At 63.6% G+C, this 42,979-nt stretch carries 38 protein-coding genes and 1 pseudogene (1 of these 39 only partly in view); 25 read left to right on the top strand and 14 right to left on the bottom strand.

Features of this window, described 5'->3' with window-relative positions:
• The 16 genes from EH240_RS18770 to EH240_RS39095 all read left to right on the top strand — a co-directional run.
• The coding region (locus tag EH240_RS18770; RefSeq protein ID WP_206075288.1) for a phage major capsid protein at window positions 1-1,193 on the top strand (1,193 nt) is incomplete at its 5' end.
• Window positions 1,194-1,216: 23 nt separating this feature from the next.
• Window positions 1,217-1,744: an HK97 family phage prohead protease gene (locus EH240_RS18765; RefSeq protein ID WP_206075287.1), complete on the top strand. Its 528-nt coding sequence runs from the start codon at window positions 1,217-1,219 to the stop codon at window positions 1,742-1,744.
• Entirely contained in the window at window positions 1,744-2,280 is a 537-nt protein-coding gene (locus EH240_RS18760) for a hypothetical protein (protein ID WP_125001048.1), read from the top strand. Before EH240_RS18765 ends, EH240_RS18760 begins: the two co-directional genes overlap by 1 nt.
• Window positions 2,280-3,338 (top strand): phage portal protein, encoded by a 1,059-nt coding sequence (locus EH240_RS18755; protein WP_125001045.1) that lies wholly within the window; start codon window positions 2,280-2,282, stop codon window positions 3,336-3,338. The genes EH240_RS18760 and EH240_RS18755 overlap by 1 nt, the downstream gene beginning before the upstream one ends.
• A gap of 835 nt (window positions 3,339-4,173) precedes the next feature.
• Window positions 4,174-7,782, top strand: coding sequence for a beta strand repeat-containing protein (locus EH240_RS18750; RefSeq protein WP_125001042.1), 3,609 nt, complete (start codon window positions 4,174-4,176; stop codon window positions 7,780-7,782).
• 75 nt (window positions 7,783-7,857) lie between these two features.
• Window positions 7,858-9,603, top strand: coding sequence for a type I secretion system permease/ATPase (locus EH240_RS18745; RefSeq protein ID WP_245436183.1), 1,746 nt, complete (start codon window positions 7,858-7,860; stop codon window positions 9,601-9,603).
• Window positions 9,604-9,606: 3 nt separating this feature from the next.
• Window positions 9,607-11,133 (top strand): HlyD family type I secretion periplasmic adaptor subunit, encoded by a 1,527-nt coding sequence (locus tag EH240_RS18740; RefSeq protein ID WP_125001039.1) that lies wholly within the window; start codon window positions 9,607-9,609, stop codon window positions 11,131-11,133.
• A gap of 336 nt (window positions 11,134-11,469) precedes the next feature.
• Window positions 11,470-11,802 carry a BufA1 family periplasmic bufferin-type metallophore gene (locus tag EH240_RS18730; RefSeq protein WP_125001036.1) on the top strand — a complete coding sequence of 111 codons (333 nt, stop codon included), beginning with the start codon at window positions 11,470-11,472 and terminating at the stop codon, window positions 11,800-11,802.
• A 70-nt stretch (window positions 11,803-11,872) separates the two neighbouring features.
• On the top strand, window positions 11,873-12,736 hold the full coding sequence (gene bufB, locus EH240_RS18725) for an MNIO family bufferin maturase (protein ID WP_125001033.1): 864 nt from the start codon (window positions 11,873-11,875) through the stop codon (window positions 12,734-12,736).
• Window positions 12,720-13,514: an HvfC/BufC N-terminal domain-containing protein gene (locus EH240_RS18720; protein WP_125001029.1), complete on the top strand. Its 795-nt coding sequence runs from the start codon at window positions 12,720-12,722 to the stop codon at window positions 13,512-13,514. Before bufB ends, EH240_RS18720 begins: the two co-directional genes overlap by 17 nt.
• A gap of 53 nt (window positions 13,515-13,567) precedes the next feature.
• Complete coding sequence (locus EH240_RS18715; protein WP_342634094.1) at window positions 13,568-13,993, top strand: DoxX family protein; 426 nt, start codon at window positions 13,568-13,570, stop codon at window positions 13,991-13,993.
• Window positions 13,990-14,592: a sigma-70 family RNA polymerase sigma factor gene (locus EH240_RS18710; RefSeq protein WP_125001023.1), complete on the top strand. Its 603-nt coding sequence runs from the start codon at window positions 13,990-13,992 to the stop codon at window positions 14,590-14,592. The genes EH240_RS18715 and EH240_RS18710 overlap by 4 nt, the downstream gene beginning before the upstream one ends.
• Window positions 14,589-15,245 carry an NrsF family protein gene (locus tag EH240_RS18705; protein ID WP_125001021.1) on the top strand — a complete coding sequence of 219 codons (657 nt, stop codon included), beginning with the start codon at window positions 14,589-14,591 and terminating at the stop codon, window positions 15,243-15,245. The genes EH240_RS18710 and EH240_RS18705 overlap by 4 nt, the downstream gene beginning before the upstream one ends.
• A complete protein-coding gene (locus EH240_RS18700) occupies window positions 15,242-15,619 on the top strand; it encodes a mercuric transporter MerT family protein (protein WP_125001019.1) in 378 nt (125 codons plus the stop codon). Before EH240_RS18705 ends, EH240_RS18700 begins: the two co-directional genes overlap by 4 nt.
• 10 nt (window positions 15,620-15,629) lie before the next feature.
• Window positions 15,630-15,911 carry a heavy-metal-associated domain-containing protein gene (locus tag EH240_RS18695; protein ID WP_125001016.1) on the top strand — a complete coding sequence of 94 codons (282 nt, stop codon included), beginning with the start codon at window positions 15,630-15,632 and terminating at the stop codon, window positions 15,909-15,911.
• Window positions 15,908-16,135, top strand: a complete 228-nt coding sequence (locus tag EH240_RS39095; RefSeq protein WP_125001013.1) for a GDCCVxC domain-containing (seleno)protein — start codon at window positions 15,908-15,910, stop codon at window positions 16,133-16,135. Before EH240_RS18695 ends, EH240_RS39095 begins: the two co-directional genes overlap by 4 nt.
• Before the next feature lie 66 nt (window positions 16,136-16,201).
• On the opposite strand, the gene EH240_RS18685 is transcribed toward EH240_RS39095, so the two are convergent.
• Complete coding sequence (locus EH240_RS18685) at window positions 16,202-16,504, bottom strand: DUF982 domain-containing protein (protein ID WP_125001066.1); 303 nt, start codon at window positions 16,502-16,504, stop codon at window positions 16,202-16,204.
• 308 nt (window positions 16,505-16,812) lie between these two features.
• Here EH240_RS18685 and EH240_RS18680 point away from each other — a divergent pair, with 308 nt between their 5' ends.
• Window positions 16,813-18,270 carry an NCS1 family nucleobase:cation symporter-1 gene (locus EH240_RS18680; protein ID WP_125001010.1) on the top strand — a complete coding sequence of 486 codons (1,458 nt, stop codon included), beginning with the start codon at window positions 16,813-16,815 and terminating at the stop codon, window positions 18,268-18,270.
• A 41-nt stretch (window positions 18,271-18,311) separates the two neighbouring features.
• Here the strand turns inward: EH240_RS18680 and EH240_RS18675 are convergent, their stop codons facing one another.
• The 5 genes from EH240_RS18675 to tpiA form a co-directional block, all read right to left on the bottom strand.
• The gene (locus tag EH240_RS18675; protein WP_125001007.1) at window positions 18,312-18,851 is read right to left on the bottom strand and encodes a DUF1697 domain-containing protein; all 540 of its coding nucleotides are present in this window, start codon (window positions 18,849-18,851) and stop codon (window positions 18,312-18,314) included.
• Window positions 18,852-19,030: 179 nt separating this feature from the next.
• Window positions 19,031-20,668, bottom strand: coding sequence for a CTP synthase (locus EH240_RS18670; RefSeq protein WP_125001004.1), 1,638 nt, complete (start codon window positions 20,666-20,668; stop codon window positions 19,031-19,033).
• Between the two features lie 151 nt (window positions 20,669-20,819).
• Window positions 20,820-21,944: a L,D-transpeptidase gene (locus EH240_RS18665; protein ID WP_125001002.1), complete on the bottom strand. Its 1,125-nt coding sequence runs from the start codon at window positions 21,942-21,944 to the stop codon at window positions 20,820-20,822.
• Window positions 21,945-22,154: 210 nt separating this feature from the next.
• Window positions 22,155-22,643, bottom strand: coding sequence for a preprotein translocase subunit SecG (gene secG / locus EH240_RS18660; protein WP_125000999.1), 489 nt, complete (start codon window positions 22,641-22,643; stop codon window positions 22,155-22,157).
• A 168-nt stretch (window positions 22,644-22,811) separates the two neighbouring features.
• Entirely contained in the window at window positions 22,812-23,579 is a 768-nt protein-coding gene (gene tpiA / locus EH240_RS18655) for a triose-phosphate isomerase (RefSeq protein ID WP_125000996.1), read from the bottom strand.
• Between the two features lie 144 nt (window positions 23,580-23,723).
• Between tpiA and EH240_RS18650 the strand changes: the two genes are divergently transcribed.
• From EH240_RS18650 to lexA, 6 genes are all read left to right on the top strand, one after another.
• Window positions 23,724-25,616 (top strand): peptidyl-prolyl cis-trans isomerase, encoded by a 1,893-nt coding sequence (locus EH240_RS18650; protein ID WP_125000993.1) that lies wholly within the window; start codon window positions 23,724-23,726, stop codon window positions 25,614-25,616.
• Window positions 25,613-26,623 carry an anthranilate phosphoribosyltransferase gene (trpD, locus tag EH240_RS18645; RefSeq protein ID WP_125000990.1) on the top strand — a complete coding sequence of 337 codons (1,011 nt, stop codon included), beginning with the start codon at window positions 25,613-25,615 and terminating at the stop codon, window positions 26,621-26,623. Before EH240_RS18650 ends, trpD begins: the two co-directional genes overlap by 4 nt.
• Window positions 26,624-26,627: 4 nt before the next feature.
• Window positions 26,628-27,440, top strand: coding sequence for an indole-3-glycerol phosphate synthase TrpC (gene trpC / locus EH240_RS18640; protein WP_125000987.1), 813 nt, complete (start codon window positions 26,628-26,630; stop codon window positions 27,438-27,440).
• 2 nt (window positions 27,441-27,442) lie between these two features.
• Window positions 27,443-27,937 carry a cyclic pyranopterin monophosphate synthase MoaC gene (moaC, locus tag EH240_RS18635; RefSeq protein ID WP_125000984.1) on the top strand — a complete coding sequence of 165 codons (495 nt, stop codon included), beginning with the start codon at window positions 27,443-27,445 and terminating at the stop codon, window positions 27,935-27,937.
• Window position 27,938: 1 nt separating this feature from the next.
• Complete coding sequence (locus tag EH240_RS18630) at window positions 27,939-29,144, top strand: molybdopterin molybdotransferase MoeA (protein WP_125000982.1); 1,206 nt, start codon at window positions 27,939-27,941, stop codon at window positions 29,142-29,144.
• Window positions 29,145-29,260: 116 nt separating this feature from the next.
• Window positions 29,261-29,989 (top strand): transcriptional repressor LexA, encoded by a 729-nt coding sequence (lexA, locus tag EH240_RS18625; protein ID WP_125000979.1) that lies wholly within the window; start codon window positions 29,261-29,263, stop codon window positions 29,987-29,989.
• Window positions 29,990-30,670: 681 nt separating this feature from the next.
• On the opposite strand, the pseudogene EH240_RS39895 reads toward lexA, so the two are convergent.
• Window positions 30,671-32,047 (bottom strand): annotated as a pseudogene (locus EH240_RS39895) (ComEC/Rec2 family competence protein); the annotation flags it as partial.
• Window positions 32,048-32,526: 479 nt separating this feature from the next.
• On the opposite strand from EH240_RS39895, the gene gltX reads away from it, so the two are divergent.
• Together gltX and gltA are read left to right on the top strand one after the other, a co-directional pair.
• Window positions 32,527-33,951, top strand: a complete 1,425-nt coding sequence (gltX, locus tag EH240_RS18615) for a glutamate--tRNA ligase (RefSeq protein WP_125000976.1) — start codon at window positions 32,527-32,529, stop codon at window positions 33,949-33,951.
• Between the two features lie 181 nt (window positions 33,952-34,132).
• Window positions 34,133-35,461 (top strand): citrate synthase, encoded by a 1,329-nt coding sequence (gltA, locus tag EH240_RS18610; protein ID WP_125000973.1) that lies wholly within the window; start codon window positions 34,133-34,135, stop codon window positions 35,459-35,461.
• Window positions 35,462-35,534: 73 nt separating this feature from the next.
• Here the strand turns inward: gltA and lpxB are convergent, their stop codons facing one another.
• The 7 genes from lpxB to rseP form a co-directional block, all read right to left on the bottom strand.
• Window positions 35,535-36,716 (bottom strand): lipid-A-disaccharide synthase, encoded by a 1,182-nt coding sequence (gene lpxB, locus EH240_RS18605; RefSeq protein ID WP_125000970.1) that lies wholly within the window; start codon window positions 36,714-36,716, stop codon window positions 35,535-35,537.
• Window positions 36,706-37,608 (bottom strand): LpxI family protein, encoded by a 903-nt coding sequence (locus EH240_RS18600; protein ID WP_125000967.1) that lies wholly within the window; start codon window positions 37,606-37,608, stop codon window positions 36,706-36,708. Before EH240_RS18600 ends, lpxB begins: the two co-directional genes overlap by 11 nt.
• Window positions 37,605-38,444 (bottom strand): acyl-ACP--UDP-N-acetylglucosamine O-acyltransferase, encoded by an 840-nt coding sequence (lpxA, locus tag EH240_RS18595; RefSeq protein WP_125000964.1) that lies wholly within the window; start codon window positions 38,442-38,444, stop codon window positions 37,605-37,607. Before lpxA ends, EH240_RS18600 begins: the two co-directional genes overlap by 4 nt.
• 15 nt (window positions 38,445-38,459) lie before the next feature.
• Window positions 38,460-38,921 (bottom strand): 3-hydroxyacyl-ACP dehydratase FabZ, encoded by a 462-nt coding sequence (gene fabZ / locus EH240_RS18590; RefSeq protein WP_095818698.1) that lies wholly within the window; start codon window positions 38,919-38,921, stop codon window positions 38,460-38,462.
• Window positions 38,914-39,969, bottom strand: coding sequence for a UDP-3-O-(3-hydroxymyristoyl)glucosamine N-acyltransferase (lpxD, locus tag EH240_RS18585; protein ID WP_125000961.1), 1,056 nt, complete (start codon window positions 39,967-39,969; stop codon window positions 38,914-38,916). The genes fabZ and lpxD overlap by 8 nt, the downstream gene beginning before the upstream one ends.
• Before the next feature lie 78 nt (window positions 39,970-40,047).
• Window positions 40,048-42,420 (bottom strand): outer membrane protein assembly factor BamA, encoded by a 2,373-nt coding sequence (gene bamA / locus EH240_RS18580; RefSeq protein ID WP_125000958.1) that lies wholly within the window; start codon window positions 42,418-42,420, stop codon window positions 40,048-40,050.
• A 218-nt stretch (window positions 42,421-42,638) separates the two neighbouring features.
• On the bottom strand, window positions 42,639-42,979 hold the final stretch of the coding sequence (gene rseP / locus EH240_RS18575; protein ID WP_125000955.1) for an RIP metalloprotease RseP. 802 nt of this gene lie beyond the right edge of the window; the window shows 341 of its 1,143 coding nt (coding positions 803-1,143); the start codon falls outside the window, past its right edge — the gene reads right to left on this strand; the stop codon is at window positions 42,639-42,641.

The raw sequence follows: 42,979 nt of genomic DNA, 5'->3' as shown, positions 1-42,979 counted from the left end.
ACAAGCCGACCGCCGAGGAAACCCGCTCCATGGAAACGATGGACGCGGAATACCGCGGCAACGAAGTCCGCTATCGCGCCTCGCTCATTGCCGAGGACGCCGAACGCCGCGAAGCCGGTGCCGACCTTGAGACGCGCAGCGACAAGGAATACGCCGAACTCGTCGACAAGTTCGAACTGCGCCAGGTCGCTTTGTTCCTCGACGAAGGCGCCAAGATCGACGGCCCGACCGCCGAAGTCATCGCCGAGATGCGCAGCAAGAATGGCTATCGTGGCGTGCCGATTCCATATGCCGCCCTGTCCCTCGAAACCCGCGCTGGTGAAACCATCGCGAGCGGTACGCCGTCGCCGAAAATGACCGCGCCAATCATCGATCGTCTGTTTCCGCAGTCTGTCGCCTCGATCATGGGCGGCCGGCTGATCTCTATCAGCCAGGGCAGCGAAGAATATCCGCTGACCGCCTCGTCCGTCACTGCCGGCTGGCAGGCCACGGAAACGGGCGCTGTGGCTGGTCCGACCGTCTACAGCACCGCACAGCGCACGGTCGCGCCGAACAACACCTTGGGCGTGCAGATGAAAATCACGCGCAAGGCTTTGAAGCAGTCCGGCGACGCGCTCGAGCAGGCCGTGAGGCGCGACATGAACGGCGCTATTGCGCAGGCCATGGACGCGGCGGTGTTTCAGGGCACGGGCGCCAGCGGTCAGCCTTCGGGCCTGTTGGTCGGGTCTTACGGCATCACGTCCACGGCCGTCGCCGCTGCTGCGACTTGGGCGGCTTTCCGTTCGGCCATCGTGCGATTCCTGGTCGCCAACGCTGCCAACTCGCCGGGCGAGGTCAAGCTGCTGATCCGGCCTGAAATCTTCGATAAAATGGATGGCTCGCTGATCACGAATACGGCCGTCAGCGAGTGGGACCGGATGATTGCCAACATCCCGGCTGGCAACATTGCCATGTCGTCGAACGCTCTGGCCGCGCCTACCGGCACGCCTGCGGCCTCGACGGCACTGCTTACGACCAGCATCGGTGGCGTGCCTCCGTTCTTCGTCGGCTTGTTTGGTGGAATCGACCTGATCCGCGACCCGTTCAGCGATGCGGCTTCGGGCGGCCTTCGCCTCACCGGCCTCGCCACGATGGACGTGTCGGCCGGCCGTGCGCCTCAGCTGCAGATTTTGACCGGCGTTCAGAGCGCATAATGCTTTACGGCGCTCCGGTTTCCTTGGAAATCCGCGCCGAAGGTGGAGCGACCCGGTTGACGGGTCGCTTTCCTTACGGCTCGGAAACAACGCTCGGCGACGGCAGGCGGGAACGTTTCGCTGCCCGAGCCTTTCGCTCCCGCATCGAGACTGGCGAGAACGTCTTCCTTCTCGCCGGTCACGACCCCGAAAAACCACTGGCCTCTACGGAGGCCGGCTCTCTCACGCTTCGCGACGGCGAAGACGCCTTGCATATCGAGGCACGTGTCACGGCCACGACCACATGGGCAAACGATGCTCTTGCAGCGCTGGCGGCCGGTCTGACGAAGGGCATTTCTCCGGGCTTTCGGGTGCGTTCCGGTGGCGATGTCGTCACGCGCTCGGCCGATGGCTTGTTGCGTACCGTCAACGCGGCGGACTTGTTCGAGGTGTCGCTGGTGACTCTCCCTGCTTACGACCAGGCGCAGATCGCGGCCCGCTCGTGGGCGCTTGCGGCTGCCGAAGCCAACGACGCTGGCCTGCACCGCGTTCTGAACCGATGGAGGGCATAATGGCGACCATCAAACAGACAGAAGGCGCTCCTGCGGCTTATCCCGCATCGCCTTCGGGCCTCTCGACGGCAGCCGCCGCGCTCGATGCGGACATGCTGTGGCAGCGCATCGAGGCCTATATCGCCTGGCGCTTCACCTCCCGCTCTATCGAGTGGATTGCGGAGGGCTGCGGCGAGTGGATCCCGCCCTTGGCGCCGGCAACCATCGCCACTGTCGAGGTCTGGCAGGCCACCAATGCCTGGACGACGGCAACGCTCGATCCCTCGCCAACTGGCGGCTACATGCTGCCCGGCGACGGGCCTTACCGCTTTACCGGCACGGTTGGCGGCGGCACAGTCCCGGCTGCGGTCAATGAGGCATTCCGGCGTCTGGCGGAGTACATGGCCGCCAGTAAGCGCGGCTCGCCTGGCACGACGCGCGAAAAGGTCGTCGCCGGTTCCGTCATGGTGGACAAATCGCGCTCTGCCTCATGGGCGGCCGAAGCAATGTCCAATTCAGGCGCGGGCGACTTGCTGCGCAATTTCAGGAGGGCGTGATGGGTATTTTTGATTGGTTCCGACGCTCTCCTGTCGAGACGCGCTCGGCCATGTCCGGCTTTACCGCCGAATTGATGGCGGCGCGCGAAAGCTATATCTCCGGCCGGCGCGGTATTGCCGAACTGACGGCAACTGCACAGTCATGCATTAGCCTATGGGAAGGCGCCTTCGCTCTTGCCGAGGTCGACGGCACCAACTTGCTGGACAAGCGAACCCTTGCGCTCACGGCCCGCTCTGTGGCGCTGCGGGGCGAGGCTGTCTTCCTGATCCGCGACAAGCTTATTCCATGCTCGGATTGGGACTTGTCGACGCGCGACGGCATCCCGAAGGCGTATCGCCTGTCAATCTCGGAAGCGGGCGGCGGCACCACGCAAACGGCGCTGGCCGGCGAAGTGGTGCATTTGCGTATCGGCGTCGATCCGGCCGCACCATGGCTCGGAACGGCACCGCTGCGGCGCGCGTCGCTCACTGCCGGGTTGCTCAATGCGCTGGAAAGCGCGCTTGCCGAAGTCTACGAGAACGCACCGCTCGGCTCGCAAATCGTGCCCTATCCCGAAGGGCCAGAAACCGACATGACGACGCTCGGCCGCTCCTTCCGCGGGCAGCGAGGCCGTGTCCTGTTGCGCGAGTCCGTAAATGTCTCGGCCGCTGGCGGGCCGGCTCCTGCCGTCGATTGGAAGCCGTCCAGCGTCTCGCCAGACATCGAGCGCAGCATGTCCGTGGAAAGCCTGGCAGCGGCCCGAGACGCCATTGCTGGCGCTTTTGGCGTACTGCCGGGCCTGTTCAATCCAGCCACCACGGGGCCGATGGTCCGCGAGGCGCAAAGGCATTTGGCGCAATGGACGCTTCAGCCGATCGCGGGGCTTCTGGCGCAGGAGGCGAGTGAGAAACTAGGCGCTGCGGTTGACATCGACGTCATGGGGCCAACACAAGCTTTCGATGCCGGCGGCTCGGCCCGCGCCTTGCAGACCATCGTGCAGGCCTATGCGACGGCGAAGGAAGCGGGGCTGGCTCCGGCTGTTGTGGACGCCGCACTAGCGAGGCTCGACTGGAAATGAAGCTAGCTTGGCTCAATCCACCGTCAGCCGGTTGGGCGTCGACGCCAGACGCCGCACGCAATCAAGCCAACGGTTTGCGGCGCCTCAAAGAAAAGAAGGAACGGCAGGCCCGCAAGGCAAAGGAAGAGCAGCCCGACGACGGGCTGAGACGCTTTCTAAGGTCGGATCCTGCCGTTGAAGAGACCATGCGGCGGGCTGGACTGTAGGCGGTACGACTCCGGGTACAACATTCCCTGCCCGGTCCCTTGTATTTCCGCCTAGTCCGTCCAATCCATCATTGGTGCTATGGCAAGCACTGGTTGCATCGCCTTTTCGCCTCGTCCGCCGCACTATCATCCAGATTCGGTAGATGCGGATCGGAATATTCTCATTTAGATTCATATAGTTCGAATGAACAGGGACAAAGGTCCCACACTCAGCTGGACCATTTCTACTTCATATTATCATTAAAAAAGCAACGGTCCGATTTGAACTTTCCACAAATAAGAGTAAACTTTTTATTGCTCATGTTCTGAGCGGGAGGCGTACAGGCAGTCATGCCTGTTGGGAAGAGGGGCGGGGTTTAGTATGCCCTCATCATTGATACTTGGCGCCCGCCGTTGGTGGGTAGCCGATGCGCGTAGGACGCATCCCCCCAGAAATGCCTGAAGGGGCATGGAGCGGGAGAGTGGCGGCTCCCCCGCAATACCCTCTACCCCTGAGCTAAACCACTCACTCCAGTTTCCATTAACGATGGCGCGTAGCGCTGGCTCCGGCCAGCGAATGCCTGTGCGGCCGGTTGCCGGCGTTGGGGCCGATTTGCGCCTGCTCGCATTGAAACCAAGGAGAAATTCTCATGACGATCAGCTTCATTCTCAACGACCAGGCCGTCAACGACCAGACCACCGGGCTGCAAACCGGCGACAAAATCGACGACGTCTTCACGGATACCGATGTTGCATATTCCTCGCTGCCGGCTGCGTTTCGGACCTATCTCGAGACGACCCTCGGGTTGAGCAACGCATTCCCGACCAGCATCGGCGTCGCGACGAAGGTGAACTCGGTTACTGTCAACGCCACCGCCGGGTCTCAGCTCGCCGGCACTACGTTCACTGACAGCAGCGGCGGCACCCTCAACGGCGATGATAGCGGCCTCAACACCGTCGACAACAAGGATATCCTGCTCTTCGCTGATGGAAACGACACCGTGATCGGTCGCTACGACAGCGATGGCAACGGCAGTGCCGACGCGATCGCCTTCGTCATCTTCAAGCAGGACTCGATCAACGCCGGCGCCACCAGCGATCAAGTGACCTTCAACATCGTCACCTACGTTCCGATCTTCCATGGCGGCAATCCCAACCCGGATGACGCGGTCGATCTTGGCAACACGCTCAAGCTCGCGGCGACCGAGACGCTCAACTTCGGCTTTGCCGGGGCGCCCTCTGGCAGCAACCTATTCATGACCTTCGGTGATCCAAACTCCACTCAGATCGTGGTGATCGGGAAAGACCCGTTGAATCAATCCCAGGGCGGGAACATCTCAACCAAGGACGTGCTCAATATCAGCCAGGCCGGCAGCACCACCTCGTTCGGCGTCAACGGCAACGCGATCAACCCCACTGAGGGCGCGTTCATCACCTACGTCACCGGCACGAACACGAATTTCCTCGTGCCCAATCTGGACCAGAACGAGGCCGATGTCGAAGCCAACATCGACTTCCAGAACGTCGTCAATGCGACGGGGGCATCCTTCACCGTCAACCAGACCAATCCTGGCGTCGGACCCGTCACCGTCAAGATCACGGCCTTCACCACCGCTTCGGAGCCGGGAGTGAATTTCGTCGACGGGCTCACCAACGATAGCCCCGTCGCCATCACGTCGGCCTCGGTCACCGACTTCGTCGTCAAGACGGGCAATACGCAGTTTACCCCGGTCGCCACGGTCAACGCCGACGGCACCTTGACGATCACCGGCCTGAGCACCGGCGACAAGGTGTCGTGGACGACGAGCGGAACCCACGACCGCGTGCTGATCGAAAACATCAGCGGTACGGATGGCATTTCGGGCAATGACAACAACACTTTCGACATCGGCGGCTTCGGCATCTTGACGTCCAGCGGCTCTTCGACGTTCGTCGGCCAGCAGATTGTCATCGAAGACGACGGGCCGACGGCGGGTATCGCCCAGGGCGCTCCCACGGTGGCGCATGACGAGACGGCGGGCGTTCAGGCCGATGCCGACGACACCACTGCCGCGGGAGTGGCAGCGCTGTTCGCGGGCGTCAGTAATGTCAGCACCGATCTCAGCCCAAGCGGATTCGCGCAGGATCCGAACGCGGTGGTGAGCTCCACCGGAAGCGCCACAGGCACAGATGGCGGCACGACGGCGTTCTCGCTGGCGGTGTCGGCCGCAGGCGTGGATTCCGGCCTCGACACCACCAACGGCACCAGCATCTTCCTGTTCAAGGAAGGCGACCTGGTGGTCGGTCGCATCGGCTCAGCCGCGGGGGCGGCGGCGTTCGCCGTCGCAATCAACAGCACCAGCGGCGTCGTCAGCGTGGCGCAATACGCTTCGATCCACCATCCGACCCCGGGTGGCAGCTACGACGAGGCGGTGAACATCACCGACAGCGCCCTGCTGGCGGTGGTGACTGTCACCGACGGTGACGGCGACACCGCGACCAGCTCGACCGGTATCGGCGATGCCGTGCAGTTCCAGGACGACGGCCCGACGGCAGCGATCGTCCAGGGCGCTGCGACGGTGGCACATGACGAGACGGCGGGCGTCCAGGCCGATGCCGACGACACTACTGCCGCGGGAGTGGCGGCGCTGTTCGCGGGCGTCAGCAATGTCAGCTCCGATCTCAGCCCAAGCGGATTCGCACAGGACGCGACTCCCGTCGTAAGCTCGACCGGAAGTTCGTTCGGCGCCGATCAGGAGGGCGGCACGACGGCGTTCTCGCTGGCGGTGTCGGCCGCAGGCGTGGATTCCGGCCTCGACACCACCAACGGCACCAGCATCTTCCTGTTCAAGGAAGGCGACCTGGTGGTCGGTCGCATCGGCTCAGCCGCGGGGGCGGCGGCGTTCGCCGTCGCAATCAACAGCACCAGCGGCGTCGTCAGCCTGGCGCAATACGCTTCGATCCACCATCCGACCCCGGGTGGCAGCTACGACGAGGCGGTGAACATCACCGACAGCGCCCTGCTGGCGGTGGTGACTGTCACCGACGGTGACGGCGACACCGCGACCAGCTCGACCGGTATCGGCGATGCCGTGCAGTTCCAGGACGACGGCCCAGCCATCGGACTTATCAGCGATGGGCTGGTGGACTTCGCTGCTGGCAGCACGGTGACCAAGACGCTCAGCGGGGTGGTTGGCGCGGACGATCCGGCAACCTATAGCATCACGAGTTCGCCGGCGACCCTGACGATACTGGACGGCACGTCCTCGCAGGTGACCCTGCTCAGGGACCTCACCAACAACGACACTGTCGCTACCTACTTCAAGGATGTCGATAGCAGCGGCACACACACCGCCGGAGACATCGATTTCTTCAGGCTGACCCTGTCGGGCGGCAACTATACCTTCGATGTCCTCCAGAACCCTCCACCCGCGGAGGTCAATTTCGGCTTCGCCGGGGCACCCTCCGGCAGCAACCTGTTCATGACCTTTGGCGATTCAAACACCGCCCAGATCGTGGTGATCGGGCACGATCCGCTCAATCAGTCCCAGGGCGGAAACATCACGACCAAGGATGTGCTCAACATCAGCCAGGCCGGTAGCACCACCTCGTTCGGCGTTAACGGCAACGCGATCAACCCCACTGAGGGCGCGTTCATCACCTACGTCACGGGCGCGAATACAAACTTCCTCGTGCCCAATCTGGACCAGAACGAAGCCGACGTCGAAGCCAACATCGCCTTCACGGGCGTGTTTAATACGAACTCTGCGTCCTTCACGGTCAACCAGACCAATCCGGGCGTCGGACCCGTCACCGTCAAGATCACGGCCCTCACCACCGCTTCGGAGCCGGGAGTGAATTTCGTCGACGGGCTCACCAACGATAGCCCCGTCGCCATCACATCGGCGTCGGTCACCGACTTCGTCGTCAAGACGGGCAATACGCAATATACGCCGGTCGCCACGGTCAACGCCGACGGCACCTTGACGATCACCGGCCTGAGCACCGGCGACAAGGTGTCATGGACGACGAGCGGAACCCACGACCGCGTCCTGATCGAAAACATCAGCAACGCGGATGGCATTTCGGGCAACGACAACAACACCTTCGACATCGGCGGCTTCGGCCTCAGCCAGGCGCAGCCGGCGCCCGACGAGAAGCTCGACTTTACTGTCCAGATCGCCGATTTCGACGGCGACACAGCGAGCGACACCTTCTCCATCGGCATCGACGGGACCGGCATCTTCAACGACAACCACGTGGAAGGTGTCATTGCCTGACGGACTTGGGCCGGGCGCCTCTCCTGGCGCCCGGCCCGACACCCAGCAAAAACATCGAGACGGGGGGTATCCGTGATGCAGCCAAGACCGCAATTCCAGGAGGTGATGCATCTGGCGCGCCATCAGGCGCCCGCCCTCCTCCTCTTCAGCCTGCTCGCCAACGTCCTTTTACTCGCCAGCACCGTCTACATGCTGCAGATCTACGACAGGGTGCTGTCGAGCGGCTCGATCGACACGCTATTGTGGCTGACCCTTGCCGTCATCGGCGCCATTGCCGTCTACGGGCTGCTGGAACACGCCCGGCGGATGATGCTGGGACATATAAGCCAGTGGCTGGACGACCAACTCAGCGTTCCCGTCATCGAACGCGCCATGGAGGCGCGCCTGGCCGGCAGCAATCTCGAAGCCGGCCTGAAAGACGTGTCGGATCTGCGGGGCTTCATCGCCGGCGACGGCATACTGACCTTTCTCGACGCGCCATGGACGCCGGTCTTCCTAGCGTTCATGTGGCTGCTGCATCCGGCATTGGGCGTCGTGGGCCTGGCCGGCGCGGTGCTCCTGTTCTGCGCGGCTCTTGCCAATGATTTCCTCACCCGCCGCAAGGGCCAGGAGGCAGCGGCCGGGCTGCGCCGCAGCCAGGCGGCCGTCGGTCAATTTGTCGATGGCGCCGAGACGTTGCGCTCGCTCGGCATGTCCGAGCCGGCGCTGCTGCGGTGGGAGCAAAACCAGCAGTCGCTGATGGACATCCAGACCCGGATTCTACGGCGCACCACCATCATCGGCAGCCTGTCGCGCTCGCTGCGCCTCGCCCTCCAGGTCGCCGTGCTCGGGCTCGGCGCCTATCTCGTCCTGCGCCGCGAACTGACGGCGGGCTCGATGATCGCGGCTTCCATCCTGCTCAGCCGGGCGCTGGCGCCGATCGAACGCTCGATCGGAGCGTGGCGGAGTCTGGTCAGTGCGCGGGCCGCGCGCCGCAACCTTATGAAGCTCTTCGCCGACACCGCATCGGTGCAAAATGCTGGCGTTACCCTGCCGCGTCCGCAAGGCAGGCTGAAGCTCGAGAACCTGCACTACTGCCCGCCGGGCACGTCGCAACCATTGCTGACCAAAATCGGTTTCAGCGTCGAGCCCGGGCAAACTTGCGGCGTGATCGGGGCGTCCGGCTCCGGCAAGACCACGCTCTGCCGCCTCATTGTCGGCGCGCTGCGGCCCTCGTACGGCCATGTGCGATTGGATGGCGCGGAGGTCTGGAATTGGCCTTCGGACCAGTTGGGCCAGCATGTCGGCTATCTGCCGCAGCAGGTCGAGCTGTTTCCCGGAACAATAGCCGAGAATATCGCGCGTCTGCGGGACGTCGATAGCGAAGCGGTCATCGCCGCGGCGCAACTCGCCGGCATCCACGAGATGATCCTGCGGCTGCCGAACGGCTACCGGACCGAGGTCGGACCGCATGGGGCCCGTATTTCGCGTGGCCAGCGCCAGCGCATTGCGCTGGCCCGGGCGCTGTTCGGCGATCCGCCGCTGGTCGTCCTTGACGAACCAAACACCGGCCTCGACAGCGACGGCGAGAACGCGCTGTTCAAGGTGCTCCAGCAGTTGACGGAGCTGGGCCGCACCGTCATTCTCGTCACTCATCAGATCAATCTTCTGCGCACGGCCGATCATGTCGTCTTCATCCAGGACGGCAGCGTCTCGAAGTTCGGCACCCGCGATGAGGTGCTCAGCGCGCTCAACGGACAGGCCAGGCGAATCCCCGTAGCGCCCGTCATACGGGAAAAGATTGCCGCCAACGAACCGGGAAACCTGAAGGCAGCGGAGTGAGCCATGGGCTATCGAGTTGGCGACTTCTCGACAATGCTGGACAAGCTGGCGGATAGCCTGCGGGAGCTGGCCGACAGACTGAGCGCCTCTACCGGGGATCTGATCGCCGGCGTATCGACTTGGTTCGACGGGCGGAACCAGCCTGCGCGCATCGCCCTGACTGCGGCCGCTGGCGCGCTCTTCGTGCTCCTGATTGCACGATACGTCCGGCGGCGCACAAATGCCTTCAGAGCCAGCAAGCGCGATCTGAAACGGCGCACGCGTCCCGCGCGCCTGCTGGGTTACGTCTCGTCCGTCGTCTTCGTCGGCGGCGTCACGGCGTGGTCCAGCGTTGCGCTTCTGGCAAGCGCCGTCGTCGCCAATGGCGTCGTCAGTCCGGAAGGCTATCGCAAGACGGTCCAGCATCTGGAGGGCGGCATCATCGGCAAGATCCACGTCAAGGAAGGCGACAAGGTCGTCGCCGGCCAGATCCTTATCAGCTTGAAGACAACCCAGGCCCAGGGGCGCTACGACGAATTGCAGACACACTACATCCGCCTTCTGGCGACCGAAGCCCGCCTGGTCGCTGAGCTTTCCGGCCAGGACCACATCGCCTTTCCCCGGGAGCTGACGTCGAACGATAGCGATCTGGCGCGAAAGGTGGTCGTCGAGGAGCAGGCGCTGCTCGACAGCCGCCTCGCAACCCGCGAAGGGCGCACGCATATCCTGGAAAAGCGCATTGCGCAGATCAAGGAGCAAAGCACGGGATCGAGGGAGGTGATCGCCGCCCAGACCGAGCAGCTCGGCCTGATCGACCAGGAGATCGCCTCCGCACAGGAAATGTACAAGAAGGGCCTAGAACGCCTGCCACGGATATTGGCCCTGCAGCGCGCACAGGCCGACATTCGTGCCAATCAGGCGACGAACCGAGCACAGGTGGCGCACAACGACCAGCAGATCGGCGAGACCGAGTTCCAGCTCCTCAACCTGCGCCAACAGGACAGCGAGACGGCCAATGAGGATCTTGCCAAGGTGCGCGGGGATCTCGCCGAGCTGCGCAGCCAATTGCCCTCGCGCGAGGATGTGCTGGCTAGGACCGACATCGTCGCGCCGATCGCCGGGACGGTGATGAACCTGCGCGTGACGACCGAATCGGGTGTGATCGCAAGCGGCCAGGCGCTTCTCGATATCGTCCCGAACGAGCCCAATCTGATCATCGATTCACGCATCAAGCCCGCGGATATCGACGTAGTGCATCCGGACATGCCCGCACGCGTCGTGCTGTCGGCCTATCCGAGCCGGCATTTGCCGCAGATCCATGGCCTGCTCACCTCGGTGTCGGCCGACCGGCTGACGGACGAGAAAACCGGCGAGCCGTATTTCCTCGCCAAGGTCAAGGTCGACGCGGCCGATCTCGAAGAGCTGCATGACGTCCGTCTATCGCCCGGCATGCCGGCGGAAGTCATGATCCTGACCGGCGAACACACCTTGCTCGACTATATGCTGGCCCCGGTTCAGGCCTCCCTCACGCGCTCTTTCAGGGAAAATTGAAACAACATAGCGAGTGCCAATAAAAACAACACAGCGAGCGCCAATAAAAAGACAAAACCTCACCCCGGCACCCGACGCAAGGCCTACGCCTCGTTAACGCCATGTCGTCGTCGAGAGGTCGGATGATGCGGGCAAAGCCGACGATGGCTTTCCTTGCTTCTTCGGCGGACACGGTGCCCGCCATCGCCGCCTCGGCACTACACGGATTCGTGAACCGCGGCGATCCGAACCGACGTAACCTCCATCGGTACTGTGGCGAACTTTCAGAAGAACCTGCGTCTTCCGGCATCGCCGGAAGACAAGGGTTCGCGCAACAACGCCCAGTGGAGGACAAGCATGTCAAACCGCCTGATTTCCGCAGTCGTCGCCAGTGCCTTTGCCGCAGCCATTGGCGCCGCCGCCATCGGCTCTGCATCCGCCGCGATGAGCGAGGAAGAAATGATGAAGATGCAGGAGAAGACCAAGAAGGAGGTCGCTTCCGGCAAGATGGAGAAGTGCTTCGGCGTGGCTCTGAAGGGCCACAACGACTGCTACGCGGGTGCTGGAACCACCTGCGCGGGCACGTCCACCAAGAACTATCAGGCCAATGCCTTCAAGCTGGTGAAGAAGGGAACCTGCACCGCTATGACCACGCCCAATGGCCACGGCTCGCTGAAGCCGATCACCTGAAATCCCAGGAGATCCCGGGCGGGTGGCGTAGCCACCTGCCTGTTTCGATTGCCTTCTTGGGAGATCGACCATGAACATTCCTCCGCGCGCCGGGGTAGGACTTAAGCCGCAGCACTACCGCGAGATCCTGGAGACCGCGCCGGATATCGGCTTTTTCGAGGTCCACGCCGAAAACTACATGGGGGCCGGCGGGCCACCGCACCGCTACCTTGCGGCGGTGCGCGAGTGTTATCCTCTATCACTGCACGGCGTCGGCCTGTCGATCGGCGCGGCAAGGCCCCTCGACCACGACCATCTGAGGCGCTTGAAGGAGCTGATCGCGCGTTACCAGCCCGGCCTTTTCTCCGAACATCTTGCATGGTCGAGTCACGGCGAGGCGTTTCTGAACGACCTCCTGCCGATGCCCTACACGAAGGAAACGCTCCAGCGCATCGCCTGTCATATCGACGAGGTGCAGGAAACGCTTGGCTGCCAGATGTTGTTGGAAAATCCTTCCACCTACGTCGCCTTTGCCGAAAGCACCTATGCCGAGCCCGATTTCATCGCCGAGGTGCAGCGGCGCACCGGCTGCGGACTGCTGCTCGATGTGAGCAACGTCCACGTCGCTTCGACCAATCAGCAGTGGGATCCTTTCGCCTATATCGATGCCTACCCGCTCGGCTCCGTGCAGGAAATACACCTTGCCGGCTTCACGCCGGAGACCGACGAGAAACAGAGGCCTCTGCTCATCGATACCCACAACCGGCCGGTCGACCGGGCGGTCTGGCAGCTCTACGCCTACGTGATCGGCAAGCTCGGCCCCACGCCGACGCTCATCGAATGGGATGCCGATTTGCCATCGTGGGGCGAACTGCACGCCGAGGCCGAGCGTGCCGAAGCGTATATGAATTCTGACGCGTTACGGCAGGAGAAGCGCCTTGCAGGGGCTGGCTGAACGACAGCAGGACTTCGCGCTGGCCCTGCTCGATACAACTCGCAGCACGCCGCTGGGCCTCGTGGGACCCGATGGCTTGCCAAGTCCACGCCGCTTTGCGGTCTATCGCAACAATGTCGTGGCAGGTCTGATCGAGACGCTGAAGGAAAATTACCCGGCGGTTCACCGCATCGTCGGGGATGAGTTCTTCCGTGCCATGAGCGGGCAATTCGCAACTGCCCACCCGCCGCGGTCCCCCATCATGTTGGGCTACGGCGCAGGCTTTCCCGAATTCATCGATGGGTTCGAGCCTGCGGCGGCACTCCCCTATCTCGCCGACGTGGCAAGGATCGAACGCGCCTGGATCGAGGCTTATCACGCAGCCGAAGCGGAGTCGCTTTCCGCCGACGATTTCCTCGCCATCGATCGAGCCCGCCTCGCCCAAGTCAGGCTGGCGCTACATCCTTCGCTCCGGGTGACGCAATCCCGGTTTCCCGCCCTCACCATCTGGCGCATGAACGTTGCGGGCGGCGAGCCAGCAGCCGTCGACCTCGAAGCCGGTGGCGAGGATGCTCTCGTCATCCGCCCGAGCGCGGAAGTTACTGTGCACCAATTGCCGATGGGCGCTGCGGCCTTCATCAGGTCTCTGGGCGCCGACGAGCCGGTGGTGGCCGCGACGATCGCCTCGCTCGAAGTCACGCCGTGCTTCGATCTCCAAACGGTGCTGGCCGGACTGATTGAAGTCGGCGCATTCACAGGTTGGAGCCTCGACCGGGATGCCGGAGGCGAGCCGTCATGACATCGGCAGCGGAACTGGTTCGAGCACTGACAAGGTGGCTTTCCGCGGTCGCCATGGCTGTGGCGCCGCTATTTCTGCGGGCAGCCCTTGCCGTGCCGTTTTTCCGCTCCGGCCTGACCCGCTGGGACGGCTTCCTCCAGCTCTCCGACAGCACGATCTATCTGTTCGAAGAGGAATTCAAATTGCACATCTTCGGCGCCGAGTATGGTTTCCCCATGCCCGATGCCGTGGCCTATCTGGTTGCGACCGCCGAGCTCGCTTTGCCGGTGCTGTTGGTTTTGGGCCTCGCCACGCGCTTTGCCGCGTTGGCGATGCTCATCATGACGGGTATCATCCAGCTTGTGGTGCCCGATGGCTGGGCCAACTTCCATCTGCCCTGGGCCGCCATGGCGATCTCCATCATTGCCCTTGGCGCGGGGCCCATTTCCCTTGACCGGCTGGTCGCGCTACGATTTGCTTCGGAGGCGTATAGGCAATGACCACCCCTCCCGTGCTGAAACTTGTGAAGGGGGCGGCCGCTCCCCTGCCACGGGTGCGGGACCTGGATTGGTCGATCCTGATGGCAAGGGCCCAGGACGGCGATGCCAATGCCTACCGGCGGCTCCTCGAGAGCGTCACGCCATACTTGCGCGCTCACGCGGCGCGCTGTCACCGCAATCCCAGCGATGTCGAGGATGCGGTGCAGGATATACTGCTGACCTTGCACGCAGTGCGTGCGACTTATGATCCGGCGCGGCCCTTCGGTCCCTGGCTTACAGCCATTGCCAGACGCAGGCTGATCGACCGGCTGCGTCGCCAGGGCCGCCGCCGGGCCCTCGAAACGGAATTTGAGCCTAACCACGAAACCTTGGCCGATCCATCCGCGAACATTGAGGACATGACGAAGATCCATGACATTACCGCCGCCCTCGACCGCCTTCCGTCCAGACAGCGCGAAGCCATGCGGCTCACCAAGATTGAAGGACTGTCGCTGAAGGAGGCCTCGGCAGCGAGCGGTACGACCGTGGCGGCGCTCAAAATCGCCACCCACCGTGCCATCCGGCATCTGCGCCAATTCTTCTCTGGGAGCGGAACATGATCCCCACGGATGATCTCATCTCCGCGCTTGCCGCCAATCTGAGGCCGGTCAGGCGACTTCGTCCGCCATTGCTGCGCGCCACCGGTTTCCTGCTCTTGGCGGCATTGATCCTCACCATGATCGCCGCTGCCCATGGCTGGCGGCCAGGGCTGCTCGTTCGCCTGGCCGAAATCCGCTTCGCCTTGAGCCTCGCGGGGGCTCTCTTCACCGGCGTCCTTGCCGCGGTCGCCGCATTTCTCGTCAGCCTTCCTGGCCGCTCACGCCGTTGGCTGTGGCTGCCCTTCCCGGCGCTTGCCTTGTGGCTTTCCTCGATCGGCTATCAGTGCTGGAGATTCTGGACCCCGATGGTTCCCGGCGGCGCGCCTCCCGGCGAGACGGCTTCCTGCATTGCAACGTTGGTGCTGACCAGCCTACCATTGTCGCTCGCCTTGGCTCTGATGCTGCGCCATGCCGCCAGCTTCAACCCCGGGCCGGTGATCCTTGCCGCAAGTCTTTCCGTGGCTGGAATTACCGCCTCAGCGCTGACGCTGTTTCATCCCCTCGACGCAAGCGTCGAGATCCTGATGTTCAATCTCGGCACCGGATCGCTGATCGTGTTGTTAGGCGGCGCCATCAACCTGTTCGTGTCGAGCCGCCTGGAGATACCGGAATGACCGGATCGTCACCCGTCAGCAATTTAACACAATCGCGAACTGCCCTGTCGCTCGCGCTTGGCGGACTTTCGGCGGGTCTCCTCGCTTCCGCCTGCTGTATCCTTCCCCTCGCCTTGGCTATCGCGGGAATCAGCGGCGCCTGGATCGCGCGCCTCACCGCGCTTGCGCCTTATCAGCCCTACTTCCTCACGCTCGCGGCTGTCTCCGTCGGTCTCGGGTTCTGGCACTACCGCCGCAGCCAAGCCGCCTGCCTTCCCGGCTCCCTTTGCGCCAGCCCCGTTTATCGCCGTTCCACCCGATGGATCCTGTTGGCAGCGAGCCTGATTGCGGCGTCAGCGGCCGCTGTCGATGTTTTCGGACGGCTCAATCTGTAGGAGACCCTCGATGCGCATCGCGATTGCGATCTTTGTCCCGCTTCTGGCCACTGTGCCCGCCGCCGCAGGACAACACACCGCCATATTCTCAGTGCCCGACATGACGTGTCCGCTTTGCCCGGTCACCGTTGCGACCGCAATCAGACACCTCGAGGGCGTTGTCTCGGTTTCAACCGATGTCAACGCGAAGACTGCAACGGTCGTCTTCGACGACGACAAGACGAGCACCGCCGCGATCGCCGCAGCTTCCAACAACGCCGGCTATGCTGCAGCCTTGGTGAAGGAGCAATGATCGAGCTCACCAGCACCATCACCTGTCCCGCCTGCGGCCACCGCAGAACCGAGACAATGCCGGCCGACGCCTGCCAGTACTTCTATGAATGCGAAGGCTGCAAGATTCTCCTCAGGCCCTTGGCGGGAGATTGCTGCGTATTCTGCTCTTACGGCGATCATCCCTGTCCACCAAAGCAGAAAGAGCGGCAGTCCGATGCAACGGGCCGAGGCCATTGCTGTTAAAACAACAATAATCCCCGCCGCGCCCAGAAGGTAGCAGCGCCCGCGTTCAAAAAACTAGGCCTCGATCTATCGCCTCAGCGCGTGGACATTGTCCATGGACGCGCCACCCAAGGGCAGCGCCATGTCGTCGTCGAGAATCCGGGTGATGCGGGCAAAGCCGACGAAGGCTTTCCTTGCCTCCTCGGCCGACATCTTGCCGGACATCGCTGCAGCACAGCAATTCAGGGCGCACTGATAAACGGGGCCGCGTCTTCCCGTTGGCCATTTCCGCAGGAACACCATCGCTTCGGAGACGCTGTCGACTTCCTCCAAGGGGTATCCTTGCCCACGCGCGATCCGCACTGGGGTAAAGAAATGCAAGCGATCCATCATTATCCTCCCGGTCGGCCGCACCGCAGCCGAACCCAATGAAACGCACATCCGGCGCTTTGGTTCCAATAAAAAATAATTGCCGCTAGAAAAGGTTCGAAACCGGACAGGAGAACAATCTAAGGGCTGTTCGGCAGCCGACTCAGCAAGTCGACTCCCGTTTTGGCGCAACGAGAAGCGCGATTCCCATTGAATGTCTTTAAGGCGAAAGCCGGCAAATGGGTTGCTTGCCGGTTCCCCTGCGTCAGGCTTAACCTCGACGGTCAACGCGTGAGGGCGCGTTTTGCAAAAAAAGGGGAACACTTGCAATGACCATACAAGGCGCATCGCCCGGCCTCTACAATGAGGATCTGGCTCCGGCAACGGTCAGGAACTGGGGGCCGTTTTCGATCTTCAACGTCTGGACGTCCGACGTCCACAGCCTCTGGGGCTATTATCTCGCGGCAAGCCTGTTCCTGTTCTGCGGCGGCTTCGTCAACTTCATCATCGCCATCGGCATCGGCTCGCTGATCATCTACGCCCTGATGAACATGGTCGGCTATGCCGGCGTGAAGACCGGCGTGCCCTACCCCGTGCTTGCGCGCGCCTCCTTCGGCATCTGGGGCGCCAATATCCCGGCGCTGGTGCGCGCCGTCGTCGCCTGCTTCTGGTACGGCGCGCAGACGGCAGCCGCGTCGGGCGCGATCGTCGCGCTGCTGACCCGGCTGCCGTGGTTCGACGAGTTCAACAAGACCTCGCATCTGCTCGGCCATTCCACCCTGGAGGTGATCTGCTTTGTCGTCATCTGGGCGCTGCAGCTCCTGATCATCCAGAAGGGCATGGAAACGGTGCGCCGCTTCCAGGACTGGGCAGGTCCCGCCGTGTGGGTGATGATGCTGATCCTGGCGATCTATCTCTGCGTGAAGTCGGGCACCTTCGCCTTCACCAGCGACATCCCGATGGACGTGCTGCTCGACAAGACCAAGGACGCCGGCGTGCCCGGCGAGCCGGGATCGTGGACGGCGCTATTCGCGGTGGCGGCGATCTGGGTGACCTACTTCTCGGCGCTCTACCTCAACTTCTGCGACTTCGCGCGCTACGCGCCTGACAACGCGGCGCTGCGCAAGGGCAATATCTGGGGCCTGCCGGTCAACCTGATCCTATTCTCGCTGGTCGCCGGCGTCACCACGATCGCCGCCTACGACGTCTATCACGAGGTGCTGCTTCATCCCGACCAGATCTCGGCCAAGTTCGACAGCTGGTTCCTGGCGGCTCTTGCGGCGCTGACCTTCGCGGTGGCGACCCTCGGCATCAACGTTGTGGCGAACTTCGTCTCGCCGGCCTTCGACTTCTCCAACGTCTTCCCGCGCCAGATCGACTTCAAGAAGGGCGGCTACATTGCGGCCTTGATCGCACTCGTGCTCTATCCCTTCGCGCCGTGGGAAGGCAGCGCGGCTTCCTTCGTCAACATCATCGGCGCGACGATGGGGCCGATCTTCGGCGTGATGATGGTCGACTACTATCTGATCCGTAAGGGCGAGGTCGACGTCGAGGCGCTCTATCGGGAAGAGGGCGAGTTCCGCTTCCAGGGCGGCTGGCACGTCAACGCCTTCATCGCCGCCGGCATCGGCGCGATCTTCTCCTCGATCCTGCCCAACTTCACCAACTGGTTGCCGTCCTGGTGGGGCGTCTACGGCTGGTTCTTCGGCGTGGCGATCGCGGGCGCCGTCTACTACGTGCTGCGCACCATGGCGCTCGGCGCAGGCGCCCGGACGGCCAAGGCTTGAGGGCAAGAACCGGGCGGCGAAAGCCGCCCGTTCGCGTCTATCTATTTGCCGACCATCTCGGCCAGTCTGCGCACCGTATTCCAGTTGCGGGAGGTGCCGATGCCCATGCGCTTGTGGTTTGCTGCCGCCAGCAGCCGCGAGCTCGGTCTTTCGCGCGAAAAGACAAGCCAGATATCGCCGTCGACCGAAACCACCTTTTCATCCTTGGCGGCACAGGAATGCAGCGCCGCGACGGCGTCGACGGGCGCCGGGCTGCGCATGACACGCACTGCCACCTGATCGCCGGTGTCCACGGACTCGGCCGGGAACGGATTGGCGGCCGCGAGCTTCAGCCAATCCTCCGCACCGCGCACGATGATGTCGACATGGCGGCCGAAAGTCTCTTCGAAGGCCTTCTCCAGCCGCCGCTCCAGATGGGACAGTTTGGTCGACCGCGCCTCGAAAACCAGATTGCCCGTCGCCACCAGCGTGCGGACATTCTTCAGCCCAAGGCCTTCCGCCATCGCCTTGAGATCGGACATGACGACGCGCCGCCCCTCGCCGAGGATGATACTGTAGAGCAGCGCGACGTAGGTTCGCATCATAGGGTCCGCATGGCCGGCTCGCAGGCTGGTACCAGGGTGTGTTGAGATTCAGGTCAGGCCGAGTCGAAGATGGTGGGTTCCGAGAACCGGAGCGGAGCGTACTTAAAGTACGTGAGCACCGGAAGCGCAGGAAGCCGCCATTTGCAGGCCGGCATTCACCTGAATATCAGCCTACCCTAGACCAGGCGGCTCTGCTCCACCGCCGCCTCGATGAAGCTTGCGAACAGCGGATGCGGCTCGAGCGGCCGGCTCTTCAGTTCCGGGTGGTACTGCACACCGATGAACCAGGGATGGTCGGGATATTCGATCGTCTCCGGCAGCACGCCGTCCGGCGACATGCCGGCAAAGACCAGCCCGCATTCCTCCAGCCGCTGCTTGTAGTCGACATTGACCTCGTAGCGATGCCGGTGGCGCTCGGAAATCTGCGTGTCGCCGTAGATCTCGGCGATCTTCGAGCCCTTGGCGAGCTCGGCCTGATAGGCGCCGAGCCGCATGGTGCCGCCGAGGTCGCCGGTTTCCCTGCGCTTTTCCAGCATGTTGCCCTTCAGCCACTCGGTCATCAAGCCGACCACGGGCTCGTCGGTCGGCCCGAACTCGGTCGACGACGCATGCTCGACGCCGGCCAGCGACCGCGCAGCCTCGATGCAGGCCATCTGCATGCCGAAGCAGATGCCGAAATAGGGAACCTTGCGCTCGCGCGCGAATTTCGCGGCCAGGACCTTGCCCTCGGAGCCGCGCTCGCCAAAGCCGCCGGGAACGAGGATACCGTGCACCTTTTCCAGCCACGGCGTCGGGTCTTCCTTCTCGAATATCTCGCTCTCGATCCAGTCGAGCTTGACCTTGACGCGGTTGGCGAGGCCGCCATGCGAGAGCGCCTCGATCAGCGACTTGTAGGCGTCCTTCAGCCCGGTGTACTTGCCGACGACGGCAATGGTCACCTCGCCTTCGGGATTGTGGATGCGGCTGGAGAGCGCCTGCCACGGCTCCATGCGCGGCTTCGGCGCCGGGTCGATGCCGAAGGCGGCGAGCACTTCCGAATCGAGCCCTTCCTTGTGGTAGGCCATCGGCACGTCATAGATGTGCGGCACGTCCAGCGCCTGGATGACGGCGCTTTCGCGCACGTTGCAGAACAGCGAAAGCTTTCGGCGCTCCTCCTTGGGGATCGGGCGGTCGGCGCGAACCAGCAGGATGTCGGGCGCGATGCCGATGCCGCGCAATTCCTTGACCGAGTGTTGCGTCGGCTTGGTCTTCAACTCGCCAGCGGTCGGGATGTAGGGCATCAGCGTCAGATGCACATAGACGGCATTGTTGCGCGGCAGGTCGTTGCCGAGCTGGCGAATCGCTTCCAGGAACGGCATCGCCTCGATATCGCCGACCGTGCCGCCGATCTCGCACAGCACGAAGTCGTAGTCGTCATTGCCGTCGAGGACGAAATGCTTGATCTCGTCGGTGACGTGCGGGATCACCTGCACGGTGGCGCCGAGATAATCGCCGCGCCGCTCGCGCTCGATGATGTTCTTGTAGATGCGGCCGGTGGTGATGTTGTCCTGCTGGTTGGCCGAGCGGCCGGTGAAGCGCTCGTAGTGGCCGAGATCGAGATCGGTCTCGGCGCCGTCGTCGGTGACGAACACTTCGCCGTGCTGGTACGGCGACATCGTTCCAGGGTCGACATTGAGATAGGGATCGAGCTTTTTGATCCGCGCGCGATAGCCTCGCGCCTGCAGGAGAGCCCCAAGAGCTGCTGCGGCGATGCCTTTTCCGAGTGAGGAAACCACGCCGCCTGTGATGAATACATATCGCGCCATGGGAGTCATCGCTTAACGCGGCCTGATTGATTCCGCCAGAGAAAAAACCGCCGCGAAGGCTTTTTCCCAAAATGGCGCCGGTGCCCACGACGGGCCTTTGATTGCAGTCAAAATAAAAGGGCCGGCGGTGCCGGCCCTTTCGGCAGGTCGGAAAAATGCGTCAGATAATAACGACCTTGGTGCCGACCTTGACGCGGCTGTAGAGGTCCATCACATGCTCGTTGATCATGCGGAAGCAGCCGTTGGAGGCGCTGGTTCCGATCGACTGCGGGGCTATGGTGCCGTGGATGCGCAGATGCGTGTCCTTCTTGCCGTCATAGAGGTAGATGGCGCGCGCGCCGAGCGGGTTCTCGCCGCCGCCGGGCATGCCGTCCTTGTACTGGCCGTAATGCTTCGGCTCGCGCTTCTGCATGTCGAGCGTCGGGATCCAGCGCGGCCATTCCTGCTTGTCGCCGACCGCCACCGTGCCCTTGAACTGCAGGCCTTCGCGGCCGACCGCGATGGCATAGCGGCGCGCAGTGGAAAAGGACTCGACCAAGTAGAGACGGCGGGCGCTGGTGTCGATGACGATCGTGCCCGGCTCATAGCCGGTAAACGTGACGTCCTGCGGCACGAATTCCGGCTTCACCTTGAACGGCCGCTTTGCCTGCTTGCTGGCGAGCGCCGAATCGAGCGCGCGGGTCTCGGGCAGATAGCTGATCGAAGACACCGACTGGCCGCCGAACAGGCCGGCGAACAACCCGACGCTGCTCGTGTGCTTCTGCCCGGGCTGCTCGCTGCGCAGCTCACCGTTGTTGCCGGCTGCCGCGATGTTCATCGCCTCGGCCGGGATAGGCTCCTCGGTTTGGATCGACGCGATCGGCGCCACGGGTTCGAGCGGTGCGATGATATTGATGGCCTTCTTCGCCGGCCTGGCGTCAGCCAGTTCCGTCGATGCTGCCGACCCCTTCTTGGCGAGCCATTCCTGTCGAGCTGCGTCGGCCTTGGCTTTAGCCGCCTCGCGCATCGCCAGCTTGCGGGCCGCGAGCGCCTTTTCCTTGGCCGCTTCCTTGTCGGCAGCGATCTTGGCCTCGAGCTTCTTGATCTGCGCGAGGTCGTCTGGAGTTGCGTTTTTCTTCTTCTTGAGAAGCTTCAGCTGCGATGCGTCGCTCTTGGCGGCGACGGGAATTGCGTCGGTCTTCTCTACCGACGGCGAAGCGGCGAGGTTTGCCGGTGAGGCAAAGGCCGCGGACCCCATGCCGAATACGGCACAGAATCCCAAAAGGATGAAGCTGCGAAGCTGCATGGCGAAGATCCGATTTTCTATGCTAGTTGCCCACGGCGTCGCCCGGCGCCCCCCAAGGACGCCGAAAGTGCCGCGCGCAATCTATAATCGATTAGCCAGCGCGCCCTCAAGCTGAGCGAGGCGCTACGCCCGGTTGAATCTTCGTGATCGAGCGGCATTTGCCGCGACTGTGTTCAAAGAACAACAGATAGCGGCTGCAAACTTGCCCGACTACTGGTTCGGAACCTGCGGGGTGACCGGCAAGGTAACGCCGTTCGTGGCCGGCGGCGTGGTCGGATTCGCAGGCGCCGGCGTGGCGGGAGCGGTGGCCGGAGCCGTGGTGGTGCCGCCATTCGACAGCGGAGTCGTGGTCGTCGTGTTGCCCGACGGAGCCGCAGGCTGCGAGCTTCCCACCGGACCGTTGGTGCCCGGCAACTGGTTGAGCACGCCCTTGCCGGCAGTCGACGCCGGAGTGCGGTCGAGAATGTCGATCGGCTTCTCGCCGTAGCGGGCGATGATGGAGAGCGCCAGCGAAGTCACGAAGAAAGCCGCGGCCAGGATTGCCGTTGCGCGTGTAAGCGCATTGGCGGCGCCCCGCGCCGTCATGAAACCGGAACCGCCGCCGATGCCGAGGCCGCCGCCTTCGGAGCGCTGCAGCAGCACCACGCCGACAAGGGCGAGCACGACCATAAGGTGAACGACGATCAGTACGGTTTCCATAATTTATCCTGGCGTGGCCGGTCGCGGCCGCGCATACGACCGATGATTTGGAGGCGGCTCCTTACAATGCTTTGGCGGCATTTCCAAGCCCGTGGCCGGAATATGGGGAGCAATGCGGCCATTGCAACGATTTGGCCGCGTCCCTGCCGCTCCGGCGCTCGTCAGCGGCTATGAGATGTTCATATAGGCTTCCGCGATGGCGAGGAAGTCGGCCGCCTTCAGGCTAGCGCCGCCGACCAGCGCGCCATCGACATTCTCGACGCCAAGCAGTTCCACCGCATTGGACGGCTTGACCGAACCGCCATAAAGAATGCGCATCCTGGCCGCGGCATCGCCGAGCAGCGCGATCAGCTTGCCGCGTATATGCGCATGCGCCTCGGCGACGTCGGCGGCGGTCGGCGTCAGGCCGGTGCCGATCGCCCAGACGGGCTCGTAGGCGACGATCGTGTTGGCGGCGGTGGCGCTCGGCGGCACGGAACCGTCGAGCTGGCGCGATAATATATCGAGCGTCGCGCCCGCCTCGCGCTCGGCGCGCGTCTCGCCGATGCAGATGACGGCCACCAGCCCTGCGCGCCAGGCGGCAGAGGCCTTGGCATGGACCATCGCATCATCTTCCCCGCTCTGCTCGCGGCATTCGGAATGGCCGACGATGACATGGCTGGCGCCGGCATCCTTGAGCATTTCAGCTGAAATGCAGCCCGTGTAGGCGCCGCTCTCCTTGGGATGGCAATCCTCGCCGCCGGCGCGGACCGGCGTGCGCGAAAGGATCTCGGCAGCTTGGTGAAGCAAGGTCGCCGGCACGCAGACCAATGCTTCCGTCTCCGCATCGAGCCCGCTCATGAAACCGTTGCCGATCATCCTCAGCTCGTTGAGCGAGGCGCTGGTACCGTTCATTTTCCAGTTGCCGGCAACGAGCGGACGGATTCCAGGGGTCATGGGGTCGGGTTCTCCAGGCGACATAAGGCAGCGCCCTCACTACCAAAATCAGGCCACAAAGCAATCGACAGTGGGCCGGAAGGACGCTATTGCGCTTGTTTCAAACTCGGCGCATGCGAAAATGCGCAAAAATCGGAAGTAAGCATGCTTAGTTTATTGAGAAGCGCGGCGGGCACCTGGGTCGCGAAGGCGTTGCTGTCCTTGCTGGTGGTGAGCTTTGCCGTCTGGGGCATTTCCGGGCGCCTGTCGGGAACCTTGGCCGGCCATCATTCGGTGATCACCGCCGGCGGCACGACGGTTTCGATCAATGAGTACCGCCTCGCCTACGATCGCCAGATCAACCTCTTGTCGCAGCAATATGGCCAGCGCATCACGCATGAGCAGGCGAAGCTCCTCGGCCTCGACAACCAGGTGCTGGCGCAGCTCGTTTCAGGCGCCGTGCTCGACGAGCAGGCCCGCAAGCTCGGGCTTGGCCTTTCCAAGGACCGGCTGGCCGAACTGACGCGCGAGGACCCGGCCTTCAAGGGTCCAGGCGGCCAATTCGATCGCAGAACCTTCGAATATCTGCTTCGCGAGGTGGGCATGCGGCCGGAGGACTATCTTAAGAACCGCTCGCAGGTGGCGGTTCGCCAGCAGATCGTCGAGGCGATTTCCGATGGCCTCAAGGCGCCTCAGACCTTCCTGAAGGCGGTCGCGCTCTATCGCGGCGAGGACCGCACGATCGACTATCTCGTCCTGCCGAAGACGCTGGTGCAGCCGATCGAGGCGCCGGCCGACAGCGCGCTGAAAGCCTATTTCGAAGCCAACAAGAAGAACTACGCCGCGCCGGAGTACCGCAAGTTCTCCTATGCACGGCTTGAGCCGCAGGACATCATGGACCCGACCGCGGTGACCGACCAGCAGGTCGCCGACGACTACAACAAGAACAAGGCGCGCTACACCACGCCGGAAATGCGCACCATCGAACAGTTGGTGTTCAAGACGCCGGACGCGGCCAAGGCGGCCTATGATTCACTGAAAACCGGCGCCACCTTCGACAAGATCGTCGCCGCCGAGGGCAAGACCCAGGCCGACACACTGCTCGGCACGCTGGCCAAGGACAAGATTGCCGACAAGGCGGTGGCCGACGCGGCTTTCTCGCTCAACGCCAACGAGGTCAGCCCGGTGGTTCAGGGCGTTTTCGGCCCGGTTCTGCTGCGCGTCACCGAGATCAAGCCGCAGGTAGTGAAGCCGCTCTCCGAAGTGTCCGATCAGATCCGCAAGGACCTGGCGCTCGGCGAGGCGAGCCGCGTGCTGCTGGATGTGCATGACAGCTACGAGGACACCCGCGCCTCCGGCGCCTCGCTTACCCAGGCCGCCGAGAAGCTGAAGCTCAAGGTCGTCACCGTCGACGCCATCGACCGCACCGGCCAGCGGCCGGACGGCACAATCGTCAACGACCTGCCGCAATCGGCGGATCTCATCAAGGCGGTCTTCGAGGCCGAGCCGAACACGGAGAATGAAGGCCTGACCACCGCCGACAACGGCTTCGTCTTCTATGAAGTCCAGTCGATCACGCCGGCGCGCGACCGCACGTTGGACGAAGTCCGCCAGAAGGTGGCGGCCGACTGGACGGCCGCCGAGACCGACAAGCGGCTCGACGCGAGGGCGCAGGAGCTGGAAAAGCGCCTCAAGGCCGGCGCGACGCTGGACGTCATCGCAGGCGAGCTGAAGTTCGAGAAGCAGACTAAGCGAGGCCTGAAGCGCGAAGCCGACGACGCCGATTTCGGCAAGGAGGGTGCGGCTGCCATGTTCGGCGTCGGCGAAGGCGGTACGGGTCTGATCCCCTCGCCCACCGGCGACGGCCAGATCCTGTTCAAGGTCGCCGAAGTCTTCGAACCGGCCGGCGCCGACGGCAGCTCGGTCCCGGAAGACGCGCAGAAATCTTTCAGCGCCGGCATATCCGACGACCTGCTCGACCAGCTGGTGGCGCAGCTGCAGTCGCAGTATGACGTTCGCATCGATCCGGCCGCCGTTTCCCAAGCACAGACACGATGAGCGCTCTCAAGACACACATAGCTAAGGTCGCCACCGGCGCGGCGCTCTCCTTCGAGGAGGCACGCGAGGCTTTCGACATCATCATGTCGGGCGACGCGACGCCCGGCCAGATCGGCGGTTTCCTGATGGCGCTGCGCGTGCGCGGCGAGACGGTCGGCGAGATCTCCGGCGCGGTCGCCACGATGCGCGCCAAGATGCTGCGCGTCGAGGCCCCGCAAGGCGCCATCGATATCGTCGGCACCGGAGGCGACAATTCGCACAGCGTCAACATCTCGACCGCTTCGGCCTTCGTCATCGCGGCGGCCGGCGTCCCGGTAGCCAAGCATGGCAATCGCGGCCTGTCCTCGCTGACCGGTTCGGCCGACGTGCTGACGGCGCTCGGCGTCAAGATCGACATCTCGCCGGAGACGATCGGCCTTTGCATCCACGAGGCCGGCGTCGGCTTCATGTTTGCGCCGGCGCATCATCCGGCGATGAAGCATGTCGGCCCGACCCGGGTCGAGCTCGGCACACGCACGATCTTCAACCTGCTCGGGCCGCTGTCCAACCCGGCCGGCGTCAGCCGCCAGATGGTCGGCGTCTTCCTGCCGGAGTGGATCATGCCCGTGGCCGAGACGCTGAAGGCGCTCGGCGCCGATCACGCCTGGGTCGTTCATGGCGACGGATATGACGAGATCACCACCACCGGCGAGACGCTGGTGGCCGAGCTCGCCGGTGGCGAGATCCGCAGCTTCACGCTCACCCCCGAAGCGGTGGGACTGAAGCGGCACGGCAAGGAAGAGCTGCGCGGCGGCGATGCGGCCTATAACGCCAAGGCATTGCGCGATATGCTGGGCGGCGATGCCGGCGCCTATCGCGATACGGTGCTGATGAATGCCGGCGCCGGGCTGGTGGTGGCCGGCAAGGCGACGACGCTTGCCGACGGCATTGAAGCCGCCGCGCAAGCCATCGACAGCGGCCGGGCGCTTGCGGTGCTCGACAAGCTCATCGAGATTTCGAACGGTTAGAACTTTGTCCGATATCCTGCGCAAGATCGAAGCCTACAAGCGCGAAGAGATCGCCGCGGCGAAGCTCAGCGTGCCGCTTGCCGATGTCAAGGCCAGGGCGAAAGATGCAGAACCGCCGCGCGGTTTCCTTGCGGCGCTCGAAGCCAAGCGGAAGGCCGGCGGCTTCGCGCTGATCGCCGAGATCAAGAAGGCAAGTCCTTCCAAGGGTTTGATCCGCGCCGATTTCGACCCGCCGGCGCTCGCCAGGGCCTATCAGCAAGGCGGTGCTGCCTGCCTTTCGGTGCTGACCGACGCTCCGTCCTTCCAGGGCGCGCCAGGCTTTCTGACCGCCGCGCGCGCCGCAGTCGGCCTGCCCGCTTTGCGCAAGGATTTCCTCTTCGACCCATACCAGGTCCACGAGGCGCGGGCGTGGGGCGCGGACGCGATCCTCATCATCATGGCAAGCGTCGACGACGCTTTAGCCAGTGAGCTCGAAGCGACGGCCTTCGAGCTCGGCATGGACGCGCTGGTCGAGGTGCATGACGAGCAGGAGATGGAGCGCGCGCTTCGCCTCTCGTCACGGCTGATCGGCATCAACAACCGCAATTTGAGGACGTTCGAGACCAGCCTCGACGTTTCGGAACGGCTTGCAGCGATGGTGCCGGCCGACCGGCTGCTGGTCAGCGAGAGCGGCATCTTCACCCATCAGGACTGCCGCCGGCTGGAGAAGAGCAGAATCGGCACCTTCCTCGTCGGCGAGAGCCTGATGCGGCAGGCAGATGTGGCTGCCGCGACCGAGCTGCTGCTTACGGGCAAGGCGCCGGCCGAGGCCGTTTGAGGATGCCTGCCCTCACCCATCTCGGCGCCAAGGGCGAAGCCAACATGGTCGATGTCGGCGACAAAGCCGAGACGACGCGCACGGCAATCGCCGAAGGTTTTGTTTCCATGCAGCCGGAAACGCTGGAGATGATCCTGGCGGGCGATGCCAAGAAAGGCGACGTGCTGGGCACCGCCCGCATCGCCGGCATCATGGCAGCCAAGAAGACGCATGAGCTGATCCCGCTCTGCCATCCCCTGCTTCTCATCAAGGTCGCCGTCGATATCGAGCCCGACCGCGCGCTCCCAGGCTTGAAGGTGACCGCGCTTGCCCGGGTCACCGGCAAGACCGGGGTGGAAATGGAGGCGCTGACCGCGGCGTCGGTCGCCTGCCTCACCATCTACGATATGGCCAAGGCGGCGGATCGCGCCATGGTGATTTCCGGCATCAGGCTGGTTGAGAAGACCGGCGGCAAGTCGGGCGACTACAAGTCAGTAAAATCCGGGGCAGGTCCTTAAGATGGCGCTGGTTCCGGTCGCCGAGGCGCTCGAGCGCCTGTTGGATGGCGCGACCGCGCTGCCCGGTGAAAGCGTTCCGCTGGCCGATGCGGCAGGCCGGGTGCTGGCCGAACCGGTGGTGGCGCTGCGCACGCAGCCACCGTTCAACGCGTCGGCGATGGACGGCTATGCCGCACGCTTTGCGGACGTGGCCTCGGTGCCGGCGCGGCTCTCCGTGATCGGTACCGCGCCCGCCGGACGCGGCTTCGCCGGCTCCGTCGGCAAGGGCGAGGCCGTGCGCATCTTCACCGGCGCGCCGCTCCCCGAAGGCGCCGATACCGTCGTCATTCAGGAGAATGTCCGCGACCTCAGCGGCGGCAGCATCGAAGTGACCGAGCCGACAACGGAAGGACGCAACGTCCGCCGAAGCGGGCTGGACTTCGGCCAGGGCGACACACTCCTCGAAAAAGGCCGCCTGCTCGATCCGGCGGCGCTTTCGCTGGCGGCGTCCGCCAACCACCCGAGCCTCAACGTGGTGCGTCGGCCGCTGGTTGCCATCATCGCTACGGGCGATGAACTGCTGCCGCCGGGCAGCGAACTTGGCCCCGACCAGATCATCTCGTCGAATGCCTATGGTGTCACAGCCACGGCCCGGTCGGTTGGAGCGCGCGCGCTCGATCTCGGCATCGCCGCCGACCGGCAGGACGCGATCGCGGCTCTGGTCAAGAAAGCGGTCTCAGCCGGCGCCGACATCATCGTCACCCTCGGCGGCGCCTCGGTCGGCGATCATGACCTGATCCATGACGTGCTGACCGGCGAAGGCATGAAGCTCGATTTCTGGAAGATCGCCATGCGACCCGGCAAACCGTTGATGTTTGGCCGGCTTGGCGACATCCGCTGCATCGGCCTGCCCGGCAATCCGGTGGCAAGCCTTGTCTGCTCGCAATTGTTCCTGAAGCCGCTTATGGCGCGCCTTGGCGGCCGCGACTATCGGCAGGACGTTCGCACGGCACGGCTGGCTGCCGCGATGCGCGCCAATGATCTCAGGCAGGACTATGTGCGGGCCGTCGTGCGCGAGGAGGCCGGACAACTGGTCGCTACACCGTTCAGCATCCAGGATTCCTCGATGCTGAGGACGCTGGCCGACGCCAATGGCCTGATCGTGCGCCAACCCTTCGCACCGGCGGCTGAAGCCGGCGACGAATGCAGCGTTCTGATGTTACGCTGAACAAAACGTCAACACATTCACTAAACTTTAAACGGTTGCGGAACACAACTGGAACAGATAGTGTTTGTTCTGGGTTTGTTTTCTGATTCTGGTTTCAGGACCCGCTGGGGGCTGCCATGCTGACGCGCAAGCAACATGAACTTCTGATGTTCATCCACGAACGTCTCAAGGAAAGCGGCATTCCGCCGTCTTTCGACGAGATGAAGGAAGCGCTCGACCTTGCCTCGAAGTCGGGCATCCACCGCTTGATCACAGCGCTGGAGGAGCGCGGTTTCATTCGCCGGCTGCCAAACCGGGCGCGCGCCCTTGAGGTTCTGCGGCTGCCCGATTCAATCGCGCCCGGGCTGAATGCGGCGAGGAAATTCTCTCCCAGCGTCATCCAGGGCGGCCAAGGCAACCTCGGCAGGCAGATCAAGCCCGCGGCGTCCTCCCGCACGCCCAGCAATGACGACGACGCCGTTTCGGCCGTGTCCATCCCTGTGATGGGCCGCATCGCCGCCGGTGTGCCGATCGACGCCATCCAGCACCAGACGCATTCGATCACGGTGCCGCCGGATATGATTACGGGCGGTGAGCACTACGCGCTTGAAGTCAAGGGCGACTCGATGATCGAGGCCGGCATCTTCGACGGCGACACCGTCATCATACGCAATGCCAACACGGCAAGCCCGGGCGAGATCGTAGTGGCGCTGGTCGACGACGAGGAGGCGACGCTGAAGCGCTTCCGCCGCAAGGGCGCCTCGATCGCGCTCGAAGCCGCCAACCCGGCCTATGAGACCCGCATCTTCGGACCCGACCGCGTCAAGGTTCAGGGCAAGCTGGTGGGGCTCATTCGCCGCTACTGAGCCGGTTGTGGCTTGGCCTCCGGCTTTTCGGGCCTCTTGTAGGGCGCTAGCCTCGCGCGAGTAGCGCCGCTGTTCGTGCCAGGGGCGGTACGGTTTTTCGACGGCATATTGGATGGCGGCTCGCGCCGTTGCCGATTGCGGGTCGAAGAAGACGGCAGCACTGCCGTCGCGAGCGAGCTGGCGCTTGGTGACGACGAGAACGCGTGGATCGCGGCAAGGATTGTAGCCCGTAGCGTCGTTGATGACGATGAGATCGGCGAAGCCGCAGGCCGGTCTGGCGCTGTTGCGATTTTCCGCCAGCGCGACGATCGCGCCGGACGGATGCCGGCCAATGCAGAGATCGCCGGTGCAGTAAAAGGGCGAGCCAGGCGGCAGGTCGACCGGATCGGCGATGTCCAGCGCCTCTTTGGCGAACGTCTCCGGCGGCACGATTTCCTCGGCCTTGAGCGCGCGTTTCCAGTTGTCGGTGGTGAACTCGTTGGCGCTGGCACAGTTGATGGCGAGTTCGCCGCCGCCGATCGGCATCGCCACCAGATGCGCGTCCTCGGAGATCAGCACGTCCGGCGTGCGCACCTGCGGAATGGTCAGCAAGGCCGCAACTGCGAAAGGGATTGCAGCCAGCCTGAGCCAGATGGTCGCCATCGTGGCGATGACGAGCGCGATTGTCGCCAGCAGCACCGAATGGATCGAGATCAGCCCCACGGCATCGACCGGCGACCACTGCGAAATCCACGCCGAGATCGCGATCATCGCCGTCAGGCCCTTGCCCATAACATAGAGGAACGGACCATCGAGGCCGAATGGCATCGCCAACGCGCTTAGGACGGCAAACGGCATGACGATTAACGAAACGATCGGCATGATCGCCAGATTGGCCAGCAGGCTGAGCGGCGAGACGCGCTGGAAATGCCAGATGGCAAAAAGTGCCGTGGCACTTCCGGCAATGATCGACGTCATGGCAGCGCCACCCGCTCCGACCGCCAGCTTGCGCGACAGGAATTGCAGGAACGACCGCTTTGCCGGCGGCGCCATCACCTTGCCGGCGCGGTAGTCGGCCCAGCCGGCATAAGCGCCGACAAGGGCAGCTGTCGCGGCGAACGACATCTGGAAGCTTGGGCCGACCACTTCATGCGGCGACACCAGGATGACGGCGATGGCCGAGAACGCCAGCTTGCGCATCGTCAGCGCCGCGCGGTCGAACAGCACGGCGATCAACATGACGGCCAGCATGATGAAGCTTCGCTCGGCGGCGACCACCACGCCGGAGATGACGAGATATGCGGCGATCGAGATAAGCGCGATGGCCGCGGCATATTTCTTCACGGGGCGCCGCGAGGAGAAATCCGGAAACAGGGCGAAGGCGCCGCGCAGCAGAAGCATGATCGTGCCGGCGACCAGCGCCATGTGCAGGCCCGAAATCGAGATGATGTGGTAGATGCCCGTCCGCCGCATCGCTTCGTTGATGTCCTCGGGAATGCCGGCGCGAATACCCACGATCAGGGCTGCGGCAATCTCGCCTTCGGGTCCGCCGACGGTGCTTCTGATGTGATCGGCAATGTTTTCGCGCGCGTTCTCGATCGTCGAGGCGATGCTCGGGGCAGCGGGCGGGTCGGCTGTGGGAATGATTTTCGGATCGCCGAGGAAAAAGCCGCTGCCGCCAATGCCGGAAAAATAGCTGTCGAACGAAAAATCATAGCTTTCGGGGCGGACCGGCCCGGTCGGCGGCAAAAGCCGTGCATAACCCGTCACCAGCGACCCAGCCTTCATGTCGGCCGGGATCCTGCGCGCCGAGACCCTGACGCGGTCCGGCGCGTAGCGCAGCTTCGGATGCGCGGTCGAGATGAGGTCGATGGTCAGCCTGACGCGGCCATTGGCCATTTCCTCGGCGATGACGACGCGCCCCGTCAGCCTTGTCTGGATTTCGGAGCCGAGCATCGGCGTTGCGGCCCGCCATGTCTCGACCTTCGCGGCGACAAAGCCCAACGCGCAAAACAGCGCCGCCATGAAAACGAGATGTGTCCTCGGCCAGGAGCGGGAAGCCGCCGCGCATACGGCCATCAGCGCTACCGCCGCCAGCGGCCTGTAGAGATCCGGCTCGGCGTTCACGGAAAAATAGAGGATCACGCCGGCGGCCAGGAACACCGGCACCAGCAGGAAGACGATGCCGCGGTCGAGCTCGGTGGTGGCGGCTTCGGCGACGCTCCGGCGAAACGCGGAAAACGAGGCGCGCCGGAACTGCCTGCGGATCCGGTCGATGGTTGCCGGCGGAGAAGTCGGGCGGGCAGCGGCGCCGTCGGGCGACAGAACCTCCGCAGGCGGGCGTCGCTCCGGGAGCAGAACCGGTGCCGCTTCAACAGGCGCAGTGCCGGCAAACAGCAGGCGCTCGCCAGCCGTCGTCCCCTCGCCCTCCTCCGCGCCCCGGCCGCGTCTTGCCATCGGGTCTGCCCCTTGCGCCCCAGACCCCCTATGCTACATGAACGCCGACCGCGCGAAGTCCGCGCAATCACGCCCGTTTTCAGTGCCACCCTGAGAGTTTCATGTCCGACAAGGTCGTCACCCGTTTTGCCCCCTCGCCCACCGGCTACCTGCACATCGGCGGCGCGCGCACGGCGCTGTTCAACTGGCTCTACGCCAGGCATACGGGCGGCACGATGCTGCTACGCATCGAGGATACCGACCGCGAGCGTTCCACCGAGGCGGCGACGGCCGCCATTCTGGACGGACTGACCTGGCTCGGCCTGTCATGGGACGGCGAGGCTGTATCGCAGTTCGAGCGCGCCCCGCGCCACCGAGAGGTGGCCGAGGAGCTGGTGCGCCTGGGCAAGGCATATTACAGCTACGAGACGCCGGCCGAGCTCGAGGCCATGCGCGAGGCGGCGCGCGCCAAGAGCCTGCCGCCCCGCTACAACGGCAAGTGGCGCGACCGCGACCCGTCCGAGGCACCTCCGGGCGTCAAGGGCGCCATCCGCATCAAGGCGCCGATCGAGGGCGAGACCGTCGTTCACGATCGTGTGCAGGGCGAGGTGCGCTTCCCGAACAAGGATCTCGACGATTTCATCATCCTGCGCTCGGACGGCAACCCAACCTACATGCATGCCGTCGTCGTCGACGACCATGACATGGGTGTCACCCACATCATCCGCGGCGATGACCACCTGACCAACGCGGCGCGCCAGACCGTGATCTACAATGCCATGGGCTGGACCGTGCCGTCGATGTCGCACATCCCGCTGATCCATGGCGCCGACGGCGCCAAGCTGTCGAAGCGCCACGGCGCGCTCGGCGTCGAGGCCTATCGCGCGATGGGCTATCTGCCGGAAGCCCTGCTCAACTATCTGGCCAGGCTCGGCTGGAGCCATGGCGACGACGAGGTGATGTCGATCAAGGACATGATCGCCTGGTTCGACATCGGCGACGTCAACAAGGGCGCAGCGCGCTTCGACTTCGCCAAGCTCGAGGCGCTGAACGGCGTGCACATGCGCAACATGGACGACAAGGCTCTCTTCGACCACTTCGTCGCCACCTTGCCCTATCTCGAAGGCGGCCCGGCGCTCGCGGCTAAGCTCGATGACAGGCGCAAGGCACAGCTGCTTGCCGCCCTGCCCGGCCTCAAGGAGCGGGCAAAGACGCTGGTCGAGCTCGTGGACGGGGCTGCCTTCCTGTTCGCCGAGCGGCCCCTGCAGATTGACGAGAAGGCCGCTGGATTGCTTGGCGGTGACGCGCGCGCCATTCTGCGCGGCGCCCATGCCGCGCTCGCGACGATCTCCGGCGAATGGAGCGCGGCGTCGGCGGAGGCTGCGATCCGCGACTTTGCGCAGGCCGGCGGCCACAAGCTCGGCGCCGTGGCGCAGCCGCTCCGAGCCGCGCTTACCGGCCGCAGCACCTCGCCCGGTGTGTTCGACGTGCTTGCCGTGCTGGGGCGCGAGGAAAGCCTGGCGCGGATTGGAGATCAAATCGATTAGGCGCGAACTGGCCCAAGAAGATTGGCATTGAAAGGTGTGTTTCGCAGTGCAACATTAGGCCTTGGCCCAATCTGGCACGCACCTCCTAAAATGCGGTGGCAAGTTCGCGCATTCCGGTGATTTCGACGTGTCGTTTGCAGGAATTGCCTTGCCGGCATGAGGAAACATAAAGGAGTTTGCAATGAGCGAAGCTGCGACAAAATTGGGACCGGGCGGCAAGGCGAGTGAGTCGATCGCCAGGCTCGAACTCGCCGGCAAGACCCATGAATTCAAGGTGCGAAGCGGCTCGACCGGGCCTGACGTCATCGACATCGGCGCACTCTACAGCACCACCGGCGCCTTCACCTACGATCCCGGCTTCACCTCGACGGCGAGTTGCGAGTCGGCGATCACCTTCATCGACGGCGACGCCGGCATCCTGCTGCATCGCGGCTATCCGATTGACCAGCTTGCCGAGCACGGCGACTTCCTCGAGGTGTGCTACCTGCTGCTCTATGGCGAGCTGCCGACCAAGGCGCAGAAGGACGACTTCGACTACCGCGTGACGCGCCACACAATGGTGCACGAGCAGATGTCGCGCTTCTTCACCGGCTTCCGCCGCGACGCGCATCCGATGGCGGTCATGTGCGGCGTGGTCGGCGCGCTGTCGGCCTTCTACCACGACTCGACCGACATCTCGGACCCGTACCAGCGCATGGTCGCCTCGATGCGGCTGATCGCCAAGATGCCGACGATCGCGGCGATGGCGTATAAATACCACATCGGCCAGCCCTTCATTTATCCGAAGAACGAGCTGAACTTCGCCGCCAACTTCCTGCATATGTGCTTTGCCGTGCCGTGCGAGGAGTACAAGATCAATCCGGTGCTGGCGCGCGCCATGGAGCGCATCTTCATACTGCACGCCGACCACGAGCAGAACGCCTCGACCTCGACCGTCCGTCTTGCCGGTTCTTCGGGCGCCAACCCGTTCGCCTGCATCGCTGCCGGCATCGCCTGCCTGTGGGGCCCGGCGCATGGCGGCGCCAACGAGGCGGCCCTCAACATGCTGGGCGAGATCGGCCATGTCGACAACATCCCGGAGTTCATTGCCCGCGCCAAGGACAAGAACGATCCGTTCCGGCTGATGGGCTTCGGCCACCGCGTCTACAAGAACTACGACCCGCGCGCCAAGATCATGCAGAAGACCGCGCATGAGGTGCTGGGCGAGCTCGGTATCAAGGACGATCCGCTGCTCGACATCGCCATGGAGCTGGAAAAGATCGCGCTGACGGACGAGTACTTCATCGAGAAGAAGCTCTATCCGAACGTAGACTTTTATTCCGGCATCACGCTGAAGGCGCTGGGCTTCCCCACCACCATGTTCACGGTGCTGTTTGCGGTTGCCCGCACCGTCGGCTGGATCGCGCAGTGGAAGGAAATGATCGAGGATCCGCACCAGAAGATCGGCCGCCCGCGCCAGCTCTACACCGGCGCCACCGAACGCGATTACGTGCCGATTGCGAAAAGGTAAGTTTCAGCGAATAGCGAATAGGGACAGAAGGCAGCGGGCGCTGGTCGGCACCCGACCCCCTACTCGCTATTCGCTACCCCCTATTCGCTCTTTTGATACACCCCATCACCACTTCGGCGGCAATCTCGCCAGACGGCCTCTCGGTCGCCATGCGCCTGGCGATCTCGCCGAAGCCTGCCTTCTGCCAGGCACGCATGCCGGTGTCGGCGAACAGCGCCTCCAGCTGACGCGCCAAGTTCTCCGGCCTGACATATTGATCGTAGAACTCCGGCACCAGCGCCCGATCGGCGATCAGATTGGGCAGCAGCGCCGACCACGTCGTCACGAGATGATGCAGCAATTGCCTGGCGATCGGATCAAGCTTGTAGCTGGAGACCATCGGAACTCCGGAAAGCGCCAGCTCCAGCGAAACCGTTCCGGACGCGATCAAAGCCGCATCGGCCTTGCCGAAGGCCTGCCATTTGCGCTCCGGATCGGTGATGATCTCGGGCTTCTCGTCCCAACTCGCGACCGATGTCCTGACTAGGTCGGCGACATGCGGCACCGTCGGCAGCAGCAGGCGCAACCGGTGACCGCGCTGATGCAGGACCGATATCGTCTTGCCGAACGGCGCGATCAGCCTGCGCACCTCGCCGCGACGCGATCCAGGCAGCACGAGCAACGTCTTGACGCGATCCTCCGACAGGTCGCGCGGCAAGCCCTGCGCCTGGGCGGCGCCAAGGACCCCGGGATCCTGCGTCAGCCGGTGGCCGACATAGGTGCCGGGCGGCCCGCCAAGACGGGCAAGCGCCTTCACTTCGAAAGGCAGGATGCAGAGGATGTGATCGACATAGGGCTTCATTGCCACCGCCCTGCCCGACCGCCATGCCCACACGCTCGGGCAGACATAGTGGACGATCGGGATAGCGGGCGCCGCGGCGCGGACTTTTTTGGCGACACGCAACGAAAAGTCGGGGCTGTCGATGGTGATCAGGCAGTCCGGCCGCTCCGCCGCGATGGTGGCCGCCGTCTGGCTGATCCGCCGCATCAGCCGCGGCAGGTCGCGTAAAACGGCGCTGAAGCCCATCAGCGCGATCTCGCTGCCGTCGAAGAGCGGTGTCAGCCCCAGTTCCCGCAGATGCCGGCCGCCAATGCCGACAAGCTGGATCTTACGGCCGGTGGTCTTGTCCAGCGCGCGCACGATGTCGGCGCCGAGCAGGTCGCCGGATTCCTCGCCGGCGACGATGGCGATCTTGAGCGGCTTCTCAGCGACCATCAGCCGGCTCCGTTGCGGGGAACCCGACGATGAACAAGCCAAGCGCATTGGCCCGCGACAACGTCTCTGGGCCTTCGAGAATGAGCGAGCGGCCCGCCTCGACGGCTATGCCAGCCAGGCCCGCGTCATGCGCGGCCTCGACCGTCTGCGGGCCGATCGAAGGCAAGTCGGCGCGCAATTCCTGGCCAGGCTTGGTGCATTTGACGAGAACGCCGCGCGTCCTTCCGGCGAGCCTGCCGTGGCCGCGCAATTCGCGTGTCCTTTCGAGCAGGCCCTTGGTGCCTTCGATGCCTTCCAGCGCGATCACCCTTCCTCCGATCGCGATCGCCGCCTGGCCGATGTCCAGCGCTCCGATGGCCTTGGCCGCCGCGCGGCCCGCCTCGATATCGCGCCAATCCGATTGCTTTGGTTCCTTGGTCGTGAGTGTGCCCTCGCCGGCGGTGAGCTCCGGAACGATCTCATGCGCGCCGACGACCGTGACGCCGCGCTTTTCCAGCACGCGCGTAAGGACCTTCAAAAGCCCGTCGTCGCCGCGCGCCAGCCCCATGATCACTGAGGGAATTATCGCCAGCAGACCGAGAGTCGGGCGTATCTTGGTCAGCCGTGGCCTGCGCCTGATCTCGCCGGCCAGAACCAGGTGGCTGATGCCTTGGCGTTTCAGCAAGGGCAGCAGCAACCCGATGTCTTCCAGCGCGAGCGTCGCCTGCTCGTAGCCGGCAAAGTCCGCTTCGCGGTCCACCTCGTCTTCGGCCAGGATGATGAAAGGCGGGTGTCCCTGCCTGACCAGGCCTTCGGCCACTTCGACCGGCAGGCTGCCGCCACCGGCAATGATGCCGACCCTGGAGCCCGGCGCGAGTGCAAGCCTTGCTTCGGCGGGCTCAGCCCTCGTCATCGCCCCTCGTCATCGCCATTGTCATCGTCGCCGCCACCCTTGAGCGACGGGACGGCATAGTGCCGCTTGCCGCGGCTGGTGATGAAATCGATGATCTTCATGGCCGTCGGCGACGAAGCGAATTCCGCCTTGGCGATTTCCACATTCTCGCCAACGGTCCGGGAGCGGTCGAAAATCGTCCTGTAGGCCTTGCGCAGTAGGTAGATTTCAGAGCGCGCCAGGCCGGAGCGCTTCAGGCCGACGATGTTGAGGCCGCGCAGGCTGGCGCGATTGCCGACGGCAATGGCATAGGGGATGACGTCGCCGACAAAGGCCGAGCACCCGCCAAGAAAGGCGTTGTCGCCGACACGCACGAATTGATGAACGGCGCTGAGGCCGCCGATATAGACGTTGTCGCCGATCTCGCAATGTCCGCCGAGCGTTGCCCCGTTGGCAAAAGTGGCGTTCTTGCCGACGACGCAATCGTGGGCGATGTGGGCATAGGCAAGGAAATTGCCGTTGTCGCCCACGGTCGTCTCACCACGGCTGGAATCGGTGCCGAGGTGCATGGTGACGCCTTCGCGGATCGTGCAGTTCTCGCCGATGACCAGCGTGGTGCGGCCGCCCTTATGCTTTGTGTTCTGCGGCGGGCCACCTAGGATCGCCATAGGATAGACCTTGGTCGCGGCGCCGATGCTGGTCGCGCCCATCACCGAGACGTGGCTGACCAATTCGACACGGTCGCCGATCACCGCGTCGGCGCTCACATGACAGAACGGCCCGATGCGGACGCCTTCGCCGAGCCGGGCCCCTTCTTCGACGACCGAGGAAGGATGGATTGAAGTCTGAACTTTCATGAGCATTTCGAACCGTCAGCCGGTGACCATCATAGCTGAAACCTCAGCTTCGGCGGCCTTTGCGCCATCCACCATCGCCTCGCAGGCGAATTTCAGCAGGTTGCCGCGCTTCTTGATTTTCTTGACGTGGATTCTGAGCTGATCGCCTGGAACGACCGGCTTGCGGAACTTCGCGTTGTCGATGGTCATGAAATAGACCAGCGACGGCTTTTCCGTGTTGAGGCTGCGGATGCAGATCGCGCCCGCGGTCTGGGCCATGGCCTCGATGATGAGCACGCCCGGCATCACCGGCTGTTGCGGGAAATGGCCTTGGAAATGCGGTTCGTTGATGGTCACGTTCTTAATGCCGACCGCGGACTCGTCGCCATCGATATCGACGATGCGGTCGATCAGCAGGAACGGATAGCGGTGCGGCAGGAGCTTCATGAGCCCCATTATGTCGACCGCCTCGAGTGTCGTCGCAACCATGTCAGCCATTTCCGTCGCCCTGCTTGCGCGTCCTGGCCAACCTGCGCAGCATCGCGATCTCGCGCATGGCTTCCGCCATCGGCTGCGCCGGATAGCCTCCCCAGACCTCGCCCGCCGGCACGTTGCTCATGAATCCACTTCTCGCAGCAAGCTTGGCTCCCGGACCAATGGTCAAATGATCGGCGAGGCCGACACCGCCACCCATCGTGACGTTGTCGCCCACGACAACGGAACCGGAAATACCCGAAAGCCCGGCTATAATGCAATTGCGGCCGATCCGAACATTGTGGGCGATCTGCACCAGATTGTCGATCTTGGTGCCCTGTCCGATAACGGTGTCGGACATCGCGCCGCGGTCGACGGTCGAGTTGGAGCCGATCTCGACGTCGTCCTGGATGATGACGCGGCCGATCTGCGGCACGCGCTCAGGTCCCTTGGCGCCGGCCACGAAGCCGAAACCGTCCTGGCCGATCCTTGCGCCGCCGTGAATGATGACACGGTTGCCGATCAAGGCATATTGGATGCTGGTGCCCGGACCGACGTAACCATCGCGGCCTATTCTGCAGGAGCGGCCAATGACGGCGTGGGGCGCAACGACCGTGCCTGCGCCGACGGAAGCGTCGGGACCGATCACGGCGCCTGCCTCCACGATCGCACCGGCTTCGACATGCGCGGACGGATCGATATAAGCCTGCGGCGAAATGCCGGTTTCGCCAGTCATCGGCCCTGGAGTGGCGGCGTGCGGAAAGAGCAGCCGCCCGACCATGGCGAATGCCTGCTGCGGTCGCGGATGCACCAGCACCGCAACCCCTTGCGGGGCTCTGTTGGCAAAGTCTGCAGGGCACAGCACGGCAGCCGCCTTGAGCGCCTGCATCAAAGCGAAATTGCGCTTGCCGTCGACGAAGACAAGCGCACCTTCGCCGCCCTCATTGGCGGGCGCCAGCGCTTCGATGGCGATATCGGCCTGCGAGGCATCAACGAGATTGGCGCCGGTCAGATTCGCGACCTCGCTAGCCGTATACCGGCGTGAAGGCGCGAAGAACACCGGATCGGTCATTCCACAAACATTATCCAGCTAGGTCGGATCAGTCTATTCCGGGCCGTCAGGCAGCCCGGAAACATCGTAACCCGCGGATTAGAAACGAGTCGCTATGCCGAAGTTGAATTCCTGCACGTCGTCGCCCGGCTGTTTCTCGACCGGGATCGCATAGTCGATGCGGATCGGGCCGAACGGCGACGCCCACATCAGGCCGACACCGACGGAAGCACGCAAATGCATGTCAGCCGATCCCGCCTTGATCAAAGTCGGATCGAGCTTATTGCCATAGAGTGTTGCCGCGTCGGCGAACACCGCGCCACGCAATCCGAAGCTTTCCGGAATGACCGGCAACGGGAACTGCGCTTCCGCAGAGGCATTGAAATAGGTCGTGCCGCCGAGATGGTCACCACTGGTTCCAGCAGCCACAGGACCAATGCCGCCATAGGCGAAACCGCGGATCATGCGGTCATTGCTCTGGAAGTGGTCGAAAATGCGCAGATCGCCATTGCCGTAGCCCGCGATATAGCCGGCGCCACCCGACACCAGGCCGACCAGGTCGAGCTGCTCGGACAAGGTTTGGTACACGCTTGCGCGCCCGGTCAACTTCACCCACTTGGCGTCGCCACCGAGACCAGCGACCTCGGTCGTGCCAGTGATGTAAAGACCCTCATGCGGGTTCTTCATGTCATCGATGGTGTTGTAGACCAGCCCGAGGCTGACCGACGATTTCAGCCAAGGGCTTTGTTCGATGCCGTCTAGGATTGCCTGGGAGACATTGCAGTCTGCGTCGGGAATACCATCGCCATTATCATCGCAGCCGTCGGCCAACTTATACTTTTCCTGGGCGATATTATACGCCAGCTGCGTCGAGATGTTGTCGGTGATCGGCAGACCGAAGCGGATGGTCGCGCCGGTGACGTCACTGTCGTAGTGATCGTACTCGCGGGTCGACTTGTAGATATCGAACCCGGCCGCGATGCGCCGGCCGAGGAAATATGGCTCTGTGAAGGAGAGGGAGTAGTCGCGCGAATGCTTGCCGCCGCCGGCCGACAGCTTGATGTACTGGCCGCGGCCGAGGAAGTTGCGCTCGGTGATCGAGCCTTCGACGGACGGGCCTGGCGTGTCGCCGCCGGTCGAATAGCCGGCGCCGACCGAGAACTCACCGGTCGACTTCTCGACCACGTCAACGACCAGGACGACCTGGTCCGGGGCCGACCCGGGAACAGTCGAGATATCGACTTTTTCAAAGTAATCCAGCGCTTCCAGCCGCTTCTTCGCGCGCTGGATGAGGACCTGGTTGAAGGCGTCGCCTTCGCTGACGTCGAATTCGCGGCGGATGACATAGTCGCGCGTGCGGTCGTTGCCACGGATTTCGATGCGCTCGACATAGGCTTTGGTGCCCTGGTCGATGGTGTAGACGACCGAAATCGTGTGGTTTTCGAAATTGCGATCGCCACGCGGCGTCACCTGGGCAAAGGCGTAGCCCGAACCGGCGACCTTCTCCGTCAGAGCGACAATCGAATCCTCGACGTCCTTGGCGTTGTAGACATCGCCCTTGTGGGTCTCGACCACCGATTCCAGCGCCTTGGAGTCGACTTCGGGAATGGTGCTCTCGACGCTGATGTCGCCGAAGGTGTAGCGCTCGCCTTCCTGCACGGTGATCGTGACGGTGTATTTGTTCGTGGTGTCGTCGAGCTCGCCGACGGCGGAAACGACCTGGAAGTCGGCATAGCCGTGATTGTAGTAGAAGCGGCGCAGCAACTCCTGGTCGGCGCGCAGCTTGTCCTCGTCATAGACGTCGTCGCGCAGCACGAACGAAAGCCAGGACGAACGCTTGGTGTTGATAACGTCCGACAGGCGACGGCTGGAAAAGGCGCTGTTGCCGACGAAATTAATGGCCGCGATCTGCGTGCGGCCGCCTTCATTGATGTTGAAGACCACGTTCACGCGATTGTCGCCGAGATCCATGATCTGGGTGGTCACGGCGGCGTCGTCGCGGCCGATGCGCCGATAGGCGGCCTTGACAGCCTCGACGTCGGCATCGAGCGCCTGCTGCGAGAAGGTCGCGCGCGGCTTCAGCTGGATGGCAGCCTGGAGCGCGTTGTCCTTGAGCTTCTTGTTGCCCTGGAACAGAACCTGATTGACGACCTTGTATTCGGAAACCTTGACGACCAGCGTCGAGCCGACTTGATTGATCTGGACGTCCGAGAACAGCCCGGTGCCGAACAGAGCCTTCACCGCGCTGTCGATATCGGCGCTCGAAAACGCCTTGCCGGGCTTGATCGAAATGTAATTGCGGATGGTTTCGGCATCGACACGTTGGTTGCCGCTGACCTCGACCCTGCTGACAACTGCTGCTTCGGCTACCGATGTGGCAACGAACTGCACTGCGAGCGCGCCTGGCAAAACCAGGGCGGCGGACAAAGCCGCCGCGGACGCGGCGCTCAGAAACTTGGATGCTGCCTTCATCGGGCTTTTGTACCTTTTTCTCGTAGTCCCCACGGCGAGAAAACCGGACGTGCGGTATTTTCCCCTACCGTATTAACCGGATTTTCCCTACACGCAAGGCTCCCGGTTAATTTGTATTTACTTAACCCTGATGCGTGGCTTTCGCGTCACGCATATCCCCACGCATGGTAAACGGCGTCTCAATACGGTCGGGGTCGAAGCCAAATTTCTTCATGATTTCAGCACCCAAACAGGTCATTCCAAAAAACGAAGCCCATGAACCCGAGCACCAGAAGGAGACCGGCCCGGTAGGCCATCTCCATCATCCGCTCCGACACGGGCCGCCTTATGACGGCCTCCACGCCGTAGAACAAGAGGTGGCCCCCGTCGAGGGGGGGAATCGGCAGAAGATTGAGAATTCCTATTCCGACTGACAGGAATGCAACAAGCTGCACCAGCCACTCGAAGCCGAGCTTGGCCGCCTGACCCGACATTTTTGCGATCTTGATCGGTCCGCCCAGCTGGCATTTATCCTCACGCCCGATGACAAACCGCTTCAGGAACTGGCCGGTGCGCTCGA

Source organism: Mesorhizobium tamadayense, assembly GCF_003863365.1.
GTDB lineage: Bacteria > Pseudomonadota > Alphaproteobacteria > Rhizobiales > Rhizobiaceae > Mesorhizobium > Mesorhizobium tamadayense.
This window is presented reverse-complemented; position numbering and strand designations above follow the sequence as displayed.

What these genes read in the sequence shown, in the direction of transcription:
- fabZ (WP_095818698.1), bottom strand. Translation starts at nt 38,921, where the DNA reads ATGGCTGACATGGTTGCGACGACACTCGAGGCGGTCGACATAATGGGG.
- EH240_RS18705 (WP_125001021.1), top strand. Translation starts at nt 14,589, where the DNA reads ATGATCCCCACGGATGATCTCATCTCCGCGCTTGCCGCCAATCTGAGG.
- EH240_RS18760 (WP_125001048.1), top strand. Translation starts at nt 1,744, where the DNA reads ATGGCGACCATCAAACAGACAGAAGGCGCTCCTGCGGCTTATCCCGCA.
- tpiA (WP_125000996.1), bottom strand. Translation starts at nt 23,579, where the DNA reads ATGACCCCTGGAATCCGTCCGCTCGTTGCCGGCAACTGGAAAATGAAC.
- EH240_RS18670 (WP_125001004.1), bottom strand. Translation starts at nt 20,668, where the DNA reads ATGACTCCCATGGCGCGATATGTATTCATCACAGGCGGCGTGGTTTCC.
- EH240_RS18740 (WP_125001039.1), top strand. Translation starts at nt 9,607, where the DNA reads ATGGGCTATCGAGTTGGCGACTTCTCGACAATGCTGGACAAGCTGGCG.
- secG (WP_125000999.1), bottom strand. Translation starts at nt 22,643, where the DNA reads ATGGAAACCGTACTGATCGTCGTTCACCTTATGGTCGTGCTCGCCCTT.
- moaC (WP_125000984.1), top strand. Translation starts at nt 27,443, where the DNA reads ATGCCTGCCCTCACCCATCTCGGCGCCAAGGGCGAAGCCAACATGGTC.
- lexA (WP_125000979.1), top strand. Translation starts at nt 29,261, where the DNA reads ATGCTGACGCGCAAGCAACATGAACTTCTGATGTTCATCCACGAACGT.
- EH240_RS18600 (WP_125000967.1), bottom strand. Translation starts at nt 37,608, where the DNA reads ATGACGAGGGCTGAGCCCGCCGAAGCAAGGCTTGCACTCGCGCCGGGC.
- gltX (WP_125000976.1), top strand. Translation starts at nt 32,527, where the DNA reads ATGTCCGACAAGGTCGTCACCCGTTTTGCCCCCTCGCCCACCGGCTAC.
- EH240_RS18700 (WP_125001019.1), top strand. Translation starts at nt 15,242, where the DNA reads ATGACCGGATCGTCACCCGTCAGCAATTTAACACAATCGCGAACTGCC.
- gltA (WP_125000973.1), top strand. Translation starts at nt 34,133, where the DNA reads ATGAGCGAAGCTGCGACAAAATTGGGACCGGGCGGCAAGGCGAGTGAG.
- EH240_RS18750 (WP_125001042.1), top strand. Translation starts at nt 4,174, where the DNA reads ATGACGATCAGCTTCATTCTCAACGACCAGGCCGTCAACGACCAGACC.
- bamA (WP_125000958.1), bottom strand. Translation starts at nt 42,420, where the DNA reads ATGAAGGCAGCATCCAAGTTTCTGAGCGCCGCGTCCGCGGCGGCTTTG.
- EH240_RS18650 (WP_125000993.1), top strand. Translation starts at nt 23,724, where the DNA reads ATGCTTAGTTTATTGAGAAGCGCGGCGGGCACCTGGGTCGCGAAGGCG.
- trpD (WP_125000990.1), top strand. Translation starts at nt 25,613, where the DNA reads ATGAGCGCTCTCAAGACACACATAGCTAAGGTCGCCACCGGCGCGGCG.
- EH240_RS18715 (WP_342634094.1), top strand. Translation starts at nt 13,568, where the DNA reads ATGGCTGTGGCGCCGCTATTTCTGCGGGCAGCCCTTGCCGTGCCGTTT.
- EH240_RS18675 (WP_125001007.1), bottom strand. Translation starts at nt 18,851, where the DNA reads ATGCGAACCTACGTCGCGCTGCTCTACAGTATCATCCTCGGCGAGGGG.
- EH240_RS18665 (WP_125001002.1), bottom strand. Translation starts at nt 21,944, where the DNA reads ATGCAGCTTCGCAGCTTCATCCTTTTGGGATTCTGTGCCGTATTCGGC.
- lpxB (WP_125000970.1), bottom strand. Translation starts at nt 36,716, where the DNA reads ATGGTCGCTGAGAAGCCGCTCAAGATCGCCATCGTCGCCGGCGAGGAA.
- EH240_RS18680 (WP_125001010.1), top strand. Translation starts at nt 16,813, where the DNA reads ATGACCATACAAGGCGCATCGCCCGGCCTCTACAATGAGGATCTGGCT.
- EH240_RS18745 (WP_245436183.1), top strand. Translation starts at nt 7,858, where the DNA reads ATGCAGCCAAGACCGCAATTCCAGGAGGTGATGCATCTGGCGCGCCAT.
- lpxA (WP_125000964.1), bottom strand. Translation starts at nt 38,444, where the DNA reads ATGAAAGTTCAGACTTCAATCCATCCTTCCTCGGTCGTCGAAGAAGGG.
- EH240_RS18685 (WP_125001066.1), bottom strand. Translation starts at nt 16,504, where the DNA reads ATGGATCGCTTGCATTTCTTTACCCCAGTGCGGATCGCGCGTGGGCAA.
- EH240_RS18730 (WP_125001036.1), top strand. Translation starts at nt 11,470, where the DNA reads ATGTCAAACCGCCTGATTTCCGCAGTCGTCGCCAGTGCCTTTGCCGCA.
- EH240_RS39095 (WP_125001013.1), top strand. Translation starts at nt 15,908, where the DNA reads ATGATCGAGCTCACCAGCACCATCACCTGTCCCGCCTGCGGCCACCGC.
- EH240_RS18695 (WP_125001016.1), top strand. Translation starts at nt 15,630, where the DNA reads ATGCGCATCGCGATTGCGATCTTTGTCCCGCTTCTGGCCACTGTGCCC.
- EH240_RS18710 (WP_125001023.1), top strand. Translation starts at nt 13,990, where the DNA reads ATGACCACCCCTCCCGTGCTGAAACTTGTGAAGGGGGCGGCCGCTCCC.
- EH240_RS18630 (WP_125000982.1), top strand. Translation starts at nt 27,939, where the DNA reads ATGGCGCTGGTTCCGGTCGCCGAGGCGCTCGAGCGCCTGTTGGATGGC.
- lpxD (WP_125000961.1), bottom strand. Translation starts at nt 39,969, where the DNA reads ATGACCGATCCGGTGTTCTTCGCGCCTTCACGCCGGTATACGGCTAGC.
- EH240_RS18755 (WP_125001045.1), top strand. Translation starts at nt 2,280, where the DNA reads ATGGGTATTTTTGATTGGTTCCGACGCTCTCCTGTCGAGACGCGCTCG.
- bufB (WP_125001033.1), top strand. Translation starts at nt 11,873, where the DNA reads ATGAACATTCCTCCGCGCGCCGGGGTAGGACTTAAGCCGCAGCACTAC.